This window comes from Mycobacterium simiae (assembly GCF_010727605.1).
Taxonomy (GTDB): Bacteria; Actinomycetota; Actinomycetes; order Mycobacteriales; family Mycobacteriaceae; genus Mycobacterium; species Mycobacterium simiae.
In genome coordinates this window covers 4475390-4533060 of record NZ_AP022568.1, presented here as the reverse complement: position 1 = coordinate 4533060, position 57671 = coordinate 4475390, and the positions used below count along the sequence as shown (strand labels likewise).

The following is a 57671-nucleotide window of genomic DNA, read 5'->3' as shown; positions in this document are numbered from 1 at the left end:
CGGCGCAGTGACGGCAATCTGGTGGTCACCGGTCGGGTCAAAGACGTCATCACCCGCGCGGGTGAGACGATCTCCGCCCAAGACCTCGAAGAGCAGATGCTGAGCCACCCGGCGATCTTCGCGGCGGCCGCCGTACCATTGCCGGACCCGTACCTGGGCGAAAAGATCTGTGCTGCACTGGTATTCACCGCCGAGCCGATCGGTCTTGCCGAATTGAACGCACATCTGGATCGGCGCGGGGTCGCATCGCATGCCCGGCCCGACACGTTGGTCGTCATGCCGGCACTGCCGACCACGCCGATCGGGAAGATCGACAAGAAGGCGATTATCCGCGCGGTCGGCGGGGGCTGACCTGTCGGTGTGCGCTCAGGGTTTTCGATGTGCGCTTGCGGCGAGTCCGGCCGGCGTGTCGCCGCCCCGGACGCACACCAAAGGCCGAAGGTGCACACCAAAGGCCGAAGGTGCACATCGAAAGCCGCAGGCGCACACCGTGCGGCGGGCTAGTAATTCAGCCCGGAGAACATCACCCGGCCTGGGTCGAACTTCTGCCGCACGGCGGACAGCCTGGACAGATTCTGGCCGAAGTAGCGCGAGGCCGGCTGGTTGGCCTCGATGTAGTTCACGTAGCCCCCGACCGAATACGGTTGCACCGCTTGATGCGCGGTACCGAGCCAGTTGGTAGCCGCCGCCGCGTCCCCGGTTTCGACGTACCACTGCACCAGCGCGGCCTGACGACGCCAGGGATAGGCGGTCGCGCCCGGTGCCACCGTGGCCAGCGCGCCGTCGAGGGCATGCATGATGGCCAGCATGCGGCCCGCGCCGCGCGGAAAAGCGTTGACCGCGGCGGCGATTCCCTGTGCGGCGGCCGGGGTGAGGCTTGGAAAAACATCCGATCCACCCACATAGCCGAGGGGCTGCGGGTTGAGGTTGTTGACCGCCAGATACCGCACCAGGTCCATGCGGTTGAACGTGTGATGCTCGACCCCGCTCGGCTGCATCCCGACGGCCGAGGTGATCGCGTTGGCCACGCTGTTACCCGACCCGGCCGGACAGGTCGCGAGGATGCGGCACTGCGTTCCGAATCCGTCGGTGGTGCTGTCGGCCAACGCCCAACTATTGCGGTCGGCGGTGCGCAGCCAATTCACCCAACCGACGAGAACCTGAGGCAACGCCTGCGGCGGGTAATTCAAATTCACCGCGTCCAGGTCGCGGGTGGGGAACGTGTTGAAGGTCAGCGAGGTGGTGACCCCGAAGTTGCCGCCGCCCCCGCCGCGCAGCGCCCAGAACAGGTCGGGATTGCTGTTGGCCGACGCAGTGACCGCCTGGCCGCCCGGGAGCACCACCTGCGCCGAGGTCAGCTGGTCGCAGAGCAACCCCGCGTGCCGGGAGTCGGCGCCCATCCCGCCGCCCAGCGCGTGCCCCGCCGCGCCCACCGACGGGCAGGTGCCGGTCGGCAGACCCCGCCCGGCGCCGGCCAGCGTCTCGTGCATCGAGTACAGGCTCGTCGCCGGCGTCACCGTGACCTGTCCCGTCGCAGCGTCGTAGTTGACGCCCCCGGGCAGCTGGCGAAGGTCAAAAACCATGGCGCCGTTGGCCGTCGACGCACCGATGTAGGAATGGCCGCCACTGCGCGGCGCGACTTTGAGGTGATTGGCGGCGGCGAAGGCCATCGCTTTTTGGACGTCCGACGCGGACGTCGGGGTGACGATCGCGGCCGGGGTGAAGCCGTTGTAGTTGGTGTTGAACACCTGCTTAGCGGCCCCGAACTGTGGGCTGTCCGGAAGTAAGACCTTGCCACCAAGGGCGCTCGAAAGACCGTCCCAGCCCGTGGTATTCGGCGCAGCAGTGGCCCGGACGGAGCCGACCCGGCCGGTGCCGAGGACTGCGCCGGCGGCTAACGCGGCGGCGGCACCCCGCAGTAACCTCTGCCGCGAGATCTCACGCGCCATCGTCGGACTTCCGCGATTGCGTCATGTCCCGCATTCTGGGATCGCCACGGCCGCGGCACGGCGCGACGGGCGGCGGCATGACCGAATCGAACCCGAACCGTTACCCGCTGGGGCCTAAGCTGGCGACCAATCAGGTGACGAGGAGCCAAGCATGACGCAAGGTCTGTATGGGTTGCTGACCGTGGTTACGCTCGCGCTGGCGCTGGTGTTCGCCGCCCTTGCCGGCGTATACGTCAAACAGCTACAGGACCGGCCGACCCTTCCGATAAGCGACGAAATCGGGATCGCCAAGACGGTTACCCGGAAGGTGCGTAAGGGCGAGCCGATGTCGGCCGATGAGCTGGCTTACGCCAAGCGAATCGTCGCGGATCGAAGCTCGTTGAGGACCTTCTGCATCCCCGGGGCGCTGTTCATGGTCGGATGCTTTTACGTGTTCGGCAGCTTGTATCACCTGCATGGAGCGACACCATCCGAACGCACCTTCCTCGGCGTGTTTCCCATGCTGGCCTCGATCAACTTCACGACCCAGATTCTGCGCAGTGCCAGGCTGAAAAGACGGCTACGAAAAGCGGCTTGAGCAACGTCATAAGACAGCGCATTCCTGCCATAACGTCGTTTTTCGCATCGCGAAAGCGCGACTAGCAAAGACATCGAGCGCGTCGTCGCGAGCCGTCACCGGATTGGCGGCGCCCATCGCCGTTGCCGAAAGCAACCGCGGGTGGCAACGTCCGTGGTCGTCGTGTTCTCGTTTTGCCACCGAGCCGCTACTCTTGACGATCAGTCCATCGTATTGGGCACAGGACCGTCTACTATTTGGCGGCTTGGGAGCGGGAGCGGGAAAGAGCGCAAGGTCAGGGACCCGAGTTCGAAAAGGTGGTCGAGTGAGCCCTCGGTCAGTCGGAAGGACTGTCTTGGCGCGAGCCTGGATGCCCCTGGTTGCCGTCATCGCCGTCGGCCTGGGTGCGGTGGCCATGGTCAAGGTCCACGAATTCTCCAATCCGGAGCCCGTGATCACCGTCAACCAGCCGGCAGCGCCCCCGGAGTTCAGTATCAAGCGCATCACGTATGAGTTGTTCGGCTCCGCCGGGGACGGCGGAATGCTCGTGTGGGTGGATATCAACGGGCATCCGCATCAGGTCAATCTCACGACCTTGCCGTGGTCGCATACCGAGGCGACAACCCTGACCGTGGTATCCGGCAGCATCTCTGCGCAGGTTCATGGCGGCTCGCTGGGCTGCCGGTTGCGAGTCAACGGTGTTGTCCGCGCCGAACAGTCCGATGCCCAGCAGGACGCGCACGTTTTTTGCTTAGTGAAATCCGCATGAGCGAGCATCAGGCGGAACCTTCGCCGAAGCGACCACTCGTCCCCAGAATGGTCCGGATCTTTGCGATACCGATCATCGCCTTCTGGGCCCTGCTCGCTGTATCGACGAACACGTTCATGCCGCAGGTGGAGACGGTCGCCGAAGAGCTCGCGGGCCCAGTGGTCCCGCACTATGCACCGTCGCAGCGGGCGTTGCTGTCCATCGGTGCGAAGTTCCATGAGTCCGATTCGACCAGCCTGGCGATGATCGTGCTGGAGGGAAACCGACCGCTGGGCGATGTGGATCATCAGTACTACGACGACCTCATGCGCCGGTTCAAACAAGACCGCAAGCACGTCCAGTACGCCATGGACCTGTGGGGCAAGCCGATCACCGCGGCAGGGGCGCAAAGCCTCGACGGCAAGTGCGCATACGTGCTGTTGCGTCTGGCGGGTGATATCGGCCAGATGCAAGCGAACGAATCCGTTGCCGCCGTGCGGGATATCGTCGCCAAGGATACGCCACCGCCCGGACTCACGGTCTACGTCAGCGGCGCTGCCCCGCTGGCCTCGGACACCGTAGCCATTGCGAATTCAAGCTTGAACAACATCACCATCGTGACGATCTTCCTCATCATCGCGATGCTGCTGTTGGTCTATCGCTCGATCATCACGATGTTTGTGCCATTGGCCGGAGTTCTGTTCGAGATGCTGGTCGCGAAGGGGGTCATCGCAACCCTCGGGCATCTCGGGTACATCGAGCTCTCGTCCTTCGCCGTCAACATCGTCGTCGCGCTCACGCTCGGAGCCGGAACCGATTACGGCATCTTCTTGATAGGCCGCTACCACGAGGCGCGCCACGACGGCGAAGGCCGAGAGCAGGCGTTTTACACCGCTTATAAGAGCGTTACGCCAGTCATTCTCGGCTCAGGATTGACGATCGCCGGAGCGTGTTACTGCTTGACGTTCGCGCGGCTCAATTACTTCCACACCATGGGGCCGGCGGTGGCGATCAGCATGCTGTTCACGATCGCCGCGGCGCTGACGCTCGGCCCGGCCTTTCTGACGGTCGGGAGCCTCTTCGGGCTCTTCGACCCAAGGAGCAAGGCCAAGGCACATTTGTACCGACGGATCGGCACGAGCGTGGTCCGGTGGCCGGTGCCGGTCCTCTTCGCCAGTGCGACAGCCGTGCTACTGGGGGCGATCTTCGTGCCAACGTACCGACAGAACTACGACGACCGTCACTACCAACCACGCAGTTCTCCGGCCAATGTGGGTTTCCAGGCGGCAGACCGGCACTTTCCCAAGAGCAAGCTGTTCTCCGAGATGTTGATGATCGAGTCGGATCATGACCTACGAAACTCGGCTGATTTCATTTCACTAGACCGGGCGGCCAAGGCGCTCGAACGCCTTCCCGGTGTCGCGATGGTGCAAAGCATCACCAGACCCATGGGTCGAGCCTTGGAACATGCCACCATCCCCTACTTGTTCACCACGCAAGGCAGCGGAAACGGTCAACAACTCCCCTTCACCAAGCAACAAAACGCCAATACCCAAGAGCAGGCACGGGTTACCGAGCACACCGTCGCGGTGTTGCGGAAGGAGATCGACTTCTTCCAGACGATGTCCGACGAGATGCATAAGACGGTGCTCACGATGCAGGACATGCAACGCGTCACCGACGAGTTGAGGTCAAACCTCGCGAATCTCGAAGATTTCTTCCGCCCTATTCGCAGTTATTTCTATTGGGAGAAGCACTGTTTCGATATTCCCGTGTGCTGGGCGTTTCGGTCCCTGTTCGAGTCAATCGACGGTCTCGACAAGATGGCTGACGACATCAAGGACTCCGTCGCGTCACTCGAGATCATCGACCAGACACTGCCGCAGATCATCACGCAATTGAAATTGACGGCCGATGATTCCGAGGCTCTGGCCTCGTTGTTGGTCAACACCTACAGCCAGTCTTCGCTGCAGTCCACCCAGACAGACCAGACCTTCGACGACATGATCAACGTGGGGCTCGACTTCGACCAGTCCCGCAGCGACGACTTCTTCTACATCCCGCACGAGGGTTTCGACAACGAAGACGTCAAAACCGGGATAAAGCTGCTGATGTCGCCGGACGGCCAGGCCGCTCGGATCATCGTCACCCACGAGGGCGATGCGAACGGCCCCGAAGGTGTACAGCATGTCGAACAGTTCCCCACGGCGATCACCTCGGCGCTCAAAGAGACCTCACTTGCCGGCGCCAAGGTGTATATCGGCGGTTCGGGAGCGACCAACAAGGACATCAAGCAATACGCCGCATCCGATCTGCTCATCGTGGCGATCGCCGCGTTCGTCTTGATCTTCTTGATCATGCTGTTTCTGACACGCAGCCTGGTGGCCGCCTTGGTGATCCCCGGCACGGTGGCCTTCTCCTACGCCGGGGCCTTCGGGCTCTCCATACTGGTCTGGCAACACCTCATCGGGCTGCCTTTGCACTGGCTGATACTGCCGCTGACCTTCATCATCCTGGTGGCGGTGGGTTCCGACTACAACCTGCTGTTGATCCTGCGGGTCAAAGAGGAATTGCACGCCGGAATTCACACCGGGTTGATTCGCGCCCTCGGCAGCACGGGCGGCGTGGTGACGTCTGCGGGTCTGGTGTTCGCGTTCACGATGCTGGCAATGCTGACAAGCGATTTGCGCACCATCGGCCAGCTGGGTTCCACCGTCTGCGTCGGCCTGCTGCTCGACACGTTGATCGTGCGTTCGTTCGTGGTGCCCTCGATCCTGCGCATCCTCGGGCCGTGGTTCTGGTGGCCGACACTGGTTCGCAGTCGCCCGCTGCGGCAGCGGGCCGCAACCACGGCGTAGCGCACGCAACCCCGAGACGTTATTGCGCGGTCCAGCCGCCATCGATCGAGTAGCTCGCACCGGTGATGGTGGCGGCCGCGTCCCCGGCCAGGAAAACCGCAAGTGCCCCAACGTCTTCCGGGCGGGTGAAGCGGGCCATCGGCTGTTTGTCGGCGACGAACTCGCGCTTGGCCTCTTCGACGGACTTTCCCGTGGTGTCGGCGAATGTCTCGATTTGCTGCGCGATCAGCGGTGTCATCACCCATCCGGGACAGATCGCGTTGGAAGTGATGCCGTGGTCCGCGGTTTCGATCGCGACCACCTTGGTCAGCCCGACGACGCCGTGCTTGGCCGCGACGTAGGCCGCCTTCTCGGCGCTGGCGACGAGACCATGCGCCGAGGCGATGTTGATGATGCGGCCCCAGCCGCGGCGTTTCATCCCGGGCACCGCGCACCGGCAGGTATGGAACACAGCCGACAAATTGGTGGCGATCACCGCGTCCCACTTTTCGACGGGGAAATCCTGAACCTTCGCCACGAACTGGATGCCGGCGTTGTTGACGAGGACGTCGACCGCCCCGAAGCTCGCTTCGGCCTGGGCGATCATCTCGGCGATCTCGGCCGGCTTGGTCACGTCGGCGCCTGAGTAGGCCGCCGTGACCCCGAACCTCTCTTCGATGTCGCGCCGCTGCTGCTCGACGGCGTCTCGGTCGCCGAACCCGTTGAGGGTGACGTTCGCTCCCTCGGCGGCGAAGGCCCGTGCGATGGCAAGACCGATACCCGATGTGGAACCCGTGATGACGGCGGACTTTCCGCGGATCATTCGCTACACATTTCCTTTCCCGGCCTTGCCGGCGCCGCTCGGCCACCCGGGCCGCTCGGCCACCCGAAGTGATTATCCGTGCGCCACCCGGTCCGGCTCTGCCGACAACGTCGGTTTCCCGATGATCGGGGGACGCCGAAATGCTCAACCGTGGGCCCTAGCGTCGACCGGATGCAACATGTGCAAGAGTTCGACGACGAGAGATTCCGCACCGACACCGCCGCGCTGAACCGTTTCAACGAGCAGATCATTCGAGAGTTCCGGCAAAACGGCGGCAAAGTCGGTGGCGTCTTCGAAAACCGCGATCTGCTGTTGATGACCGCGATCGGCGCCAAATCGGGATTGTCGCGACTGACAGCACTGGCCTATTTCACCGTCAATGGCGCCATGGTGATCATCGGTTCGCGGGGCGGCGCACCGAAAGATCCCGCCTGGGTGCACAATGTGCGGGCCAACCCGCGGGTGCACGTGGACCTGGGCACCGAGTCGTTCGAAGCCACCGCCCGTGAAGCCCGCGGCGAGGCGCGCAATTCCCTGTTCGATGCGGTCGTGTCCATCGCGCCGAATTTCGGCGTCTATCAAGCCAGAACGACACGGATCATTCCGGTGTTCACCCTGCACCGCAGGAATTGACCTTGCGGCTGCGCAAATGAAGCGTCGCTAGACGGTCACGTGTTCGGCGCAATCGACCCGCGCCTCGTAGACCGGCAGCGGCGTGTCGCAGAACATGCACGGTATTGCCCGGTGTCGCGGTGGAAGCAGTTGCAACTCGTCAAGTTTCGCGACGACCCAACTGCTCAGCGCGGCCAGATTGGGAATTCGACGAGGCATGGCAGCCGACCCTGGTGGTGGCCGGCGCTTGACGCACTGTTCAACGAGGCGTTCGTCGAGCTGACCAGCCACTGATTGGAGCACGAGCCTACTGAGCTTACCGACGCTCAATGAGATAGGGCGCGAGTGTGGACAGCTTCTCGCAAGTCTCCTCGAATTCGCGGTCGGCCTGCGACTCTTCAATGATCCCCGCACCAGCGCGCAGCCATGTCCTAGTGCCGGACTGGTAGGCAGCTCGCAACGTCAGAGCAGCATCCAGCGCACCGTCGGCCGAAACCGACACCACCGCACCGGAATACAGCCCTCGCGGCGTCTCGTCGAGACGCAGGATCGCCTCGACACCGGCGCCCTTCGGGATACCCGACGCGGTGACCGCCGGGAACAGCGCTTCCAGCGCGTCCATCCGGTCGCTGGACGGATCCAACCGTCCGCTGACCGTCGAGCCAAGGTGCTGCACGCTCCCCCGCTCCCGGACGGTCATGAAGTCGGTCACCGCCGCCGTTCCGGGCTCGGCGATCTCATTCATCTCCTGCAGCGAGCTGCGTACCGAAATAGCGTGTTCGACAATCTCTTTCGAGTTCGACTCCAGGTCATCCCGGGCTCGGCGGTCGTTGACGGCACCACGACCGAGCGCTCGGGTGCCAGCCAGCGGCTCGGTGATAACTTCGCGGTCCTGGCGGACGGCGGTGACGAGTTCGGGGCTGTAGCCCAGCGCACGGATTCCGCCGAGCCGCAGCAAGAATGACCGCACCGGGGTGTTGTGCCGGCGTCCCAGTCGGTAGGTGGCTGGAAAGTCCAAGGGGAAGGGCACTTCCACGCAACGGGAGAGGATCACCTTCTGATACTCGCCGGACGCGATCTCGCTCACGGCTTCGATGACGCGACCGCGGTAGTCGGACGCGTCGCTGGTGATATCGATGTCGCGGGTCTCGCGCAGGCCGGGCACCCCGTCCCGCAGGACTTCCAGGACGACTGCCCGGTGACTCTCGGCGGCGTCGCGCAGCGCAATCCCCTGCCGCGTGACCACAATTCGGGACCGGGGCCAAAACAGTCGCGCCAGCGGCGTGCCCGGCGTCAGTCGTTGTCCCAATCCGTAGCGGTAGACGCCGAATTCGAAGGCGATCCAACCGTAAAGCTGCTGGGTCTCCAACAACAGGCAGTCAATTGCCTCACCCAGTACCGTCCCCGGTCGGCCAGACCACCCTTGACGCTTTGCCACCCCGTCGCGGATGACCCGAAGCTCGTCGCTGTCCAACTCGATCGTCGCGTGGGCGCCGCTGGCAAGCACCCATTCGCCGGCGTTCTCGTAGAGCAGGTACTCCTCGCCGAGTCGCTCCGGCAACGCCGCCGCGAGCGCGGCGGCCAGGTCGGCCGGGTCGACGTCCGGGGGAATCGGGATCGACGGCAACGTAACGCCTACGGGATTTGTCTCGACGCTGGCATCGGTCACAGTTAGTAAATGTAGCCTAACCTATGAAAGTCCCCAACTAGCAGGTGTGCGCGCTGGTCTCTTAGCTGGTACGGGCACTTTTGTGGAAATCGGGAGCACCGACCGTTGTCAGCACGTTCGGGCGCCCTGACCCCGAACTCTCGGGGAAGCACTGGGCCGCGCCGAGATTCGCCGCTTCTCAACCTGCTCCGCGCGGGGCCGAAGGGCTAACATGACCTCAGCTCTTCGCGCGTTGCTGTCGTTCGGTGCTGGCGACTCTCTACGGGGCGCACCCCGGCACATGTGGGCGGTGCGGCGGTACAGACCTCATGGCAGCGGCGACGGGAAGGCGCAACCAGACTTCACCGACTGGGTTAGGGATCAGCAGCTAACTCCTCCATCGATCGAGAGGAACCTCATGTTCGTGATCAGGCTCGCGAACGGCGAAGAAGTCCAGGCATCCGAGGGTGACGAGCTCGAAATCAATCAGGAAACCGGCGTGCTCACGGTTTCCCGCGTCGACGGGTTTGAGGAAATCACCACGCATTATTCGCCCACGGCGTGGTTATCTGTGACACACCGCAAACGGGGCGCGGGGGTCCGGCCCTCGTTGATTTCCGGCTGAACCGCGACACTCCCCAACTCCCAGCAAATACACAGCGAATTCACACCCGACTCCCGCTAATCAGGGTTCACCCGGTCCTACCTGCATCGCGGTGACCACGGGTTTTACCCCGTCCGCGTAATTCACCGCCCGGCCGGAAAACACGTGATTTTCGGGGCATCAGACGAGTGGCGGACCGACACCGGCGGCGCTAAATTTTGCACGGCCCTCGGGATTTTCGTGCTCGCCCCCACCGCTTGCGGACGGTGCATTCCCCGGACCGGCGGACGAATGAAGAGAGGCACCAATGCTGCAAGAGTTCTGGCAGAACTTCACGCACAACCTGTTCAAACCACTTCTGCTTTTCTTCTACTTCGGATTTATGATTCCGATCCTGCGAGTGCGTTTCGAGTTCCCGTATGTGATCTATCAAGGCCTCACGATGTATCTCTTGCTGGCCATCGGCTGGCACGGCGGTGAGGAACTCGCCCAGGTTCAAGCCTCCAGCCTCGCAGCGATAGTGGGATTCATGGTGTTGGGCTTCGTGCTCAACTGTGTGATCGGTGGAATCGCTTATCTCCTGCTGGGTTTGATGACCAATCTGCGGCGCGTCGACCGGGCCACCATCGGCGGCTATTACGGATCGGATTCCGCCGGAACGTTCGCTACCTGCGTGGCCGTCCTGGCCGCCGTCAACATCGCCTTCAACGCCTACATGCCGGTGATGCTGGCCGTGATGGAGATCCCCGGCTGCCTGGTCGCGTTGTACCTGGTCGCCCGGCTGCGGCACCGGGGCATGGACGCCGCGGGCAACATGGTCGACGAGCCGGGCTACGCGGCCGTCAAGGTCGGCGTCGGACCCGGCACGGCGGCGCGGCCGCCGCACGGCCAGAGCCTGGAGACCGAGCACGCGCGCGGCATCGAGGAAGAGCTCGAGCTCTCGCTCGAAAAGTCCGACCATCTGGGGGACTTCGACGACCTTTCACATCGATCCACCGGCAAAAAGCCGTCCATCTTCTCCCGCGAGCTGTTCCAGGAAGTCTTCCTCAACCCGGGCTTGGTGCTGCTGATCGGCGGCATCGCAATCGGACTCATCAGTGGGCTGCAAGGCCAGAAAGTGGTCCAGGACGACGACAAGTTCTTCGTCCTGGCATTCCAGGGCGTGCTGTGCCTGTTCCTGCTCGAGATGGGCATGACGGCGTCACGCAAGCTGAAGGATTTACGGAAAGCGGGCCCCGGATTCATCGTCTTCGCGCTGCTGGCCCCGAATGTCTTTGCGACCCTGGGGATCTTTGTCGCATGCTGCTACGCAAGCCTGACCCACGCCGACTTCAAGACCGGTACCTACGTGTTGTTTGCGGTGTTGTGTGGAGCGGCGTCCTATATCGCGGTGCCGGCGGTGCAGCGCTTGGCGATCCCGGAAGCAAGTCCGACGCTGCCGCTGGCCGCGTCACTGGGTCTGACGTTCTCCTACAACGTCACCATCGGCATCCCGCTGTATATCGAGATCGCCCGCCTCATTCAACACTGGGTTGGCGTCTGACGGCCTCACCCCAACAGGGTTCGCACCACCCCGTCGGCCAGGAGTCGGCCGCGCGGGGTGAGCACCAGCCTGTCGCCGGCGGCCACCAATAGTCCGTCGGCGACTACGGCTTTGGCCCGCTCGCGCTCGTCAGCGTTCAGACCCGACAGCGGAAGCCCTTGCCGCAGACGTGTTTTCAGCAACACGTCCTCGGTGTGCAGTGCTTCGGCGTCGAGTTGTTCGAAACCGGCCACCGGCAGCACCGAATCGGCGAGCAGCTGCGCATAGCTATTGGGATGCTTGACATTCCACCAGCGCGTCGTGCCGACATACCCGTGCGCTCCCGGCCCGGCACCCCACCACTGACCGTCGTTCCAGTAGCCGAGGTTATGCCGGCACTCGCCGCCGGGTCGCGACCAGTTGGACACCTCGTACCAGGCCATCCCGGCTTCGGACAGTCGTGCGTCGACCAGCTCGTAGCGGTGCGCCAGCACATCGTCGTCCGGCGCGGCCAGCTCGCCGCTGCGAACCCGGCGCGCCAGCGCCGTCCCCGGCTCCACGAGCAGGGAGTACGCCGACACGTGGTCCACCCCGGTGTCGACGGCGGTATCCACCGAGCGCAACAGATCTTCGTCGGTTTCACCCGGAGTGCCGTAGATCAGGTCGAGGCTGACATGTTGGAAGCCCGCGGCCTTCGCCTCGGCCGCGGCGGCGGCCGACCGCCCCGGGGAGTGCACGCGATCCAGGGTGCCCAGCACGCGCGGCGACACCGACTGCATGCCCAGCGACAGCCGGGTGTATCCGGCCGCCCGGACGGCGTCGAAGAACTCCGGCCAGGTCGACTCGGGATTGGCCTCGGTGGTGATTTCCGCCTCGGGCGCTACCGGGAAGTGCTCGCGCACCATGTCGAGCAGGGCCGCCAGACGCGCACCGCCGAGCAGTGACGGCGTACCGCCGCCGACGAACACCGTGTTCACCGTCGGCGCCTTCAACAGGACGGTGGCCAGCGCCAATTCGGTGTCCAGCGCTTGCAGCCACGCGTCCGGATTGACACCGCCCAGTTCGGCCGGTGTGTAGGTGTTGAAATCGCAGTATCCGCACCGCGTGATGCAGAACGGGACATGCACGTACAGCCCGAACGGGCGCCCAGGATTCCGCTGGATTTCCGGTAGCTCGACCGGGGCCGTGCGTAAAGCCATGCCAAATGATCCCACGACGAACACGCGCCGCCGGCCGCCGCCGGCCGCCGCTGGTGAGCAAACTCACCCGGGTCGCCGCGAGGTGGTACTTGCCGACACCAGAGCCCGCCGACCGGACGCGATCGGCACCGCGCACCCGGTCGAGGAATTAGCCATGTCACACCCGCCGAGGCCACGCTCTCAGGGATTTCTCGGTTTTGTATGCCGGATTACCCAGGTTTGCTAGGTAATTTTGCTCGCTATGAGGAGAAATTCGGGCTGGTGGCGTTACCCGGCCATGTCCATGGCACAATGGGCGAGTGACCGCCGCCCAGCCCAGCTCGCGCATTGCGCTCGTGGCCCGTCGGCACATCGATCTCAAGCGTGTCTGCAGCTGTAGCTGTCCGGCTTGATTCCGTAGACCCGCCCACCTGTTCGTCCAGCTGGCGCCGGATCTGCGCCTGCCAGAGCTCAACCGGTGAGTCGCGCGTCCACGCCTGCACAGCCCGCGAAGGAGACCTTCGAATGACCACAGCCCGTCCCGTTGCCCCCGATAAGAAGGCTCGGAGCGAGGGCCAGTGGGCGCTAGGAGACCGTGCGCCGCTCAACCCCAACGAAGAGATGAAGCAGGCCGGCGCGCCACTGGACGTGCGCCAACGCATCCTGGATAGCTACGCCAAACAGGGCTTCGACAGCATCGACAAGAGCGATCTGCGTGGTCGTTTCCGCTGGTGGGGGCTGTACACCCAGCGCGAGCAGGGCTACGACGGCTCGTTCACCGGCGACGACAACGCCGATCTGCTGGAAGCTAAGTACTTCATGATGCGGGTGCGCTGCGACGGCGGAGCGCTGTCGACGGCCGCCCTGCGCACCGTCGGCCAAATCTCCACCGAATTCGCTCGCGACACCGCCGACATCTCAGACCGGGAAAACATCCAGTACCACTGGATCGAAGTGGAAAACGTCCCCGAAATCTGGCGGCGGCTGGGCGAGGTCGGTCTGCAGACCGCCGAGGCGTGCGGTGACTGCCCCCGGGTGATCCTGGGCTCCCCGCTGGCCGGCGAATCGCTCGACGAGGTGCTCGACCCGACCTGGGCGATCGACGAGATCGTGCGCCGCTACATCGGCCAGCCCGAGTTCGCCGATCTGCCGCGCAAGTACAAGACCGCGATTTCGGGTCTGCAGGACGTGGTGCACGAGGTCAACGACGTCGCGTTCATCGGCGTCAACCACCCGGAGCATGGGCCCGGCCTCGACCTGTGGGTCGGCGGCGGGCTGTCGACCAACCCGATGCTGGGCCAACGGGTCGGCGCCTGGGTGCCGTTGGCCGAGGTGCCGGAGGTTTGGCACGCCGTGACCTCGATCTTCCGCGACTACGGTTACCGGCGGCTGCGTTCCAAGGCCCGGCTGAAGTTCCTGATCAAAGACTGGGGCATCGCGAGGTTCCGCGACGTCCTCGAGACCGAATACCTCAAGCGACCGCTGATCGACGGCCCGGCCCCCGAGCCGGTCAAGCACCCGATCGACCACGTCGGCGTGCAGCGCCTCAAGAACGGGCTCAACGCCGTCGGCGTCGCCGCGATCGCCGGACGGGTGTCGGGCACCATCCTCACCGCGGTGGCCGACCTCGCCGAACGAGCCGGGTCGAACCGGGTCCGGTTGACGCCCTACCAGAAGATGGTCATCCTCGACGTCCCGGACGACAAGGTCGACGAGTTGACCGCCGGCCTGGACGCACTCGGCCTGCACACTCAACCGTCGCATTGGCGCCGGAATCTGATGGCATGCACCGGTATCGAATTCTGCAAGCTGTCGTTCGCCGAAACCCGAGTCAAGGCACAATCTTTGGTGCCCGAGCTGGAGCGCCGGCTCGAGGACATCAACTCGGTGCTCGATGTGCCGATCACCGTCAACATCAACGGCTGCCCCAACTCCTGTGCACGAATTCAGGTCGCCGACATCGGGTTCAAAGGCCAGATGGTCGACGCGGGTGACGGCAGCCTGGTCGAGGGCTTCCAGGTGCATCTGGGCGGCAGCCTGGGGCTGGACAGCGGATTCGGCCGAAAACTGCGCCAGCACAAGGTCACCAGTGACGAGCTGGGCGACTACATCGACCGGGTGGTGCGCAACTTCGTCAAGCACCGCAACGAAGGAGAGCGGTTCGCGCAGTGGGCCCTTCGCGCCGAGGAGGGCGACCTGCGATGAGCACCGGATCAACGACCCGGCGGACCGAAGAGGAACTGCGCGAGATCGCGGCTCGCGGCGCGGCCGAACTCGACGGCGCCGGCGCCGACGAGCTGTTGCGCTGGACCGATGAGAACTTCGGGGGGGTCAACGGCCCACGAGGCTGGGCGACGTGCAACTACGTCGTCGCCTCCAATATGCAGGACGCGGTGCTGGTGGACCTGGCGGCCCGGGTACGCCCCGGCGTGCCGGTGCTCTTCCTCGATACTGGCTACCACTTCGTGGAGACCATCGGCACCCGCGATGCCGTCGAATCCGTCTACGACGTACGGGTTCTCAACGTCACGCCGGAACACACGGTCGCCGAGCAGGACAAGCTGATGGGCAAAAACCTGTTCGCCCGCGACCCCGGCGAATGCTGCCAGATGCGCAAAGTCGCTCCGCTGGGCAAAGCGCTGCGCGGCTACTCCGCCTGGGTCACCGGGATACGGCGGGTCGAGGCGCCAACGCGGGCGAACGCGCCGTTCATCAGCTTCGACGAGGCGTTCAAGTTGGTGAAGATCAACCCGCTGGCGGCGTGGACCGACGAGGACGTGCAGAACTACATCGACGAGCATGACGTGCTGGTCAATCCGCTTGTCTACGAAGGCTATCCGTCGATCGGCTGCGCGCCGTGTACGGCCAAACCCGCGGCAGGCGCCGATCCGCGCAGCGGACGTTGGCAGGGGCTCGCCAAGACCGAATGCGGCTTGCATGCATCGTGACGTGCCGCCGTCGATGCCGGGCGTAGCAACGAGATGGGGCGGCGCCCCCACAACTGGGCGGTGCCACCACCTGCTTGCCGGGGCGAGTAGCACGATCAAGCCCGCCCTCGTGCTGACCGCGCACGGAAGCAAAGACCCTCGGTCGGCGGCCAACGCGCGCGCCGTGGCCGAGGCGGTCTCGCGCCGCCGGCCCGACCTCCAGGTGCGGTTGGCCTTCCTGGATCACGACTCGCCGAGTCTCGTCGATGTGCTCGGTGCGCTCGACCGCCCGGCCGTCGTCACTCCGCTACTGCTGGCGAACGCCTACCACGCCCGCGTCGACATCCCGGCGCAGATCGCTAATTGCGGTGTGATGCCACGTATCCGGCAAGCACCCGTGCTGGGTGAGGACGACCGACTGGTGTCGGTGCTACGCGAGCGAGTGACGCAGTTGGGACTGTCCCGCCTCGACGATGGTCTTGGTGTGCTCGTGGCGGCAATCGGCACGTCCGACCTGGCGGTAAACGCGCGCACCGGGAAAGTCGCGCCAAAACTGTTGGCCGGCACCGCGTGGGTGGGAGCAACCACCGCATTCGCCAGCCAACAGGAACGCTCGCTGGCCGAAGGACTGGGCAGGCTGCGCCGGCAAGGCGCCCGACGTGTCGTCATCGCGCCGTGGTTTCTGGCGCCCGGACGGCTACCGGATCGCGTTCAACGCTTCGCCGACAAGACCGGCATCGACATGGCGGCCCCGCTGGGTTCGCACCGTTTGGTGGCCGAGACGGTGCTGCATCGCTTCACCGCTGCAGCCGTCGCGCCGGTTGCGGCCTGACCGGGACAGCGCGTCGCCCCGCGCACTAGCATGACGCAATGGGCGACCACGGCACGCGCGGTCTCGCCGAGCACCTCGCCGGCCTGCCGCATTTCCACGTCGTCGCCCAGAACCGGAACAACGAGATCGTCTACAGCGACGGGCTGACCTGGCCCGGCGCCGAAGGTTTCGCCACGGACCTGATCTCGCCGCCGCCGGGCGCCCCGGTGCCGGAGGTGGAACTCGACGCGGTGTGGATCGTCGAGGCCGACCCGCGCTGGTGCCCGCTGGCGCACGGTGACGACACCGCCGCACCGGACGAGGAGGCAGCCGCGGAATACCTGGGGCGGCTCACCCAGGCCCCGCCGTACTGGTCGGCGTTGCCCTGACGGATCAGGCCGACGTCAGCGTGCTCTGATCCCGGTCGGCAGCAGTGGTGGGCAACGCCTCCGCCACGATGGGCGGCACGCGGGTGGCGCGCACATAGACGGTGTCCCCGTCCTTGAGGGCCAGCGCCTCAGCGTCGCCGCGGGTGATCTGCGCGGTGAACGCCCCGCCGGTGGCTGCGCTGGTCAACTCGACGCGTACCTCAAACCCCAGCGCCACCACGCGCTCGACGGTCGCGCGCACTACTCCAATGGAATCGGCGGTCCCGTCACCGCCGGCGATCGCCATCTCGGGGTTGCGGCCAACCCGAATGTCGTGCGGACGTACCAAGCTGCCGTTGAGTTCGGAGACCGCCCCCAGAAACGACATCACGAACGCGTTCGCCGGAGCGTCGTAGACCTCCGTCGGGGACCCGACCTGCTCGATGCGTCCCTTGTTGAGCACCGCGATCCGGTCGGCGACATCCAGCGCCTCGGCCTGATCATGGGTCACCAGCACCGTCGTGACGTGAACCTCGTCGTGCAGACGCCGTAGCCAGGCCCGCAGATCCTCGCGGACCTTGGCGTCCAGCGCGCCGAACGGCTCGTCGAGCAACAGCACTTGCGGATCGACGGCCAGCGCCCGCGCCAGCGCCATGCGCTGGCGCTGACCGCCCGAAAGCTGATTCGGGTAGCGACTCTGAAAACCACTGAGCCCCACGACCTCCAGCAGGTTGTCGACCTTCTCCTTGATCTCGCCCTTCGGGCGTTTTCGAATCTTCAAGCCGTAGGCCACATTGTCGCGCACCGTCATGTGCTTGAACGCGGCGTAGTGCTGGAACACGAACCCGATGCCACGCCGCTGCGGCGGCACCCGCGTCACGTCACGGCCGTTGATCGTGATGGTCCCGGTATCGGGCTGGTCGAGGCCGGCAATGGCGCGCAGCAGGGTCGACTTACCCGAACCACTGGGTCCGAGCAGGGCCGTCAACGATCCCGCGGGCACGACGAAATCGACGTGGTCAAGTGCCACGAAATCGCCGTAACGCTTATTGGCGTCGCGAACAATGATCGCGTCGTCGGTCTTGCTGGCGGTCATATTCGTGTCTCCTTGTCAGGCAACCTTGTTCGCCCGCGCTCGGCGGATATCGAGAATCACCTGGACGATCAGAACCGCCACGGCGACTCCCATCAACAGCGTGGACAGTGCGTAGGCGCCGTACTCGGCGCCGCGGTTGTAGCGGTCGGACACCAGCAACGTCAGCGTTTGCGATTTACCGGGCAGGTTGGACGACACGATGATCACCGCACCGTATTCGCCCAGCGTGCGAGCAATGGTCAGCACGATGCCGTACGTCAGCCCCCACCGGATGGACGGCAAGGTGATCCGCCAAAACGTCTGCCACCAACCGGAACCCAGCGTGGCAGCGGCCTGCTCTTGATCCGTGCCCAGCTCGTGTAGCACCGGTTCGACTTCGCGGACCACGAAGGGCAGTGTGACGAAGATACTGGCCAGGACTATGCCCGGCAGGCCGAAGATGATCTTCAGCCCGAAGTTCTGCTCGACGAAACCGAATGCACCCGCAGACCCCCACAACAGAATCAGCGCCACACCCACGATCACCGGCGAGACGGCGAACGGCAGGTCGATGATGGCCTGCAGCACGCCTTTGCCCCGGAATCTGTTGCGCGCCAGAACCAAAGCGGTGGGAATCCCGAACAGTACATTCAGCGGCACCACAATGGCCACCACCAACAGCGACAAGTCCAGCGCAGATTGCGCCGCCGGGGTACTCGCCCAGTCATAGAACTGGCCGAACCCCGGCTCGAACGTGCGCCACAGAATCAGCGCAACCGGAACTATCAGCAACACGACGATGTATGCCAGACCGACGTAGCGGAGGAGATAACGCATCCAGGGCAGTGTCCTCACGATGACCTCACGATGCCTTCTCCTCCCGCCGTGCCGCACGCGCAGCAACGATGCGCAAGATGAACAGCAACACGAATGAAATCACCAGTAGCACAATGGATATCGCTGCAGCACCGGTGCGGTCGTCGTTCTCGATCAAAGTCCGTATCCATTGTGACGACACTTCGGTCTTGCCCGGCACCGCGCCGCCGATCAGGACCACCGAGCCGAATTCGCCAATCGCCCGTGAAAAGGCCAGCCCCGCACCGGACAACAAAGCAGGCAGCAGCGACGGCAAGATGACGGAGGTGAAGACCTTCGGGCCGCTGGCCCCCAGCGACGCCGCCGCCTCTTCGGTTTCCCGGTCGATTTCCAGCAACACCGGTTGAACCGCGCGCACCACGAACGGCAAGGTCACGAAGGCCAGGGCCACCGCCACACCCCACGCGGTGTGCTGCAAATGCAATCCCACCGGGCTGTTGTTGCCGTACAGCGCCAGCATCACCAGGCTGGCGACGATCGTGGGCAGCGCGAACGGCAAGTCGATGACCGTGTCGACCAATCGTCGTCCGATGAAGTCGTCGCGCACCAGAATCCAGGCGATCAGCAGCCCGAAAACCGTGTTGACCACCGTGACCCCAACGCTGATGGTCAGCGTCACCCGAAACGAATCCACGGCCGCGTGCGAGGTGATCGCCAGCCAGAAGGCGTGCCAGCCGCCGCCCGCGGCCTGCCACGCGATTGCCGCCAGCGGCAACAGCACGATCACCGACAGCCACACCGTCGCCACACCGACACGCAGCGACGTGCCGCCGCCCCGCCCGAACGACCGCGGTCCCGGCTGCTCACCCGGCCGGGCGGGGTCGTCGGGTTCGACCGCCGTCGCGCCGGTACGTGCGCCCAAGAAGGAAGAGGTCATCCGGTGGCCTTCGTATAGATCTTGGTGATGCTGCCGTTGTTCTTGTCGAACAATTGCGGATCCACCGTGGCCCATCCGCCCAGGTCGGCGATCGTCCACAGCTTCGCCGGCGCCGGGAACTGGGGCCGGAACTGGGCGGCGACGGCGGGATCGACCGGCCGGTAACCGGCTTGCGCCCACACCGTCTGTGCCGGGGCGGTGTACTGGAAGTTTTTGAAGGCGGTCGCGGCATCCAGGTGCGGGCTGGTTGTCACGACCGCCACCGGGTTCTCGATCTTGAAGGTCTGCTTCGGGATGACGTGTTCGACCGGTTTGCCCGCCCGCTCCGCGGCGATCGCTTCGTTCTCGTAGCTGATCAATACGTCGCCGCTGCCCTGGACGAAGACGTCGGTGGCTTCGCGTCCCGATCCCGGTCGCAGTTTGATGTGCTCCCGAACCAGTTTGGCGACGAAGTCAATGCCGGCTTGACTGTTGCTGCCGCCATCGCTTTTGGCGGCATACGGGGCGAGCAGATTCCATTTGGCCGAACCCGAACTCAACGGGCTGGGCGTGACGACCTCCACATCGGACCGCAACAGGTCGTCCCAGTCCTTGATGTTCTTCGGGTTGCCCTTGCGCACCACCAGCGCCACCACCGATCCGAACGGAATGCCCTTGGTGGCATCGGTATTCCAGTCCTTGGACACCTTGCCCGCCTTGACCAATCGCGTGATGTCCGGCTCGACCGAGAAGTTGACCACGTCCGCGGGCTTGCCGTCGACCACCCCGCGGGACTGGTCGCCGGAGGCCCCGTAGGAGGTGATCACCTGCACACCCTTGCCCGCATCCGAGGCATTGAAAGCGGGAATCACCTTGCTCCATCCGGGTTCTGGGACGGAATAGGCCACCAGCGTGATGGTCGTGCGGGCGTTGGCCAACCCGCCGCCGCCCACGACGTCGCTGGGGCCGGGGCTGCAGGCAACGGCGACGGCGGCGAGCGCGGCGAGCGCAAACAGTGGCCGCCGGCGCGGTGCGCTGTCGTTGTCGTTACGCATCAACGGCCTTCCGGTGCGGGCGGGTGGGGGATCTGTCCCGTTGCTGCGGAAAGGCCTTGGAACCGTTAGGAGAATTCGCGAATTCCCTACCAAACCGCGCGCGGGTGGTAGTCAGCGACAACAGTGCACGACGACATCACAGTCCCGAACCGCGGCTGTCAAGTGCATGGCGCGAAGCCTAACAGGAATTCGCTAGCCCGCCAGCGGACCGGGCCGCGCACGCGGCCTCAGTGGATCACCATCCACGCGACGATCACCAACACCACGAGCGTGACGAGAATCAACGTCACATGGGACCGGGGCATGCCGGTTACCTGGGCGTCCCGTCGATCCGACGGCCCCGGCGCATCAGCTCGATGCCCTTGCCGAGCACGGCGTCCAGCAACACCGCCGTCACGTAGGCGACCGCCAGCACCACGGGCATCACCACCATGGCCTGCAGCACAAAGGGAAGCCCGGAAATCCACAGCTCGTTGCCGTCCCACCAGTTGAGGAACCCGTTCATCGAGCCCACCCTATTCGTCCTGCCGCCGGAAACACCAATGTGTCAGGATCAGCCAATGGCCACCGCCGACGACCAACCGACGTGCGTCATCGCCGGCGGCGGTCCGGCAGGCATCGTGCTCGGCCTGCTGCTGGCCCGGGCCGGCGTAAGAGTCACGGTGATGGAAAAGCACGCGGATTTCCTGCGTGACTTCCGGGGCGACACGGTGCACGCGAGCACCCTGCGTTTGCTGGATGAACTGGGTCTGGGATCCCGGTTCGCCCAAATTCCGCATCGCCTCATCGACTCCATCGAGCTGTCGATCCGGGGTCAACCGCTGAACCTGGATCTATCCCGTCTGCCGGGTGCGCATCAGCACATCGCATTGGTGCCGCAATGGGATTTTCTGGAAATGATGGCCAGTGCGGCCGAGGCCGAACCCAGTTTCCGGTTGTGGCGCAGCACCGAGGTGACCGGAGTGCTTCGCGAGGCCGACCGGGTGGTCGGCGTCACCTACCGCGATCCCGCCGGCGAAACCAAAGGGTTACCTGCCACGCTGACGGTGGCCTGCGACGGTCGCGCGTCGACGGTGCGCGCGGCGATCGGGGCGACGCCGCGACGGTTCGGCGCCCCGATGGACGTGTGGTGGTTCCGGTTGCCGCGGCGCAGCGACGACCCGAAGGGACTTGCGGGGACGTTTCGGGCCGGGCATGGGATCATCCTGATCGACCGCGGTGACTACTACCAGATCGCCTACATCATTCCCAAGGGATCCGACGCCGAACTGCGCGCCCGGGGCATCGACGCGCTGCACCACGTGGTGGTGGCCGTGGTGCCCTGGCTCGCCGACCGGATTGACACGCTGACGTCGTTCGACGACGTGAAACTCCTTGACGTGCAACTCAACCGGCTGCGCCGATGGTATGCCGACGGCGTGCTGTGCATCGGCGACGCGGCCCACGCGATGTCGCCGGTCGGCGGCGTCGGCATCAACCTCGCGGTCGCCGACGCGGTGGCAGCGGCCTGCATCCTGGCCGGTCCGCTGCGAGCCGGCCGGTTGTCCACGCGAGACCTCGCTCGCGTCCAGGTGCGCCGCTGGCTTCCCACCGCGATGATCCAGGCCGTGCAACGCACCATCCACGCCCAAGTGGTTGCCGACGTGGTGTCCGGACAGGACGCCGCACCACCGGGCGGTCTCCGGCTGGTGGGGCGCTCGCCGGCGTTACGCCGGTTGATCGCCTACCTGGTGGCGATCGGCCCGCTCTCCGAGCACGCGCCGAAGTTTGCCCGGCCGCCCGGCTGATCGCCGGCATCATGGCGCGACGTGCGGCGCAAGAATGGACGCCGGGCGGGTCGACAGATGATGATGTCGACATGGTTTTGCACGCCCAGCCCGCTGATCAGCCCACCAACGGCGAGACCGAGAAGGCGCTTGACCCCGCCCCGCAGTCGCCCCTGGTTTCGCCGCTCGATTTCAGCGCGGCCGCGCCGTTTGCTTCGAGCGGGGCGCTACGCAACCCGTTCCCGCCGATCGCCGACTACGCGTTTCTATCCGACTGGGAAACGACCTGCCTGATCTCGCCGGCCGGTTCGGTCGAATGGCTGTGTGTGCCGCGCCCCGACTCCCCCAGCGTGTTCGGCGCGATCCTGGACCGCAGCGCCGGCCATTTCCGGATCGGCCCCTACGGCGTCTCGGTGCCCTCGGCGCGCCGCTATTTGCCGGGCAGCCTGATCATGGAAACCACCTGGCAGACCCACACCGGGTGGCTGATCGTGCGGGATGCGCTGGTGATGGGCCCGTGGCATGACATCGAGCGTCGCTCGAAAACACACCGCCGCACGCCGATGGACTGGGATGCCGAACACATCCTGTTGCGCACGGTGCGCTGCGTGAGCGGCACCGTCGAGCTGATGATGAGCTGCGAACCGGCGTTCGACTACCACCGTCTCGGCGTGGACTGGGAGTACTCGGCCAATGCCTACAACGAGGCGGTCGCTCGCGCCAGCAAACAGCCCGATGACCACCCACAACTACGGCTGACCACCAACCTCAACATCGGGCTGGAGGGCCGCGAAGCCCGGGCACGCACCCGGATGAAGGAGGGCGACGACGTGTTCGTCGCGCTCAGCTGGACCAAGCACCCACCGCCGCAGACGTATGAAGAGGCCGCCGACAGGATGTGGCAGACCACAGAGTGCTGGCGCCAGTGGATCAACATCGGAAACTTCCCGGACCACCCGTGGCGGGCGTACCTGCAGCGCAGCGCGCTGACGCTGAAGGGACTGACCTATTCCCCGACCGGCGCGCTGCTGGCCGCCAGCACCACGTCGCTGCCGGAAACGCCGCGCGGCGAGCGCAATTGGGACTACCGCTACGCCTGGATCCGCGACTCGACGTTCGCGTTGTGGGGGCTCTACACGCTGGGTCTGGACCGCGAAGCCGACGACTTCTTCGCATTCATCGCCGACGTGTCCGGCGCCAACAGCAACGAGCGCCATCCGCTGCAGGTGATGTACGGGGTGGGCGGCGAGCGCAGCCTGGTGGAAGAAGAGCTCAATCATCTGTCCGGCTATGACCATGCGCGTCCGGTGCGGATCGGCAACGGCGCCTACGACCAGATCCAGCACGACATCTGGGGTTCGATCCTGGATTCCTTTTATCTGCACGCCAAGTCGCGCGAGCAAGTGCCGGAGACGTTGTGGCCGGTGCTCAAAAAACAGGTGGAGGAGGCGATCGCGCACTGGCGCGAGCCCGATCGCGGCATTTGGGAGGTGCGCGGGGAACCGCAGCACTTCACCTCGTCGAAGGTGATGTGCTGGGTGGCGCTGGACCGCGGAGCCAAACTGGCCGAACGGCAGGGTGAGAAGAGCTACGCCCAACAGTGGCGAGTGATCGCCGAGGAGATCAAGGCCGACATCCTCAAGCACGGCGTCGACTCGCGCGGCGTCTTCACCCAGCGGTACGGCAGCGACGCGTTGGATGCCTCGCTGCTGCTGGTGGTGCTGACTCGATTTCTCCCGCCCGACGATCCGCGGGTGCGCAACACGGTGCTGGCGATCGCCAACGAGCTCACCGAGGAAGGGTTGGTGCTGCGCTACCGGGTCGAGCAGACCGACGACGGGTTGTCCGGCGAGGAGGGCACCTTCACGATCTGCTCGTTTTGGCTGGTGTCGGCCCTGGTCGAGATCGGCGAGGTGAGCCGCGCCAAGCGGCTCTGTGAGCGGCTACTGTCCTACGCCAGCCCGTTGCACCTCTACGCCGAGGAGATCGAGCCCCGCACCGGCCGGCACCTGGGCAACTTCCCGCAGGCATTCACCCATCTGGCGCTGATCAACGCGGTGGTCCACGTGATTCGCGCCGAGGAGGAATCCGATGGGTCCGGGATGTTCCAGCCCGCCAATGCGCCCATGTAGCGTGGTCATCAAATCCGTTCTTCGGCAACGGGATTCATATCGACACGAGAGTGGACCGATGAAGACAGCGGGTGGCACCGTGGCCGTGATGTGCGCGACGATCGCTTGGCTGGCGGGGTGTGGCCACAGCGGTGACTCGACGGCAACGTCGACGTCGAGCATGACCGCACCGTCGTCCACCACTGTCCACACCACCTGGACGCGTCCGGACACACCGCCCGACCCACACAACTTGATCCACGCCGGATCGGTTGCCCTGGGCGCGGTTCCAGGCGGCAAGTTGACGTCGATCAAATCGCAAGAAACCGGAACGTGGCGGGTGCTGGTGGCCACACCGGACGGGGCGAACCAAGCCATGGATGTGTCCTCCGACGGGGCCACGCTGATGGTCGGCCCGACGCCGGCGAACCAGGACGACTCCGACAAGGCCAAGACCCGTGCCCTGGTGCAAGCGGCACGGCTCGACTATCGCACGGCGGCGGAGAAGATCCTGTCCATCATCGCCGGCGCCTCGATCAGTGAACTCGCGCTCGAGGACAGCAACGGTGCCACGGTGTGGCAAGCGGTCGCCTGGGACACCTTCATCGTCGAACACCAGGTCACAGTCGACGCGGTGTCGGGCAACGTGATCGCCAACAAACAGCTGTAAACCCTCAGCCCAGCGCGCTCACCCTGTCCATCATGGCGTGGGCGATGTCGATACCGCTGGTGTTGACGTCGCCCGTGCCGGGGTCCGACGAGCGGCGCCCGCCGAAGAACACCACCTGCACTTCGACGAGGCAGTTCGCCCGGACGCCCAGGGCACGCGCCTGCGGCGTCGGCCGCAGCGCCGGCATGTTGGGCAGTACAGAGGTCGCGTTATTCGTCGCGGCGACAACGGTATTGGACGAGTCGATGCGGACGTCGCTGATGACGTTCGTGGTGCTGATCGGGCCGCTGTGTTCGGTGACCGTCCGGCCGTTGCACTGCTGCCACTGCTGAGAGAACTGCCCGAACAGCGCTTGGGCCTGGGCGGCCGAGGTGAGCGCAACCACCCCCTCGATCACGGTGATCACCTGTGCCGGTTGGCCGTTGTTCCACCACGACTCCGATGCCACATCGGTGACCGGGGTGCCCGAGGAGCCGGACTGATAGACGCTGGCCTGCAGCATCTCGACGATGCCCAGGCATCCGGGCGGCGACACCTGCCGGTCGACGCGATACAACTTTTCGGGGCCGCCGAACATCACCGGGTTGCGGGCCCCGAACGGCTGGTCGAGCATCCGGGACAGGGTGGCGCTGTCGAGCAGCACCTGCCGAACGGTTTGGCCCTGCAGCGGGCGAGGCTTGAGGTTCGGCGCCGGCTTCGCCACCCCGTCGACGGCCACGCTACAACTCACCGTCACCGCGGCAACCAGCATCAGCGCCGCGGCCGCTCCCCCTATCCGCATGACCAATTCTTACCCTGCTGCCCCGGCGCCACGACGAACGGCATCGCGGTGGGTGCACCGGCCCGGTCAACCCAGCGCACTGACCTTGTCCATCAGGGCATGCGCGACGGTCAGGGCGTCGGTTTTCGCGGCCGGCTGGCCCGGCAGGTCCGCGCTGTTGACGTAGGCCACGTCGACCTCGATCAGACAGTTGCCCCGCACCCCCAGGGCACGGACTTCCGGCACGGCATGCAGTACCGACCGCACATCGGGCTGGCGCGAAATATTGGCGGCGACAACGGAATACTCAACACCGACGTCGGTGATCACGTTCTGGGCGAAACTACTGGCCGGCACGTTCAGCGTCTTGCCGTCGCAGTGCTTCCACTGCTCGGAGAACGTGGCGAACAACGTGCCGGCCTCGGCCGCCGAGGGCAGCGCGATCACGCCTTCGGCAATATCGGGTCGCCACTAGCGGCGCCGCGCTGCGCCACCGGATCCTCATTTCTTGGCTTTGTCCCCCGCGGCGTCGGTAGACAGCGCCGCGACAAATGCCTCCTGCGGCACGTCGACGCGTCCAATGGTTTTCATCCGCTTCTTGCCTTCCTTCTGCTTTTCCAGAAGTTTGCGTTTACGGGTGATGTCGCCGCCGTAGCATTTGGAGAGGACGTCCTTGCGGATGGCGCGAATGTTTTCGCGCGCAATGATTTTCGAACCAATGGCCGCCTGCACCGGCACCTCGAACTGCTGCCGTGGAATGAGCTCCTTGAGCTTGGTGGTCATCTTGTTGCCATAGGCAAACGCCGAATCCTTGTGCACGATCGCACTGAACGCGTCGACGGCCTCGCCCTGCAGCAGGATGTCGACCTTGACCAGAGCCGCCTCCTGTTCGCCGGCCTCCTCGTAGTCCAGGCTGGCGTAGCCGCGGGTGCGCGACTTCAGCGAGTCGAAGAAGTCGAAAATGATCTCACCGAGCGGCATGGTGTAGCGCAGCTCCACTCGTTCCGGCGACAGATAGTCCATGCCGCCGAGTTCGCCGCGACGCGACTGGCACAGCTCCATGATGGTGCCGATGAACTCGCTGGGCGCGATGACGGTGGTTTTGACGATCGGCTCATACACCTCCCGGACCTTGCCCTCCGGCCAGTCCGACGGGTTGGTCACCACAATCTCGCTGTTGTCCTCTTTGATCACCCGGTAGACGACGTTGGGCGACGTCGAGATCAGGTCCAGATCGAATTCGCGCTCCAGGCGCTCGCGGGTGATCTCCATGTGCAGCAGTCCCAAAAAGCCGCAGCGGAACCCGAAGCCCAGCGCCACCGACGTCTCCGGCTCGTAGGTCAGCGCCGCGTCGTTGAGTTGCAGTTTGTCCAGGGCGTCGCGCAGGTCCGGATAGTCCGAACCGTCCACCGGATACAGCCCCGAGTAGACCATCGGCTTGGGTTCGCGGTAGCCGGTCAGCGCTTCCTTGGCGCCGTGGCGGGCCGTCGTCACGGTGTCACCGACCTTGGACTGGCGGACGTCCTTGACGCCGGTGATCAGATAGCCGACCTCCCCGACTCCCAGGCCCGCACTGGCCTTGGGTTCGGGCGAGACGATGCCGACCTCGAGCAGTTCGTGGGTCGCGCCGGTGGACATCATCAGGATGCGTTCCCGCGGGATGATCTTGCCGTCCATCACCCGGACGTAGGTCACCACGCCGCGGTAGATGTCGTAGACGGAGTCGAAGATCATCGCGCGGGTGGGTGCGTCGGCATCGCCCTGCGGCGCCGGCACCTCGCGCACGACGTGGTCAAGCAGGTCGGCCACGCCCTCGCCGGTCTTGCCGGACACCCGCAGCACGTCGCTGGGCTCGCAGCCGATGATGTGCGCGATCTCTCCGGCGTAGCGGTCCGGATCGGCGGCCGGCAGGTCGATCTTGTTGAGCACCGGGATGATGGTCAGGTCGCGGTCCAGTGCGAGGTAGAGATTCGCCAGCGTCTGGGCTTCGATGCCCTGTGCCGCGTCGACCAGCAGCACGGCGCCCTCGCACGCCTCCAGCGCCCGGGACACCTCGTAGGTGAAGTCGACGTGGCCAGGAGTGTCGATCAGGTGCAGGACATACTCTTTGCCGGCGTCCGGGCCGTCGGATACCTTCCAGGGCAGCCGGACGTTCTGCGCCTTGATGGTGATGCCGCGCTCCCGCTCGATATCCATCCGGTCCAGGTACTGCGCCCGCATGGACCGCTCGTCGACGACGCCGGTGAGCTGAAGCATCCGGTCGGCCAGCGTCGACTTGCCGTGATCGATATGGGCGATGATGCAGAAGTTCCTGATCTGCGCCGGCGCGGTGAAGGTCTTGTCGGCGAAACTGCTGATGGGGATCTCCTGGCGGTGCTGTGAATGCTGCGTGACCGGCGGTTCGCGGGTACATCCAGCGTATCCATGCGGGCCGGTCGGGACATACTCGGACGCGGTAGCGGCGCTATGCCGACGTCTATGCTGCGACTATGGCGTCTCCCCGGAAATCTCAGTGGAGAACGTTCCAGCGGTTCGCGCAAAACGCGGTTGTTTACGGTGTTCCGCGGTTGATTCAGCACGTGCAGACCGCCCACGCGGTGATGCGCGAAATCGAGGAAGTCGTCAAGATCACCGCGAACGCGATGGGTTCCGGCTCCGAGTCGCCGCCGGCGATCACCGCGGGCCGTCCGGTGACGAGCACCAGCTTCCCAACCACGCAGCGCGCCCGGAAAGTGGTCTACGCACCCGACCTCGACGGCCGGGCCGATCCCGGCGAAATCGTCTGGACCTGGGTGGCCTACGAGGACGATCCCACCCGCGGCAAGGACCGCCCGGTCCTCGTCGTGGGTCGCGACCGCAGCATCCTGCTCGGGCTGATGCTGTCCAGCCAGGAGCGGCACGCCTCCGACGCGGATTGGATCGGGATCGGCACCGGCGCCTGGGATTACGAGGGCCGGGAGAGCTGGGTGCGGCTAGATCGGGTGCTCGATGTGCCCGAGGAAGGTATTCGCCGCGAGGGCGCCATTCTGGAACGCGAGGTCTTCGAGGTCGTAGCAGCCCGGCTGCGCGCCGACTACGCCTGGAGCTGACCCGTCTTGCCGGTCTTGTCGCCCGGCGTGTGGCGAGCGGGGCGAGGGCCCGGTCAGCCCTGCGTGATGTAGGACTGCAGTTGTTGCTGTTCGGCTTCGAGTTCTTCCATGCGCGTCTTCACCACATCGCCGATGCTGACGATCCCGATCAGCTTCTTGCCGTCCAGCACCGGGACGTGGCGCACCCGATTCTTGGTCATCAGGACGCTGATCGCGTCGACGGTGTCAGCCTTCGTGCAGGTGGCGACGGTCGCGGTCATGACCGTGGAAATCGGGCGGGAAAGCACGCTGGCGCCGTGCGTGTGCAGCTGGCGGACGACATCGCGCTCGGACACAATGCCGACCACCCCCTCGTCGCCGACCACCACCATGGCACCGATGTTTTGCTCGGCGAGGCCCGCGAGAAGTTCCCGGACCGTCGCCTCGGGATGGATCGTCACCACCGCCGCGCCCTTGTTTCGCAAAACGTCCGCGATCCGCATCAAGCCTCCCGCTGGTCGTGATCTGCCTCACACCAGGCTACGGCTAAGTCGCGCGGCGGGAAAGCCAACACGGCAACCGGCAGCCGATCAGCACCCGGCACCCCGGCACCACCAGGGGGAAACCCGCCGGGGCAAGTTCGTTCGATTGGGCCCCGCCACGCGCGGCGGTCTTGAAGGATCGGTCCATGATTGAGATCACCTTGCTGGGCACCGGAAGTCCCATTCCCGATCCGAACCGTGCGGGGCCGGCGTCGCTGGTGCGCGCCGGCGGACAGGCATTCCTGGTGGATTGCGGACGCGGGGTGTTGCAACGCTCGGCGGCCGTCGGTGTCGGCGCCGCCGGACTGTCGGCGCTGCTCCTCACCCATCTGCACAGCGACCACATCGCCGAACTCGGCGACCTGCTCATCACGCGCTGGATCACCACGTTCACACCCAATCCGGCGCCGTTTCCGATCATCGGCCCGCCCGGTACCGCGGAGACGGTGGAGGCCATGCTCAAGGCCTTCGACCACGACATCGGTTACCGGATCGCCCACCACGATGACCTGAACACGCCACCGTCGGTCGAGGTGCACGAGCACATCGAGGGCCCGGTGTGGGATCGCGACGGGGTGTCGATTCGGGTCGGCCCCACCGATCACCGGCCGGTGGCCCCGACCATCGGCTTCCGGATCGAGGCCGGGGGCGTCGCGGTGGTGCTGGCCGGGGACACCGTGCCGTGCGCGGGCCTGGATGCGCTCGCCGCCGGGGCGGATGCTTTGGTGCACACCGTAATTCGCAAGGACATCGTCGCGCAGATCCCGCAGCAGCGGATGCAGGACATTTGTGACTATCACTCCTCGGTCGAAGAGGCCGCGGCCACCGCGGCCCGTGCCGGGGTCGGCACCTTGGTCATGACCCACTACGTGCCGGCGCTGGTGCCTGGCCAGGAAGAACAGTGGCGAACGCTGGCGGCCTCGCAATTCGGCGGCCGGATCGAGCTCGGTGACGACTTGCACCGGGTTGAAATTGCGCCGCGACCCTAGCTAGGCCAGCCGGGTGACCTCGACGACCACGTCGAGATCGGTGGCGCCCTGTCCTGAATAGATGCCCTTCAGCGGCGATACGTCGGTGTAGTCACGTCCGACGCCCACGCTGACGTACTGCTCGGTGATCTCGGTGTCGTTGGTGGGGTCGTAGTTCCACCAGCCCCCGGTCCAGGCCTGAATCCAGGCGTGGCTTCGTCCGTCCGCCGTCACCCCGATCACAGCATCCCGGTTCGGGTGCAGATAGCCCGAGACGTACCGCGACGGAATCCCCATGTCGCGCAACAACATCAAGGTCAGGTGGACGAAGTCCTGACACACCCCTTTACCCGCCTTGAGCGCGTCCAATCCAGACGACTGCACGCCTGTGGTCCCGGGCAGGTAGTCCAGCTCGCCGTGTACCCACTTGGCCGCGGCGATCACCGCCTCCTGCGGCTCCTCGCTTTTGCTGATCTTCTTACCGACGGCGCGCAACCGCTTGGCGACCGGCGTGTAGTTGGTGGGTTGCAGCAATTCGTCGAAGCGATCGATCACCGCCGGGGATTGCAGGTCGCTCCACGTGACATCCTTGGCGGCCGGCTCCGGCTGCTCGGTCTCGACCACCGACGAGGACGTCACGGTCAGGTCGGTGTGCGGCGCATGCAAGTCGAACGCCGTGACCGCGGTACCCCAGTAGTCGATGTAGCGGTAGGTCCGGGTGGCCGGAATGGTCTCCACGCGGTTGAGGATGACGTTTTGCCGCGTGTCGGAGCCCGGGGTCAGCCGCGCCTCGTTGTACGAAGCGGTCACCGGTGCTTCGTAGGCGAATCCGGTGGTGTGCACCACGCGCAACCGCCACATCAGACATCCCCGTTCCGGGCCACGAGACTATGTCCGGCATCCGACCATGCCACCCACGGAGTGACGTGAAAGTACTGCAACGACAACGCATCTCCGACATCGCGACAGGTGGTCTGCAGACCGGCGAGCCGAGTCTCCAGCGTGTCCAGGAGCACTCCGGGCGGCAGGAATTCCAGTTCGCTGCGGGCCTGGCCGAGCAGGCGCTGCGCTTCGGCGGTGGCACCCACCCGGCTCTGCGGATTGCGGACCAACTCTTCGATGCTGTGCTCGGCGAGCTTGAGCGAGTAGAAGACCGAGCGCGGGAACAACCGGTCCAACATCATGAACTCGACCACGCGGCCGGCGTCCAGCACCCCGCGATAGGTGCGCAGATACGTGTCGTGGGCACCGGCCGAGCGCAACAGCGTCACCCATGCCGGCGAAGAGGCGCTGTCCCCCACTCGGGACAGCAGCAACCGCACCGTCATGTCGACGCGTTCGATCGCCCGGCCCAACACCATGAAGCGGTAGCCGTCGTCGCGCGAGAGTGTCGAGTCGGCCAGACCGGCGAACATTGCCGCCCGCCCTTCGATGAATGACAGAAACTCATGTGGCCCAAGGCGTTTGGCGGCCCGCTCGCGCTCCGGTAAGGCGTGGTAGGTGGTATTCAGACATTCCCAGATTTCGCTGGATGTGACTTCCCGGGCGGACTTGGCGTTTTCCCGCGCCGCGGTGATCGCGTCGACGATCGAGCTGCCGCCCTGGTTGTCTTTTCGGTAGGCCACCAGGTCGGTCAATGACCAGACATCCAGATCGTGCTTGGGCGGCTCGATGCCCAAAACCCGCAGCAGCAGCCGCGATGCTTGGTCGGGATCCACGCTGGAGTCCTCGAGCAACTGGTGCAGCGCCACATCCAGAATCCGCGCGGTGTCGTCGGCACGTTCCACGTAACGGCCGATCCAGTAGAGCGCCTCGGCGTTTCGAGCCAACATCAGCGGACCGTCCTCTGTTGTTGTTGCTGCTGCTGTTTTTGCCTCTTCGGTGGCGGGCCGCCCTGCAGCGGTTCGGCCGGTACCGACTGCTGGTGGGAAGACGGTGAGTCGTCGGGCTCGGAGTCCGCCATGGAGTCCGGCAGCGAGCGCATCAACTCGGCGGCCCCCAGCTCGCGATGGGCGGTCGACGCACGCGGCGCCAGCACCCAGGTGTCCTTGGAGCCACCGCCCTGGCTGGAGTTGACTACCCGCGAACCTTCGACCAGGGCGACCCGGGTCAGCCCGCCGGGCAGCACCCACACCTCGTCACCGTCGTTGACGGCGAACGGCCGCAGGTCGACGTAGCGTGGGCCCAGTGTGTTGTCGATCTGGGTGGGCACGGTCGACAGTTCCATCATCGGCTGGGCGATCCAGCTGCGAGGATCCTCGCGAATCTTCTTGCTCACGCCCGCGAGTTCTTTCTCGGAGGCCTCCGGCCCGAACACGATGCCGTAGCCGCCGGAACCCTCGACCGGCTTGATGACCAGTTCACGCAGCCGGTCGAGCACTTCCTCGCGTTCGTCATCCAGCCAGCACCGGTACGTGTCCACGTTGGCCAGTAGCGGCTTTTCGCCCAGGTAGTACTCGATCATGGTCGGGACATAGGTGTAGACAAGCTTGTCGTCGCCGACCCCGTTTCCGATCGCGCTGGAGATCACGACGTTGCCGGCGCGGGCGGCGTTGACCAAACCGGCCACCCCGAGCACCGAGTCGGCGCGGAACTGCAGCGGATCGAGGAAGACGTCGTCGATGCGCCGGTAAATGACGTCGACCTGCCGCTCTCCCTCGGTGGTGCGCATGTACACCTGGTTATCGCGGCAGAACAGATCGCGGCCCTCGACCAGTTCGACGCCCATCTGCCGGGCGAGCAGCGAGTGCTCGAAGTACGCGGAGTTGTAGACGCCAGGGGTCAGCACCACTACCGTCGGGTCGGCCTCGTTGGTGGCCGCGGAGTTGCGCAGCGCTCGCAGCAGGTGCGAGGAGTAGTCGTCGACCGCGCGCACTCGGTGGGTGGCGAACAGGTTCGGAAAGACCCGCGCCATGGTGCGGCGGTTCTCCATGACGTATGACACGCCCGAGGGTGAGCGCAGGTTGTCCTCGAGGACCCGCCAGGTGCCCTTCTCGTCGCGAATCAGGTCAATGCCCGCGACGTGGATGCGCACGCCGTTTGGTGGCACGATGCCTACCGCCTGGCGATGAAAATGCTCGCAGGAGGTGACCAGCCGCCGCGGGATCACGCCATCGGCGAGGATCTCCTGGTCGCCGTAGATGTCGTCGAGGTACATCTCGAGCGCTTTGACGCGTTGCACGATGCCACGCTCTAGCCGATTCCATTCCGCGGCGGACAGCACCCGGGGCACGAGGTCCAGCGGGAATGGCCGCTCTTGGCCCGACAGGGAGAAGGTGATGCCCTGGTCGATGAACGCACGGGCCAGGGCTTCGGCGCGGGCTCGTAGGTCGGCGGCGTCCGCCGGCGCGAGCTCGGCATAGATGCCCTTGTAGGGGCCCCGGACGTTGCCCTGACTGTCGAACATCTCATCGAATGCCAGCGCATACACGTCGGAGGTGTTGTAGCCGCCGAAGATGCGCTCGGACCGCGCCAGCTTGCGGGCAGCGCCGCGCGACCCGCGCCTGGCTTGCTCAACCTGGTTCGGAAGACTCACTTTTAGGATGCTGCCCTAATTGACGTTATGGCAGGCCGGGAGTTCCCGTTTTGGGAGAAAACGTAACCGACTGCTAACCTGAGCAGTCGCAATCGGGTGTGGGGCGCCCCCCGAAACGAACACCGCAAATACCGAACCGACGAAGGAAATTTCCGCGTGGCCAACATCAAGTCGCAGCAAAAGCGCATCAAGACCAACGAGCGCGCCCGGCTGCGCAACAAGTCGGTGAAGTCTTCGCTGCGTACCGCCGTGCGCGCGTTCCGCGAGGCTGCGGCCGCCGGCGACAAGGAAAAGGCCTCGGAGTTGCTGTTGTCGACCAGCCGCAAGCTGGACAAGGCGGCCAGCAAGGGCGTCATCCACAAGAACCAGGCGGCCAACAAGAAGTCGGCGCTGGCACGCTCGCTGAACAAGATCTGAGCTCCGGCCACCTCGCTGCCTATCGACCCCGGTCGGCCACCAGTTCGGCCACCTTGCGCACCGCGGATTCCAGCGCGTAGTCGGCGTCGGCCGCGGCTCCTTTGACGTTGGCGTTGAGTTCCGCCACGACTTTCATCGCCGTCGCCACGCTGTCGCGAGACCAGCGCCGAGCCTGCTTTTGCGCCTTCTGCACCCGCCACGGCGGCATCCCCAGCTGACCGGCCAGGCGGTACGGATCGCCCGAGAGCGGCCCCACCCGGCCGATGGTGTGAATGGCCTCGGCCAGCGCGTCGGCCAGCACGACCAGCGGCTCGCCGCGCATCATCGCCCACCGCAGCGCCTCCGCTGCGCCGGCGACATCCCCGGCGACGGCCTTGTCCGCGATATCGAAGCCCTTCACCTCGGCTTTTCCGCTGTGATAGCGGCGCACCGCCGCCTCGTCGACCGCCCCGCCGGTGTCGGCGACCAGCTGCGAGCACGCCGACGCGAGCTCTCGCACGTCGGAGCCGACGGCGTCCAGCAGGGCCGTCACGGTGTCCTCGTCCACCTTGACCCGCAGCGCACGGAACTCCTTGCGAACGAAGTCGACGCGTTCGCTGGCCTTGGTGATCCGCGCACACGGATGGACTTCGGCGCCCAGCGACTTCAACTGATCGGCCAGCGCCTTGGCTCGCCCGCCGCCCGAGTGAATCACCACCAGCACCGTGGCCGGGGGCAGATCGGCGGCAGCGGCCGCGATCATCGCGACTGCGTCCTTGCCGGCCTCGGCGGCGGACTCCAGCACCACGACGCGTTCCTCGGCGAACAGTGACGGGCTCAGCAGTTCGGCGAGCTCGTAGGTGCCGACGTCGCCGGCCCGGATCCGGTTCACCGGAATGTCAAGGTTCTCGGAGGTGCCGGCGCGGGCCCGGGCGTCCCGCAACACCTGTGCCACCGCTCGTTCAACCAGCAGATCCTCGTCCCCCAACACCAAATGCAACGACGAATCCCGGCTCACCCCACGATGGTGTCACGAAGGGCTGACCAATTCGGCCGCGGATCCAGCAGCGCCGACAGCGACCAGGCCAGCACGCACACCGCCGCCGTCACCCCGGCCGCGCGGGCCGCCACGCGAAACCAGGCTCGCCGCCACAGCCGCACGCTCAGCACCAGCAGCAACGCGGTGCCGCAACCGACCAACAGCACGCCGGCCACCCCGTCGGGTACCGGCACGGTCGCCGCGGGCAGCCCGGCCGCGGCGTGCGCCACCTGCAACACCCACCACAGCTCCGGGCCGGTGAACCGGACCAGCAGTTGTGCGCCGGACGGCCAGGGCAGGCACAGCGTGGCGGCAGCACTGCCCAGCACGGTGATCGGCGCGATGACGGGCGCCGCGGCCAGGTTTGCCGCCACCGACACCAGGCTGACCTGGCCGGAGATGCCGGCGACCAGTGGAGCGGTCACCAGCTGTGCGGCAACAGCGACGGCCACCGCGTCTGCCAGCAGTTTGGGGCAGCCCCGGGCGACCAGGCGTCGCGACCAGGGCGGCGCGAGGACCACCAACGCCGCCGTCGCCAGCACCGACAGGGCGAAGCCCGCATCGACCGCGAGCTGCGGGGCGATCGCGACCAGGATCAGTACCGCCGCGGAAAGCGCCGGAATCGCTTGCCGGCGACGCGACGACAGCATCCCGAGCAGCACGATGGCCCCCATGACGGCCGCCCGCAACACACTCGCGGTCGGCTGCACCACGATCACCAACGCCAGCAGCGCAACGCCGGCGAGCAGCACCGCCGCCCGCGGGCCGACCAGCCGGGCGGACAACAGTACGGCCCCGCACACAATGGTGACGTTGGCACCGGAGACGGCCGTCAGGTGTGTCATGCCCGCCGCACGGAATTCTCGGCCGGTATCGGTGCTCACCGCGGATGTGTCGCCCAGCACCAGCGCCGGCAGCATCGCGGCTTGCCCGCTGGGCAGCGCCTCGCGTGCGGCGGCGGCAAACCGGGCGCGCACCGCCTGCGCGGCTCGGTGCACCGGCCCCGCCCGGCCGGTGGTCGGCCGGCCCGACGCGTTGAGCACCGCGACCGTCAGGTCATGGCGACCAGGCCTGCCGATGTGGGCGGAAAACCGCAGCGGTTGACCGACCATGACGTCGAAGTCGGAAGCCCGCGCGAAAACGGTCACCCGGCCGGATGTCTGGTCGTCGCGGAGGCGCTGCAAGGTCGCCCGGAACATCAGTCGGTCGCGGCCCAACGGCAACGGGCTCTCGCTGGGCGTCACCGTGACCGGGGCGACGGTCCCGAACTCCGCGACGATCCGGTGGTGCGCCACCGCCTCGGCACGCAGCGCGATCGCGAACCCGAAGCCGGCGCCGACCACGCCCACCGCCGCCATCCCGGCACCCAACGCCCGCTGCCGCAATGTGCAGCAGGCCAGCAGTCCGGCCGCCCCGAGCAGCGCCACACCGCACCAGGCCAGGACGCGCCCGACCGGCCACTCGATGCCGGCGGCGGTGACGATCCACCCGGTCAGGGCGGCGGGCACCAAGCGGACATCGAGGTAGGCGGGTGGGCCGGCAGCGTCAGACGCGGACCAGGGCACGCAACTTGTCCAGCCGCGCGGGCCCGATCCCATCGACGTCGGCAAGTTGGTCGACGCTGGTGAATTTGCCGTTCGACTGCCGCCAGGCCACGATCGCGGCGGCGGTGACCGGCCCGACCCCGGGCAGAGCGTCCAGCTGTTCCACGGTGGCGGTGTTGAGGTCGAGCACCCCGCCCGGTTTCGGCCGGGCGGACCCGGAGACCGGTGCCGGTGCAGCGGGAGCTGGAGCCGCGCCGGCGGCCACGGAACTGCCCAGCGCCGCTGGCTTACCCGGCACCGGTGCCAACCCCACCACGATCTGCTCACCGTCGGTGAGCGGGCGGGCCATGTTCAGCCCGATGGTGTCGGCGCCATCCATCGCGCCCCCGGCCGCCTGCAGCGCATCGGCGATGCGCGCCCCTGGCGTCAGCGTGACCAGGCCGGGCTTGTGCACCAGCCCCACCACGCTGACCACGACCGGTCGATCCGGGCCGGCCGGGGTCGCGACGGCGGGGCTCCCCGGGGAAGCGGGGCCGGCCGTGGATGCCTTCTGCACCGGCGGCAGCTTGGCCGACATCACCGGCGCCGGCTGGTCGCGCATCAGGGTGAAGACGGTGATCAGTACTGCCAGCGCGGCCACCACCGCCAAGGCAATCGCGCCCGCCCGACCCGGGTCGGCGCGTAACCGGGCCAGCCAACCCTGATCGGGCGTGGCGTCCGGAAGCCAGCGCGGCAGTAACGAATTCTGATCCTCGTCCGCCGGGTCCGGCTCGGCATCCGAACCTTCGGCGGGTGAATCGGGATCGGGGTCGGCGCCGAGGCGGCGCTGCAGCCGCTCGGCGGGCAGTTCTGTGCGCATGGGCCGACGGTAGGTGCGCGGACCGCCAGCACCGCCCCGGCGGACGGTCCCGTGCCGGCCCGCTGTGGATTAATCGGAGGCTGTGCACGAGCGCAGCAACGCATGGGTCAAGATGGACCTCGGAGCGTACGCACCGACGCGACAGCCGTCCAGCAATCGTGGCCATCGGTCACCGACGCTCATCGCCAGGCATAGGAGGCTGCATGCAACTCGCGCTTACGCCGGAGGAAGCCGCGTTCCGCGACGAACTCCGCACCATTTACACCACCAAGATTCCGCAGGAGATCCGCGATCGGGTGCGTAAGGGCTCGGCGGAAGTAAACCACGACGACATCGTCGCCAGCCACAAGATCCTGCACGAACACGGTCTGGCGGTCCCGAACTGGCCGGTGGAGTGGGGCGGCAAGGAATGGACGCCGACCCAGCAACAGATCTGGGCGGACGAGATGCAACTCGCGTGTGTCCCCGAGCCGCTGAATTTCAACACCAAGATGGTCGGCCCGGTGATCGCCGAATTCGGTTCGGAGGAAGTCAAACAGCGCTTCCTGCCGCCAACGGCCAGCCTCGACATCTGGTGGTGCCAGGGCTTTTCGGAGCCGGAAGCCGGTTCGGACCTGGCCTCGCTGCGCACCACCGCGGTGCGCGACGGCGACAGCTACGTCGTCAACGGCCAAAAGACCTGGACCACCCTCGGTCAGTACGCGGACTGGATCTTCTGTCTGGTGCGCACCGACCCGCAGGCGCCCAAACGTCAGGCCGGCATCTCGTTCCTGTTGTTCGAGATGAACTCACCGGGGGTCACGCTGCGGCCCATCAAGACGATCGACGGCGGCCACGAGGTCAACGAGGTCTTTTTCGAAGACGTCCGGGTACCCGCCAATCAGCTTGTCGGAGAAGAAAACAAGGGCTGGACGTACGCGAAGTTCCTGTTGGGCAACGAGCGCACCGGCATCGCCGGGGTGGGCCGGACCAAGGTGCGCCTAGCCGAGGTGAAGAAGCACGCCGCCGCAACCGGGGTGCTGACCGACCCGCTGTTCGCGGCTCGGCTGGCCGAAGCCGAAAACGAGCTGCTGGCATTGGAACTCACGCAGTCGCGGGTGGTCACCGACTCCGCGAACGGACAGCCCAACCCGGCCTCGTCGGTGCTCAAGTTGCGCGGCAGTCAGTTGCAGCAGGTGGCCACCGAACTGCTGGTCGAGGTAGCCGGCCCGGACGCACTACCCGCGGATGGGGACGGCATTGCGTCGCCGGACTGGGCGCAACACAGTGCGCCGCATTACCTCAACTACCGCAAGACGTCGATCTACGGCGGCAGCAGCGAGGTGCAGCGCAACATCATCGCGTCGACGATTCTGGGATTGTGAGGCAGCCATGGACTTTCAGTTGACCGACGAGCAGAGCCTGCTGCGCGACACCACCCGCGACCTGCTGGCACGCTCCTACGACCCGGAGAGCCGCATCAAGGTCATCGGCTCCGACCTCGGCTGGAGCCGCGAGGTGTGGAGTCAATTGGCCGACACCGGGATTCTCGGTCTGGGCTTCGAGCCCGAGGAGGCGGGCCAGATCGAGATCATGGTGGTGCTCACCGAAGTCGGGCGCCGGCTGGCCCCGGAACCGATCCTGCACGCCGCGCTGGCGCCGGGCGCGCTGATCGCCCAGCTGGGCAGCGATGCGCAGAAGCTGCAGCTCGACGAGGTCGCCGCCGGCCAGCGCCTGCTGGCCTTCGCCCATTCCGAGCCCGGACAACGCAAGCCGTCGGTGACGGTCACCACAAAGGCTGCGCGGCAAGGTGATTCGTGGACCCTCACCGGTTGCAAGAACCCAGTACTGGCCGGGGACTGTGCCGACGCGTTGGTGGTCAGCGCCGCGTTGCCGGACGGCGGCACCGGTCTGTTCCTGGTGGACGCGGGTGCGGTGAGACGGCATCCCTACCGGACCTTCGACGGGCAGCGGGGCGCACAGATCGATCTGGACGGCGCGGCCGCCGAACCCTTGGGTGAGGCCCCCACCGCCTCCGACGCCTCGCAGGCCATCGGCGAGGCCATCATCGGCATCCAGTCGGCGCTGTGCAGCGAGGCCGTCGGGGCGATGGAGGAGGCACTGCGGCTGACGACCGACTACCTGAAGACGCGCAAGCAGTTCGGCGTCACCCTCAACAAGTTCCAGACCCTAACGCAGCGTGCCGCCGACATGTACGTGTCGCTGGAGCTGGCCCGCAGCATGAACCTCTACGCCGCGATGTCGATCGCCGACGGCAACCTAGATCCGGTGATCGCCTCCCGCGCCAAGCTGCAGATCGGGCGGTCGGGGCGCCATATTGCCCAGGAGTCGATCCAGATGCACGGCGGCATCGGCGTGACCGCGGAATACCCGGTCAGCCACTACGCCGCCCGGCTCACCGCGATCGAGCACACCCTGGGCACCTCGGGCGATCACCTGCACAACCTGATCGATCACCTCGGCGACTACGATCTGGCCCGGCTCTAAGCCGGCGCTCGCTTAAACCCCGCTTGGGTCCGAATCCGCCTCGGGAGCCGAATCCGGCTCGCCGGGAGCCGAATCCGCGTCGGGCAACTGACTCACCAGGTATTCGGCGAGCCCGCCGATGGTCGGGTAGTCGAAGACCGCGGTGGCGTTGATGGTGAACGCGCCGCCGAACTGACTGTGCAACCGGTTGCGGAGTTCGATCGCCATCAATGAATCCGTGCCCAGATCCAGGAACCGGCTGCTCGCGGCGGGCGGTTGCGCCAGTCGCAGGAAGTTCTGCACCTCGCGCTGCAGGAACTCGGTGACGAACCCCGCGCGCTGCGGCACGGGGATCTCCTGCAACTGCTTGAGCAACTCACTGTCACCGCCGACTTCCCCGGCGGCACTGGGCAGCACGAGGTCGAGCACCGGCGGACGCGAATTGCCCAGCAGCTTCGCGGCCCGTTGCCAGTTGGCCTTGAGCACGGTGGCCTGGCCGGTGCCGTTGGCGACGACCTCGGTGAGCGCGCCGAGCGCCGCCGACGGGTCCAGCGGAATCAGGCCCTGCGCACTGATATTGGCCGTTGCGGCCTCCGAGGAAGCCATGCCGCCCTGGGCCCACGGACCGAAGTTGACCCCGGTGGCGGCCCGACCTTGCGCCCTACGCCGCGCCACCAAACCGTCGAGGAACGCGTTGGCGGTGGCATAGTTGGACTGCCCGGGCGAACCGAACAAGCTGGACACCGAGGACGACACGATGAAGAAGTCCAGTTCGTCCTCCTCGGTCAACCTGTCCAAATGGGCGGCGCCGAATGCCTTGGGCACCAACGTCGCTCGGAATCGATCCAGGTGCTGCTGCGACAGCAACGCATCATCGAGCACCCCGGCCAGATGCACCACACCGGCCAGCGGCGGCAACTCCGCGCGAATGCGCCCCAACAGCCCGGCCACATCGGACTCCGCCCCGACATCGGCGGTGAAGACATGGACACGGGCCTTATAACGCTCGGCGATCTCCTCGATGCGGCGTTGCGCCTCCGGGTCCGGTGCGCGGCGGCTGGTCAACACGATGTCGCCCGCCCCGAGCTGGGCCAGATACGACGCGGTGTGCAACCCGATCGCACCCAGCCCCCCGGTGATCAGATAGCTCCGATCCGGCCGCGGCTGCAACGGATTCGGGACCTGCACGACGATCTTGCCGATGTGCCGCGCCTGCTGCATCCGGCGGAACGCGGCCCTGGCTTCGGTCAGCGGATAGATCTCGGCGGGTAACGGCTTCCAGCTGCCCTCGGCCAGGCCCGCCGACACCTCGGTGAGCAACGCCCGAATACGGTCGGGTTCCTGGAAGGTCACCGTATCCAAAGCCACGATCTCGTAGGCGATGTCGGGACGAACTTCGGCCATCCGCGCCGGCGTCCAGATGTCGCGTTTGGCGATCTCGGCGAAGCGGCCGTTTTGCGCGGTGGCCCGAACCGTCGCTTCCAGGAACCCGTCATTGGTCAAACTGTTGAGCACCACGTCGACGCCGGCACCATCGGTGTCGGCCAAGATCTGATCGGCGTAATCCGTTGTGCGCGAATCGTAGACGTGCTCGACCCCGAGTTTGCGCAGGGTCGCGCGTTTGAAGGTGCTGGCCGTGGCGTAGACCGTGGCACCGCACTGCTGAGCCATCTGGATCGCCGCCAGGCCGACGCCGCCGCTGGCGGCGTGGATGAGCACCCGCTCGCCCGGCTTGAGTTGCGCCCAATCGAACGCGAGCCGCACGGTCAGGGCGGCGGCCGGGATGGTGGCCGCCTCCACCGCGCTGATCCCGTCCGGGATCGGGGCCAGCAGCTGGGCGGGCACGTTGAATCGGCTGGAGAACGCGCCCTGCATGAACCCGTAGACCCGCTGGCCCACCTCGAGTCCGGTAACGCCGCTTCCCAATTGGGTGACGGTGCCGGCGAAGTCCCCGCCGATCGGCCCGGGGTCGCCCGGGTAGAGGCCCAACACGTTGAGCACGTCGCGGAAGTTGAGGCCAGCAGCCTCCACCCGGACCTGCACATAGCCCTCGTCCGGTGGCGGCACCTCGGTCTCGGTCAGTCGCAGGTTGTCGATCGCACCCCGCTCGCTGGGCGCCAGCACATAGTCGCCGGAACGGGGCACGGCCAGGTGCCCGCTGCGCGCCCACGGCAGCAATCGGGAGGCCAACAGCTTCCCTTGCCGCACAGCGAGTTCCGGTTCGTCGATCGGCGTGGCCAGCAGGGCGGCCAGCGCCCGCACGGCCTCCGGCGATCCGTCGCAATCGACGAGTTTGGCGCGCAATGCTGGTTCCTCGTTGATCGCCGTCCGTCCAAATCCCCACAACGCCGCCTGCACCGGGTCGACCGGTTCGCCGGATTCGGTGGCCACCGCACGCTCGGTGACGATCCAGAGCCCACCGGGCAGTTTCACCGAACCACTTTGCACCGTGTGCACCGCGCCCAGCAGCTGGGCGACCTCGGCCTCGAGGCGCGCGGCCTCGGCATCGGAGTCGGTATCCGGTCCGCTGCTGCGCCAGACCACGCCGGCGAATGGCAGGCCGCCCGCGGCGGCCTGTGCCAACACTTGTCCGAGCGGCTCCGGATTGACGCTGCGGTCGAACGGGATGCATCCCGGCACCGCGGCGGCCAGTTCGTCGAATCCGGCGATCAGCCAGGTACCGGCCGGGCTCGGTGCACCATCGACCTCACCGCCCGGCGGCGCTACCTCGTGCCAGCCCAGGGTGTAGAGCAGCCGGGTGGTGTCACCACCCAGGCCGCGCAGCAGCGCCTCACGCGGTGCGCGCTTGACCGTGAATTCGCGGATACCGCCCAGATGGCGGCCATCCCGATCGAGGAAATCGAGGTCGAAGACCTGGGTTTCGCTGTTCAATTCGCTGCGGTGCCACCGGGCACGGCAGTAGAACCGCCGGGGCATCTTCTCCCGCAACGTCACCTGCCCGTACCGCAGCGGCAGGAACAGGTCGTTGACGCCCTGCTCGGCGGCGAGCAGCGCCGGGAACGCCGGGAAGGCGACCCCGGTGCACAGGTCCATCAGGACCGGGTGCATCGGTTCGGTTCCCAGTTGCTCGGCGAGTTCTTCGCCGACAAGGATGTCGCCGATCGCTTCGCCCTCCCCCAGCCACAGCGACTTCAGGGAACCGGACCACGTTGGCCCCCAAGTCAATTCGAGGTCAGCGAAGGTCTCGAACAACTCCTGCGGACGCATCCGGTCGAGGCGCTCGATCGCTTCGTCGACCGGATCGCCGTCGGGCGCGGACTCGCCGGCCCCGGCCTGCACGGTGCCCTCGGCGTTCAGGGACCATTCGCCGCCGCGCTCACCATAGGGGCGGCTGTGCACTTGGAACTTCGACTCACCGTCATTGGCCAACGGATGCAGCATCAGCTGCACCTCCCGAGAAGTCTTCTCGGGCAAGATGATGGGCTCGTAGAAGAACACGTCCTTCACCCGCGCGGGCGCGCCGAAGGCGGCCAGCGCCATCGCCGCGTATGTCGCGCCGGGCACCACGACGGTGCCGTAGATGACGTGATCGGACAGCCAGGGCTGCGACTTAACCGACAACCGGCTGGTGTAGACGGAGTCGCCGGACGCGAGATCCTTGGCGCTGCCCAGAATTCCGGAGGCCGCGGGGCCGTCGATCGTCACACCGGTCGTCTTCGGCCAAAAGCGTCGCCGCTGGAACGGATAGGTGGGCAGTTCGAGTCTGCTCCGCGAATCATGGTGCAGCGCATTGAAATCAGGACGCAGGCCCCCGACGTAGGCGGCGGCGAGCGCGTCGGCGATCTGGCGCCGGTCGCTCACCCCCTTGCGCAGCGAGACGATCGCCCGCGGCGCGGCGAGGTGCTCCGGCCACACCTGCACGGCCGCACCGGTCAACACCGGCTGTGGTCCGATCTCCATCAACACCGAGCAGCCCAACGCTGCCACCGTGCGCACACTTTCGGCGAACTGCACCGGCTGACGGGAATGCCGACGCCAGTACGGCGCGTCGAGCGGCGTTTGGGCTGTCAGCACCGCACCGGTGCGGTTGCAGACCAGCGGCATCGTCGGGGTGTGGAACTCCAATTGCGCGGCGTACGACTCGAATTCATCGAGGATCGGATCCAGCAACTCCGAGTGGAACGCGTGGCTGGTGTCCAACCAGGTGCAGCGGATCCCCTCGTCCTCGAATCGGGCGACCGCCCGTTCCAGATCGTCACCCGGTCCGGAGAGCACCGTGTTGGGCCCGTTGTAGGCAGCAACCGAGACGCGCGGGAATTCCCCGGCAATTTCCTCGACGTGCTTGGCGTCGTGGAACACTGCCACCATTCGGCCGCCTTCGGGCAGGCTGCCGAACAGCTGACCGCGCCGGGCGATCAGTCGCGCCCCATCCTCGAGGCTGAACACGCCGGCCACGCAGGCCGCCGCGTACTGGCCGACGCTGTGCCCCAGCACCACATCGGGCTGGATACCCCAGGACTGCCACAACCGGGCCAGGCCCATCTCCACAGCGAACAGGGCCGGTTGCGCAAACGACGTGTGCCGCAGTGTTTCTTGGTAGAGTTCCGGCCCGCCGCGGTCGGCGGCGAACAGCACGTCCAGCAGCGGGTACGGCAGTATGTCGGCGACCGCATCCGCGCACCGGGTCACGGTGTCGGCGAAGACCGGCTCGGTGTCGAACAGCTCGCGTGCCATCCCGGGGTGTTGGCTGCCCTGGCCGGTGAACAACCACGCCGTCGTCGGCTGGTGAGTGTGCTCACCGCGCACGACACCCGGCCGCAGCCGGTTTTCGGCCAGCTCGGCCAGGGCTTCGCGCGCCCCCTCGACCGAATCCACCACCAGCGCGGCTCGGTGCTCGAAGTGTGAGCGGCCGGTTCCGGCGGTGCGGCACACCTCGGCGAGATCCACCTCGGGGTGCACGCTCAGCCACACCTGGTAACGCCGCACCAGCGCCACCAGCGCTTCGGGCGACCTCGCGGACAGCACCAACACCCGCGGCTGGAGGCCCTCGGCCTCCGACTGCGGGTGTGGTGCAGGCGCGGTGGCGACTTCACCGTCGAGGTGTCCGCGCGCAGGCGGCTCTTCCACCAGCACGTGGGCGTTGGTGCCGGTGAACCCGAACGAGCTCACGCCCGCACGCCGTGGCCTTCCGTTGGCCCGCCAGGGCGTCGTCTTGTCCACGACGCGCACCGGCAACGAATCCCACGGGATGTGCGGCGACGGTTGCTCGAAGTGCAGGCTGGGCGGCAGCGTCTCGTGCTGCAGCGATAGCACGACTTTGATCAGACCTGCTGCGCCCGAGGCCGATTCGGTGTGGCCGATGTTGGTCTTCACCGAACCGATGAGCAGGGGCCGGTCGGCGTCGCGCGCGGTGCCGTAGGCGGCCGCGGCCGCCTGCACCTCGATCGGATCGCCCAACGGGGTACCCGTTCCGTGCGCTTCGAGGTAGTCGACCTCTCCGCCCGACAAACCGGCGCGTGCCAGCGCGGTCCCGATAAGTCGTTGCTGGGCACCGCCGTTGGGCACCGTCAAGCCACTGGATGCCCCGTCCTGGTTGACCGCGCTGCTGGGGATCACCGCGCAGATCCGGTCACCATCGCGCTCGGCGTCGCTCAGCCGCTTGAGCACCAGGACGCCGCAGCCTTCACTGCGCACGTAACCGTCAGCCGAGGCGTCGAACGTCTTGCACCGGCCGACGGGCGATAGCATCCGCGCTCGCGAGGCGGCGATGACGGTCACCGGGCTGAGCAAGACGTTGACACCGCCGGCGAGCGCCAGGTCGCAGTCACCGGTGTGCAGGGCCTGGCAGGCCTGATGGACGGCCACCAATGCCGAGCTGCAAGCGGTGTCGACGGCCACCGCCGGACCTTCGAATCCCAGCGCGAAGGCGACCCGGCCGGAGATGGCGTTGAGCGCATTGCCGGTGATGAAGTGGGGTTCAATCTTGTCGACCGGCTCCCCGGAAAGCAGATGCGCGTACTCGTTGGCCGCCACACCCACGAAAACTCCGGTTCGACTGCCGCGCAAGGCCCCCGGCGAGTAGCCGGCGCGTTCCAGGCCCTCCCAGACCATTTCCAGCATGAGCCGCTGCTGCGGCTCGATCCACACGGCCTCGCGCGGGGAGATGCCGAAGAATTCGGGATCGAATCCGTCGATGTCGTCCAGGAATCCGCCGTAGCGCGTGTAGGTCTTGCCCGGCGTATCCGGATCCGGGTCATAGAACTCGTCGATGTCGAAGCGGTCCTCAGGCACTTCCCGGATCGCGTCGACGCCGCCGGAGAGCAACTCCCAGAACGACTCCGGGTCGGGTGCGCCCGGGAAGCGACACGAGACCGCGACGATAGCGATCGGTTCGTCGGTGCGCGTCGTCACCGCCGCCGCCGGCTCCGGCCGTGCCTTGGCCGCCGCCGGGTCGTCGAGCTCGAGCACCTCGCCCAGCAGGTAGTCGGCCACGTCGGAGAGCCGCGGGTGATCCATTGCCAGGGTGGCCGGAATCTGTTTGCCGACCCCTTCTTCGAGGCGACGGCGCAATTCGATCGCCATCAGCGAATCCATACCAAGATCGAAAAACCCTGCGTCCGCGCGGATTTCGTCGGCATCGACGCGGGTGACCTCCGCGACCGCATCGCGCAGGTAGTCGGTCAGCAGTTTCTTGCGCTGCTGCGCCGGCGCGCTGGCGAGCCGCTCGACCAGTGCCGTCTTGCCGGTTGCGATCACGGCGGGCGCCGCTTCGGGGGCCTCGCGTTGCAGCTCCGCCAGGAACGCCCGTCGGCCCGCTTGCTGGTAGAGCGGCAAGAACCGGCCCCAGTCGATGCGGGCCACGACGCCTTGGGCCTGCCCCGGCTCGGCGGCGGCCACCACCTCGGCCAGGCCCGCAAGCGCATCGGCCGCCGCCATCGCCTTGACCCCCCGCTGCTCAAGGCGCGCACGGGATTCCGCGTCCGCCATGCCGGCCGACCAGGGCCCGAAATTGACGCTGACCCCTAGGATGCCCTGCTCACGCAACCGCCAGGCCAGCCCATCGAGGAAGGCGTTCGCCGCACTGTAGGCCGTCTGACCGTAGCCACCCCACACCGAGGCGATCGAGGACGTGCTGACGAAGAAGTCGAGCTTCAACTCGGCCGCCGCTTCGCTCAAATGCCAGGCACCCCAGACCTTGCCGGCGAAGACGCGATCGATCTCGGCGTCGTCCAGGGCGGCCAATGGGGTGGTGCCGATCTCCCCCGCGGCGTGGACGATGCCGGCTAGCGGCGGCAGCTCGGCCTGCACCCCCGCCAGCAGCCGATCCACATCGTGCGCATCGGCGACATCGGCGGTGACGACGCGGATCTGGCAACCGTGCTGTTCGCGCAGCACGGCGATGCGCTGTTGCGCGGCCCGGGTCGGCTCGCGCCTACCGGTCAGCACCACATTCCCGGCGCCGTGTGCCGCCAGGTGTCCGGCGATCTCCAACCCGATTGCGCCCAGTCCGCCGGTCACCAAATATGTTGCCTCACTGCGTAATTGCAGTGTCGCCCCGCTCGGCGGCTGGGTGCGTCGCACCAACCGCGGAACGTAGGTCGCCGTACCACGCAGCGCGAGCTGATCTTCCCGGGCGGCCGCGCCGTCTGACCTGCCGATCCGGTCGATCAGCGCGGCCCATTCGTCCGCGGTGCCGTCGCCGAGGTCGACCAGTCCGCCCCACAGCTGCGGCAGCTCCAGCGAGGCGGCGCGGCCGAATCCCCACAGGCTGCTCTGCTGCGGCGCCACCAGGTCCGAATCGGTGACGCGCTGGGCACCGCGCGTCACCAGCCAGATGGGGCCGCCTAGATCGGCGGCGAGCGCGGCGCGGAAGAGCCGTCGGGTTCCGCCGAGGATCCGGTGTTGCATGCGCAACAGTGACCGCATCGACGGCGTGGTCCCGGCCTCCAGGGCGGCGACGTGCACGATGCGCGGCGTCGAGCCCCCCGTTGCCGCAGCGCGCAACTCCTCGACGAGCGCCTTCTCGTCGGCGTCGGAGGCCGGCAGCCCGATCACCCGATGCGGATGGTGACCGGCGGAAAGCAGCTCGACCAGCGGCGCAATCGCGTCCATCGAATCACCGACGACGATCCAGTCGGATCGCTCGTCGGAATGCGGACGAAAGAGCGGCGCTGCGGACTTTTCCCAGTGGATCTCGTAGCGGTCGTCTCCGATGGACCGGCTGGTGCGTTGTTGATTGTGCTGTGCCGCAAGTTTGCTCAGCACATCCAGGGTTTGATGATCGTCGCCGGCCGCGTCGAGCAGGGTGGCGAGTTCCTCGATCCGTCCGTCTTCGAGCAGACGAACGGTGTCGGTGCGCGGTCCCGCGTTGACCACGTGCTGGGGTTGGTCGGGACGCATGCGGTCGTCGCGGAACCAGTACTGACGGCGCTCGAATGGATAGGTGGGCAGGTCAAGCTTGCGCGCGTGGGGCCGGCGCAGGGCCGCGAAATCGGGCAGGTGTCCCAACACGTAGGCGTCGGCGACGGCTTCGGTGATCTGCCGGTGATCGGCGGTGTTTCGCCGCAGCGAGGTGATCACCCGCGGCGCGGTGGCCGGGTCCGGCCACGCCGACAGGGCCGCGGCGGACAGCACCGGGCGGGGGCCGATCTCCAGCAGCAGTTTGCAGTTCATCTCGGCCAGCGTGCGCACGCTCTTGGCGAATTGCACCGGCTGACGGGCGTGGCGGCGCCAGTAGGCCCCGTCCAGCTTCACACTGCGGCCCAGCGCCGCTCCGGTGCGGTTATCGATTAGAATTCGTTGCGGCGCAGCGAAGTTGAACTTACCCGCACACGATTCGAAGTCATCGAGGATCGGGTCCAGCAGCGCCGAGTGGAACGCGTGACTGGTGTCCAGCCAATCACAGCGGACCCCGTCGGACGCCAATCCGGCCACCGCGCGCTCCAGGTCGGCCACCGGCCCGGACAACACGGTGTTGGCCCCGTTGTAGGCGGCGACGGACAGGCTGGGGAATTCGTCGGTCAGCGCCTCGACCCGCGGGGCGGCAGTGAACACCGCGACCATCCGGCCACCGGCGGGCAGGCTGCCGAACAGCCGGCCCCGTTCGGCCATCAGTACCGCGCCGTCCTCCACGCTGAGCACACCTGCGACGCAAGCGGCCGAATACTGTCCGACGCTGTGGCCCAGCACCACGTCCGGCTGCAATCCCCAAGACTGCCAGAGTCGCGCCAGGCCCAGCTCCACCGCGAACAGCGCGGGCTGTGCATAGCAGGTCTGCTGCAGCGTCGCGTCGCTGTCCGGGCTGTCGACGTCGAAAATGACGTCCAGCAAGGGCTTTTCGAGGATGTCGGACACGGCGGCGGCGCACCGCTGCAGCGTCTCGGCGAACACCGGTTCGGTGTCGAACAGTTCGCGGGCCATGCCCGGGTACTGGCTGCCCTGGCCGGTGAACAGCCAGGCGGTCTTCGGCGTGTCGTAAGACTCGCCGCGGAACAGACCCGGTGCCGGGCGGTCGTCGGCGAGCGCGCCGAGCAGCTCGATGGCGGATTCTCGCGAATTGACCACCAACGCGGCACGCTGCTCCAGGTGTGCTCGAGCCGCCCCTGCGGTGAAGCACACGTCGGCCAGGGTGGCGTCCGGATGCGCGCGCAGCCAGTCGCGGTACTCGTCGGCCAGTCGTGTCAACGCCCCCGGCGTGCGCGCCGAAAGCGCAAGGATGCTGAATCGTCGGTCGGCTGCCGGCTCGACCGGGGCCGGCGCAGCGGCGACCGTCGGCTCGGGCGCCTCCTCGAGAATGATGTGTGCGTTCGTCCCGGCGAATCCGAAAGAGCTGACGCCGGCGATGCGGGGACGGCCATTGCGTTCCCAGGGCGTCGGTTCCTTGACGACCTCCACCGGGAGCCGGTCCCACGGGATGTGCGGCGACGGGTTCTGGAAATGCAGATGCCGCGGCAGCAGCTCGTTCTCCAGCGCCAGGATGACCTTGATCACACCGGCGATGCCCGCGGCCGCCTCGAGGTGCCCGATGTTCGTCTTCACCGAGCCGATCAGCAGCGGTTGGTGGGGTTCACGGCCGGCGCCGAGCACCGCGCCCGCGGCCTGCGCCTCGATCGGGTCGCCCAACGACGTCCCGGTGCCGTGGGCTTCGAGATACCCGACGTGGTGGGGTTCGATGTCGGCGCGTTTCAGCGCGTCGGCGATGACCCGTTGTTGGGCAACACCGTTCGGTACGGTCAATCCGCCCGACGCGCCGTCCTGGTTGATCGCGCTGCCGCGGATCACAGCCCGAATCCGGTCACCGTCGGCAAGAGCGTCCTCGAGGCGCTTGATCACGATGACGCCGCAGCCCTCGCCGCGCACGTAGCCGTCCGCGGCCGCATCGAAGGTCTTGCATCGGCCGTCCGGCGCAAGCATCTGTGCGCTGGAGAAAGTGATCATGGTCGCCGGGGTGAGCAGAACGTTCGCGCCGCCCGCCAGGGCCAGATCGCACTCATTTAAGCGAAGCGCTTGACATGCCTGATGGATCGCGACCAGCGACGAGCTGCATGCCGTGTCGACGGCTACCGCGGGACCTTGCAGCCCCAGTCGATAACTGATCCGGCCCGCGGCCGCGGCGTTCGACGTCCCGATCGCCATATAGGCCTCGATCTCGGGGTAGGTCAGTTCGTCGGAGGCCATGCCCAGGTAGTCGTGGGTGGCCAGCCCGACGAACACACCAGTGTTGCTGTTCGCCAGGGCCGTTGGCGCGATACCCGAGTGCTCCACCGCACGCCAGGCCGTTTCCAGCAAGATCCGGTGCTGCGGGTCCATCAGCCTGACCTCGCGGGCCGACATGCCGAAGAACGGGGCGTCGAATCCGGTCACGTCGTCGACGAACCCGGCGCGGCGGGTCACGACCTTACCGGGGGCACCGGGTTCCGGATCGAAGAACTCGTCCACGTCCCAGCGGTCGCGCGGCACCTCCGATATTGCATCGCGGCCGTCCCGCAGCACATCCCAGAATTGGTCGGCATCGGCAGCCCCCGGGAAGCGCGCTGCGTACCCGATGATTGCGAAACCCGATGCCGGATCTCCCTGATCTTCGACGGATGCCATGCGCTTGTCCTCCCTTGGCCGGTCAAGATCGATCCCCAGGGAGGCCGGCTGCGCTCGGGGAACCAGTCCCAAAGGCCAGCACCGCAATTGCAGCGCTCGCACCGCACAGCGGCAACCAATGCGGCTGCCGCCCCCACCTCCCGCGCCGACCGTTCGATCGCAAGAACGGCCCGCCGGATCCGTCAGCGAGTGTAGGCGGTGGCCCGCCGCACGGATGCGACGGTGACCGACAGGCGGGTTATGTTGGTGGCGCCACCCGCGTGGCTGGACGTCAGCCCGGTATGCCGACGGAGAGGGAGAAGTAGTTTTGCGCATCGGGAAAATTACGGTCGGCGCACTGGGTGAATGGGCAGTAACCGCAGGTTCGGTCATCTCTTGGCACCCGACCGCGGCGTCCAGCGAAAAGGTCCGACGGGCGCCGGTAAGTTGTGTGCCCGTCAGTTACATGCAGGCCCAGCATCTGCGTAACTACTGCGAACGGACGGCCGCGGGACTGAATTTCTCCCGGCAGATCATCGCTACCTGTGAATTACCTGGCACATGTGATGTGGCGGCCATGGATCGCGCCGTCAATGCGTACCTGCGTCGGCATGACACATTCCGCAGCTGGTTCGAGCAAACCGGTGACGGCAAATTCGTCCGGCACACCCTCACCGATCCTGCCGACATCGAATTCGCGCCGATCGACCACGGTCACATGACGGTGGATGAGATCCACGATCATGTCGTGGCCATCCCCAGCCCCTTGGAGTGGGGATGTTTCACCTTCGGGATCGTGCAGAGCGAGGATCATTTCACGTTCTTTGCCGCGATGGACCACGTCCACGGGGACGCGACGCTGATCGGCACGACGATGATGGAAGCCAACGGCATGTATTCGGCGTTGAGCGGCGGTGGGCAGGCCCTGACGCTGCCCGATGCCGGGAGCTTCGACGATTTCTGCACCCGGGAACGCGAGTACACCTCGACACTGACGCTGGATTCACCCGGTGTACGTGCGTGGATCGACTTCGCGGACAACAACGGCGGCGGTTTCCCGGAATTCCCCCTTCCGCTGGGTAACCCCGCGCAGTCCAGCAGCAGTGACATGGCCTCCGAACTGTTGATGGACGCCGCCCAGACCGAACGATTCGAATCGGCCTGCGCCGCGGCAGGCGCCCGCTTCGTCGGCGGCTTGTTCGCCTGTTTTGCCTTGCTGGAGCACGAGTTCACGGGCGCCCTCACGTATTACGGGCTGACTCCGCGGGACTCCCGCACCGGCGCGGACAACTTCATGACCCAAGGCTGGTTTACCGGTCTGATCCCGATTACCGTGCCGATCGCGGCGGCTTCGTTCGGCGATGCCGCGTGGGCGGCACAGGCGTCCTTCGACTCGGGTCTGGACATGGCGAAGGTGCCCTATTACCGCGTCCTGGAATTGGCGCCGTGGTTGAACTGGCCGCGGCCGAACTTTCCGGTGTCGAACTTCCTGCACGGCGGCGCCGCTCCGCTCAACGCCATCCTCGCCGCGGCTGACCTCGGGCTCGCGAACAACATCGGGATCTATCCCGACGGCCGCTATTCCTATCAACTGACCATTTACGTCTTCCGGTACGAGGAGGGCACGGTCATGGCGATCATGCATCCCGACAATCCGGTCGCCCGCAAGTCTGTGAATCGCTACATGTCAGCTATGAAGTCCGTGTGTGGCCGGGTCGCCGGTAGCGGACACTGGGGCCGCGTTGCGTAGCGTGGAGCCACCCGATGGCTAGAGATTTTCCGAGGCGCGCGCGCTCTCGTCGGGGATCCGACGGTTTTGCGCGCCGTGACTTTTCGCCGGCGAGCGTCGTCGGCGGGCGCAGACGACTGCGCCGACCGGGGGCGAGGACGGTATGCAACGGCTAGCCGATGTGGTTTTGCGGTGGCCCTGGCTGGTGATCGGCATCTGGGTCGCGGTTGCGGTTGCGCTTCCGCTGACCCTGCCGTCGCTGGGTGACATGGCTCAAAAGCATCCGCTGGCAATCCTGCCCAGCGATGCACCGTCGAGCGTCACCGCTCGAAAAATGACCGAAGCGTTCCACGAGGCCGGCTCCGAAGACCTGCTGCTGGTGGTCCTCACCGACGACAAGGGCCTCGGCCCCGCCGACGAAGCCGCCTACCGCAAACTGGTGGACGCGCTGCGACACGACACCCGTGACGTGGTGATGGTGCAGGACTTCCTCACCACGCCGCCGCTGCGCTCGGTGGTGACCAGCAAGGACCACAAGGCGTGGGTACTGCCGGTCGGGGTCGCTGGCGAATTGGGCACGCCCCAGTCCTACGCCGCGTTCAACCGGGTCGCCGAGCTCGTCAAGCACAACCTGGCGCAGGCCCCGCCGGGAAGCCATCTGACGGCCAACATCACCGGCCCGGCGGCAACCGTGGCCGACTTGACAGTCGCCGGTGATCAGGATCGGCTTCCGATCGAGCTGGCGATCGCCGTGCTGGTGCTTCTCGTCCTGCTGGTGATTTACCGCAGTGCGGTCACCATGCTGCTGCCGCTGGTGACGATCGGGATATCGCTGGTGATCGCGCAGGCGGTGGTCGCGGGCTATTCGGAATTGACGGACTCGGGCGTCTCGAATCAGTCGATCGTGTTTCTCAGCGCCATCATGGCCGGCGCGGGAACCGACTATGCGGTCTTTTTGATCAGTCGCTATCACGACTATCTGCGGTCGGGCGCGAGTTTCGAGCAAGCAATCAAGAAGGCGATGCTGTCGATCGGCAAGGTCATCGGCGCATCCGCCGCCACCGTCGGAATCACCTTCCTGCTCATCAGTTTCGCCCAGATGGGGGTGTTCAAGACGGTCGGCGCGTCGTCGGCGATCGGGGTGGGCGTGGCTTTCCTCGCCGCCGTGACGTTATTGCCGGCCATCTTGGTGCTGGCCGGTCCGCGCGGCTGGGTCAAGCCGCGGCGAGAACTGACCGCGCGATTCTGGCGACGGTCGGGCATCCGGATCGTGCGCCGGCCCAAGGCCAATTTGCTGGCCAGTGTGTTGGTGTTGATCATCCTGGCCAGCTGCGCCGGCCTGGTGCGCTACAACTACGACGATCGCAAGGCGCTGCGGGCGTCCGCGCCGAGCTCCGTCGGATATGCCGCTTTGGACCAACATTTCCCGGTCAATCAGTCCATTCCGGAGTACATCCTGGTCCAGTCACCGCACGACCTTCGGACGCCGAAGGCCCTCGCCGATTTGGAACAGATGGCCGACCGGGTCAGCCAGTTGCCGAATGTTGCTGCGGTCAGCGGTATTACGCGTCCCACCGGAAGTGTGCCCGAACAATTCCGAGCCACCTACCAAGCGGGTGCCATCGGCACCCTGCTGGCCGGCGGTTCCACCATGATCAACGATCACACCGGCGACCTGAACCGGCTGGTGGCAGGGGCCGGCACGCTGGCCAACAGCCTCGGCGATGTGCGTGGCCAGGTCAGCCAGCTCGCCGCCAGCGTGCAGGAACTGGAGAACGCCTTCTCCGCGGCGAAAAATCAGTACAGCGGCGACGCGCTGGTGCGGGAGGTCGACATCGCCGCGCAGCTCGTCGACCATGTTAACTCGCTGAGCAACGCCATGGGCTGGAACTTCACGGCGGCCAAGAACATGTTCGCCTGGATCGGACCGGTGTTGACGGCGTTGCAAAATAACCCGGTGTGCGACGCCGATCCATCGTGCAGCACCACCCGCGGGACGTTCGAGCAGCTGGTCGGCAATCGCGATCAAGCCGACCTCGATGCAATCAACCAGCTGGCGCATCAACTGCAGGACTATCCGGACAAGCAGGCGCTCAAGGCGTCCACCGACCGGCTGCGCGCCGCACTGCGCAAACTCACCGGCGTGCTGCACTCGATGGGGATGGACAAACCCGGTGGCCTGCAAGCGAATCTGAACGGTCTGCAGGATGGCGCCAGCCGGTTCGCCGGCGGCAGCCGGCAACTGGCCGACGCGGTCGCTCAACTCGTCGACCAAGTCAAACAGCTCGGCGCCGGGCTGAGCGAGTCAGCCGCATTCCTGTTGTCCATGAAACGTGATGCGGCGCAACCGGCAATGGCGGGATTCAACATTCCGCCCCAGCTCTTGCAGCTCGAAGAGTTTCAAAAAGCCGCGAAGGTGTTCATCTCGCCGGACGGGCATTCGGTGCGGTATTTGGTTCAGACCAAACTGAACCCGTTTAGCACCGAAGCCATGGACCAGGTCAACGCGATCACTGCGGCAGCCCGCGGAGCACAACCGAACACCGCGTTGGCCGACGCCACGATCTCGATGTCCGGATACACCGTGGCCCTTAAGGACACCCGCGACTACTACCAGCACGACATCCGGTTCATCATCGCGGTGACCCTCCTGGTCGTGTTACTGACCTTGATCGCGTTGCTGCGCGCCCTGGTCGCACCGTTGTATCTAGTTGGTTCTGTGGTGGTTTCGTACTTGTCCGCGGTCGGGGTCGGGGTACTGTTCTTTCAGTACCTGCTGGGTCAGCAACTACATTGGAGTGTGCCCCCGCTCGCGTTCGTGGTACTGGTCGCTGTGGGCGCCGACTACAACATGCTGCTCGTGTCGCGAATGCGGGAGGAGTCGCCACACAGCATGCGATACAGCATTATTCGCACGTTGAGTTCGACCGGAGGTGTGATCACCGCTGCGGGGCTGATCTTCGCCGCCTCCATGTGCGGTCTGTTGTTCTCCAGCATCGGTACCGTCGTGCAGGGCGGCTTCGTGATCGGTGTGGGCATCTTGCTGGACACGTTCTTGGTCCGCACCATCACGGTTCCCGCGATCGCCGCGCTGGTCGGGAAGGCGAATTGGTGGCCATCGGCCAAGTTTGGGCGTCCGCAGCTGCGGCGCACCGCCGGGCAGTCGCCGGTCGGACGCGCCGAGCCACAGCCGAATTAGCACTTAGTGACGACCTGTGTGAGACTACGAGACGAATCCGAGCGGTCAGGATTAGGAATGAAGAAGCTACTCGCAACAGCCGCGACGCTGGTATCTGTCGGCGCTACAGGATGTTTCGGCGTCGGCACCGCGACCGCTGACGACACGCCCATCGGTGGGCCACCAACCCCCGGCGCCCCGGGGGACCAGACCGCCTTCGCGCTGGGCGGCGCCCACGTTCTGGGCATCCCCTACGACGAGTACATCCGGCGCGAGGGCGCCGAATGGTTCCCTGGTCAAAAGCGCGAGATTGTCCCCTACCCGGCGGGCCAGGTGCAGGGCCACGTGCTGGAGCGGCTCTTCCCGGGCATCGGGAAAATCGGCGAGGAGCTGCTGCCCGGGCTGGGGCTGGACGGCCCCAGCGTCGGCGAGTCGGTCGACATCGGCGTGAACAACCTCGACGCCGCGATCCGCGCCGGTCGCCCCGGCACCGGGATCGGCCTGTCGGAGGGCGGGTTCGTGGTCGACGGCGAGCAGGCTCGACTCGCCAACGATCCGACCGCTCCCCCGCCGAACACGCTGAACTTCGCGACTTTCGGCGATCCGATCGGACGGCACGCGTTCGGGCAGAGCTTCCTGTCCGCGATGTTTCCGCCCGGCAGCGTCGTGCCCGCACTGGACTACACGATGCCGGCGCCGTACGAAAGTCAATACGACACAAACAGATTCGTGGCCGCTTATGACTCGATCGCAGACTTTCCGGACCGGCCGGACAACTTGTTCGCGCTCGCGAACACATTGTTAGGTCTCGCTACCGGCCACACCGCGGTGGCCTTCACCAATCCGAGCATGGTGCCGCCGCAGAACATCAGGACGACCATCAACTCGCGGGGCGCGAAAGACACCACGATCATGGTCCCCGAAAAGCATCTTCCGCTGGTCATGCCGCTTGCCTACGTCGGAATCCCCGAGGACACGCTGAACAAGCTCGACGCGATCCTGATACCACGGGTGAACGCGGGTTACTCGCGCAACGACGACCCGGCGACCGCCCCGGTTCAGGTCGACCCGGTGCACGGCTTCGACCCCGCGGAAGTCACCGCGCCCGCCAACCAGGCGACATTCGGCGGCGGCGCCGACCCCCTGTCCCAGATCCTCAGCGGTGCGGCCTCCGTGCTGTCCCACAGCACGGGCTAACGCGGCGCTCATGTCCGGGTCATCGATACTGTCCATGCTGCACGGCCGGGCCAGCCTGCGGCCGCACGACGTCGCGTACACCTTCACCAGTTACGAAACCGACTGGGCGGGTGTGCGGGAGCGCCTCACCTGGTCGCAAGTGGCCCGCCGAACACTCAACGTGGCACGCAATCTCGATCCGCACGGGTCGGTCGGTGACCGGGCGGTGATTCTGGCACCGCAGGGCCTGGACTACATCGCGGCCTTCCTAGGATCCATGCAGGCCGGGCTGATCGCGGTGCCGCTGCCGCTGCCGCATCGCGGCTCGAGTGACGAGCGGGTGGGCTCGGTCCTGGCCGACACGTCCCCTTCGGTCATTCTCACG

General features: G+C 66.3%; 45 protein-coding genes (2 of these 45 running past the window's edge). 24 read left to right on the top strand and 21 right to left on the bottom strand.

Annotation, left to right across the window (positions count from 1 at the left end; all coding sequences use genetic code 11):
• Positions 1 to 351 carry the 3' portion of a (2,3-dihydroxybenzoyl)adenylate synthase gene (locus G6N33_RS21175; protein ID WP_101528180.1) on the top strand. Its footprint begins 1284 nt before the window's first position, so 351 of the gene's 1635 nt are visible here — the last part of the coding sequence; its start codon lies beyond the left edge, outside the window; its stop codon occupies positions 349 to 351.
• A 149-nt stretch (positions 352 to 500) separates the two neighbouring features.
• Here the strand turns inward: G6N33_RS21175 and G6N33_RS21170 are convergent, their stop codons facing one another.
• Entirely contained in the window at positions 501 to 1949 is a 1449-nt protein-coding gene (locus G6N33_RS21170; protein ID WP_044506980.1) for an FAD-dependent oxidoreductase, read from the bottom strand.
• A gap of 151 nt (positions 1950 to 2100) precedes the next feature.
• Here G6N33_RS21170 and G6N33_RS21165 point away from each other — a divergent pair, with 151 nt between their 5' ends.
• The 3 genes from G6N33_RS21165 (at position 2101) to G6N33_RS21155 (ending at position 6111) form a co-directional block, all read left to right on the top strand.
• On the top strand, positions 2101 to 2526 hold the full coding sequence (locus tag G6N33_RS21165; RefSeq protein WP_044506982.1) for a hypothetical protein: 426 nt from the start codon (positions 2101 to 2103) through the stop codon (positions 2524 to 2526).
• Positions 2527 to 2875: 349 nt separating this feature from the next.
• Positions 2876 to 3274, top strand: coding sequence for an MmpS family transport accessory protein (locus tag G6N33_RS21160; protein WP_044506984.1), 399 nt, complete (start codon positions 2876 to 2878; stop codon positions 3272 to 3274).
• Positions 3271 to 6111: an MMPL/RND family transporter gene (locus tag G6N33_RS21155; protein WP_044506985.1), complete on the top strand. Its 2841-nt coding sequence runs from the start codon at positions 3271 to 3273 to the stop codon at positions 6109 to 6111. Before G6N33_RS21160 ends, G6N33_RS21155 begins: the two co-directional genes overlap by 4 nt.
• Positions 6112 to 6130: 19 nt before the next feature.
• On the opposite strand, the gene G6N33_RS21150 is transcribed toward G6N33_RS21155, so the two are convergent.
• The gene (locus tag G6N33_RS21150; protein WP_044506986.1) at positions 6131 to 6913 is read right to left on the bottom strand and encodes a 3-hydroxybutyrate dehydrogenase; all 783 of its coding nucleotides are present in this window, start codon (positions 6911 to 6913) and stop codon (positions 6131 to 6133) included.
• Positions 6914 to 7084: 171 nt separating this feature from the next.
• Between G6N33_RS21150 and G6N33_RS21145 the strand changes: the two genes are divergently transcribed.
• Positions 7085 to 7546, top strand: coding sequence for a nitroreductase family deazaflavin-dependent oxidoreductase (locus G6N33_RS21145; protein ID WP_044506987.1), 462 nt, complete (start codon positions 7085 to 7087; stop codon positions 7544 to 7546).
• A 27-nt stretch (positions 7547 to 7573) separates the two neighbouring features.
• Here the strand turns inward: G6N33_RS21145 and G6N33_RS21140 are convergent, their stop codons facing one another.
• Both G6N33_RS21140 and G6N33_RS21135 read right to left on the bottom strand, forming a co-directional pair.
• Positions 7574 to 7744 (bottom strand): hypothetical protein, encoded by a 171-nt coding sequence (locus tag G6N33_RS21140; protein ID WP_155945896.1) that lies wholly within the window; start codon positions 7742 to 7744, stop codon positions 7574 to 7576.
• Positions 7745 to 7841: 97 nt separating this feature from the next.
• Positions 7842 to 9194 (bottom strand): salicylate synthase, encoded by a 1353-nt coding sequence (locus G6N33_RS21135; RefSeq protein WP_044506989.1) that lies wholly within the window; start codon positions 9192 to 9194, stop codon positions 7842 to 7844.
• Positions 9195 to 9591: 397 nt separating this feature from the next.
• Between G6N33_RS21135 and G6N33_RS21130 the strand changes: the two genes are divergently transcribed.
• On the top strand, positions 9592 to 9798 hold the full coding sequence (locus G6N33_RS21130) for a hypothetical protein (RefSeq protein ID WP_044506990.1): 207 nt from the start codon (positions 9592 to 9594) through the stop codon (positions 9796 to 9798).
• A 286-nt stretch (positions 9799 to 10084) separates the two neighbouring features.
• On the top strand, positions 10085 to 11320 hold the full coding sequence (locus G6N33_RS21125) for a sodium-dependent bicarbonate transport family permease (protein ID WP_101528164.1): 1236 nt from the start codon (positions 10085 to 10087) through the stop codon (positions 11318 to 11320).
• A gap of 5 nt (positions 11321 to 11325) precedes the next feature.
• Here the strand turns inward: G6N33_RS21125 and hemW are convergent, their stop codons facing one another.
• Complete coding sequence (gene hemW / locus G6N33_RS21120; protein ID WP_044506994.1) at positions 11326 to 12498, bottom strand: radical SAM family heme chaperone HemW; 1173 nt, start codon at positions 12496 to 12498, stop codon at positions 11326 to 11328.
• Between the two features lie 299 nt (positions 12499 to 12797).
• Between hemW and G6N33_RS28000 the strand changes: the two genes are divergently transcribed.
• The 5 genes from G6N33_RS28000 to G6N33_RS21100 all read left to right on the top strand — a co-directional run bounded on the left by G6N33_RS28000 (position 12798) and on the right by G6N33_RS21100 (position 16604).
• A complete protein-coding gene (locus G6N33_RS28000) occupies positions 12798 to 12890 on the top strand; it encodes an Ms4527A family Cys-rich leader peptide (RefSeq protein ID WP_408632737.1) in 93 nt (30 codons plus the stop codon).
• Between the two features lie 112 nt (positions 12891 to 13002).
• Positions 13003 to 14682: a nitrite/sulfite reductase gene (locus tag G6N33_RS21115; protein WP_101528163.1), complete on the top strand. Its 1680-nt coding sequence runs from the start codon at positions 13003 to 13005 to the stop codon at positions 14680 to 14682.
• Positions 14679 to 15425, top strand: a complete 747-nt coding sequence (locus G6N33_RS21110; RefSeq protein ID WP_044506997.1) for a phosphoadenylyl-sulfate reductase — start codon at positions 14679 to 14681, stop codon at positions 15423 to 15425. The genes G6N33_RS21115 and G6N33_RS21110 overlap by 4 nt, the downstream gene beginning before the upstream one ends.
• Complete coding sequence (locus tag G6N33_RS21105) at positions 15415 to 16236, top strand: sirohydrochlorin chelatase (RefSeq protein WP_081662016.1); 822 nt, start codon at positions 15415 to 15417, stop codon at positions 16234 to 16236. The genes G6N33_RS21110 and G6N33_RS21105 overlap by 11 nt, the downstream gene beginning before the upstream one ends.
• 38 nt (positions 16237 to 16274) lie before the next feature.
• Positions 16275 to 16604, top strand: a complete 330-nt coding sequence (locus tag G6N33_RS21100) for a hypothetical protein (protein ID WP_044506998.1) — start codon at positions 16275 to 16277, stop codon at positions 16602 to 16604.
• A gap of 4 nt (positions 16605 to 16608) precedes the next feature.
• On the opposite strand, the gene G6N33_RS21095 is transcribed toward G6N33_RS21100, so the two are convergent.
• From G6N33_RS21095 to G6N33_RS21075, 5 genes are all read right to left on the bottom strand, one after another.
• Positions 16609 to 17679, bottom strand: coding sequence for a sulfate/molybdate ABC transporter ATP-binding protein (locus G6N33_RS21095; protein ID WP_044506999.1), 1071 nt, complete (start codon positions 17677 to 17679; stop codon positions 16609 to 16611).
• 15 nt (positions 17680 to 17694) lie between these two features.
• On the bottom strand, positions 17695 to 18495 hold the full coding sequence (gene cysW, locus G6N33_RS21090; protein WP_456299187.1) for a sulfate ABC transporter permease subunit CysW: 801 nt from the start codon (positions 18493 to 18495) through the stop codon (positions 17695 to 17697).
• Positions 18496 to 18520: 25 nt separating this feature from the next.
• The gene (gene cysT / locus G6N33_RS21085; RefSeq protein WP_084947883.1) at positions 18521 to 19411 is read right to left on the bottom strand and encodes a sulfate ABC transporter permease subunit CysT; all 891 of its coding nucleotides are present in this window, start codon (positions 19409 to 19411) and stop codon (positions 18521 to 18523) included.
• Positions 19408 to 20445, bottom strand: coding sequence for a sulfate ABC transporter substrate-binding protein (locus tag G6N33_RS21080; RefSeq protein WP_044507002.1), 1038 nt, complete (start codon positions 20443 to 20445; stop codon positions 19408 to 19410). Before G6N33_RS21080 ends, cysT begins: the two co-directional genes overlap by 4 nt.
• 310 nt (positions 20446 to 20755) lie before the next feature.
• Positions 20756 to 20950, bottom strand: coding sequence for a hypothetical protein (locus tag G6N33_RS21075; protein WP_044507003.1), 195 nt, complete (start codon positions 20948 to 20950; stop codon positions 20756 to 20758).
• A gap of 55 nt (positions 20951 to 21005) precedes the next feature.
• On the opposite strand from G6N33_RS21075, the gene G6N33_RS21070 reads away from it, so the two are divergent.
• The 3 genes from G6N33_RS21070 (at position 21006) to G6N33_RS21060 (ending at position 24992) form a co-directional block, all read left to right on the top strand.
• Positions 21006 to 22232 (top strand): FAD-dependent oxidoreductase, encoded by a 1227-nt coding sequence (locus G6N33_RS21070; protein ID WP_044512094.1) that lies wholly within the window; start codon positions 21006 to 21008, stop codon positions 22230 to 22232.
• Between the two features lie 71 nt (positions 22233 to 22303).
• Entirely contained in the window at positions 22304 to 24343 is a 2040-nt protein-coding gene (locus G6N33_RS21065) for a glycoside hydrolase family 15 protein (RefSeq protein WP_044507004.1), read from the top strand.
• A 58-nt stretch (positions 24344 to 24401) separates the two neighbouring features.
• The gene (locus tag G6N33_RS21060; RefSeq protein WP_044507005.1) at positions 24402 to 24992 is read left to right on the top strand and encodes a cupredoxin domain-containing protein; all 591 of its coding nucleotides are present in this window, start codon (positions 24402 to 24404) and stop codon (positions 24990 to 24992) included.
• A gap of 4 nt (positions 24993 to 24996) precedes the next feature.
• On the opposite strand, the gene G6N33_RS21055 is transcribed toward G6N33_RS21060, so the two are convergent.
• The 3 genes from G6N33_RS21055 to lepA all read right to left on the bottom strand — a co-directional run bounded on the left by G6N33_RS21055 (position 24997) and on the right by lepA (position 28116).
• Positions 24997 to 25773 (bottom strand): sensor domain-containing protein, encoded by a 777-nt coding sequence (locus G6N33_RS21055; RefSeq protein ID WP_044507006.1) that lies wholly within the window; start codon positions 25771 to 25773, stop codon positions 24997 to 24999.
• A gap of 66 nt (positions 25774 to 25839) precedes the next feature.
• Positions 25840 to 26199, bottom strand: a complete 360-nt coding sequence (locus G6N33_RS21050) for a sensor domain-containing protein (protein WP_049918973.1) — start codon at positions 26197 to 26199, stop codon at positions 25840 to 25842.
• 54 nt (positions 26200 to 26253) lie between these two features.
• Positions 26254 to 28116 (bottom strand): translation elongation factor 4, encoded by a 1863-nt coding sequence (lepA, locus tag G6N33_RS21045; protein WP_101528161.1) that lies wholly within the window; start codon positions 28114 to 28116, stop codon positions 26254 to 26256.
• A 125-nt stretch (positions 28117 to 28241) separates the two neighbouring features.
• Between lepA and G6N33_RS21040 the strand changes: the two genes are divergently transcribed.
• Complete coding sequence (locus tag G6N33_RS21040) at positions 28242 to 28841, top strand: type II toxin-antitoxin system PemK/MazF family toxin (protein WP_044507011.1); 600 nt, start codon at positions 28242 to 28244, stop codon at positions 28839 to 28841.
• A 53-nt stretch (positions 28842 to 28894) separates the two neighbouring features.
• Here the strand turns inward: G6N33_RS21040 and G6N33_RS21035 are convergent, their stop codons facing one another.
• Complete coding sequence (locus tag G6N33_RS21035) at positions 28895 to 29323, bottom strand: CBS domain-containing protein (RefSeq protein ID WP_044507013.1); 429 nt, start codon at positions 29321 to 29323, stop codon at positions 28895 to 28897.
• 185 nt (positions 29324 to 29508) lie between these two features.
• Between G6N33_RS21035 and G6N33_RS21030 the strand changes: the two genes are divergently transcribed.
• Positions 29509 to 30351 (top strand): ribonuclease Z, encoded by an 843-nt coding sequence (locus G6N33_RS21030; protein ID WP_044512098.1) that lies wholly within the window; start codon positions 29509 to 29511, stop codon positions 30349 to 30351.
• Here G6N33_RS21030 and G6N33_RS21025 read toward each other — a convergent pair whose 3' ends face one another.
• From G6N33_RS21025 to G6N33_RS21015, 3 genes are read right to left on the bottom strand one after another with little or no spacing between them, the layout of a single operon-like run.
• Positions 30352 to 31191 (bottom strand): transglutaminase family protein, encoded by an 840-nt coding sequence (locus G6N33_RS21025; protein ID WP_044507015.1) that lies wholly within the window; start codon positions 31189 to 31191, stop codon positions 30352 to 30354.
• Positions 31191 to 32162 carry an alpha-E domain-containing protein gene (locus G6N33_RS21020; RefSeq protein ID WP_044507016.1) on the bottom strand — a complete coding sequence of 324 codons (972 nt, stop codon included), beginning with the start codon at positions 32160 to 32162 and terminating at the stop codon, positions 31191 to 31193. The genes G6N33_RS21025 and G6N33_RS21020 overlap by 1 nt, the downstream gene beginning before the upstream one ends.
• On the bottom strand, positions 32162 to 33874 hold the full coding sequence (locus G6N33_RS21015; RefSeq protein WP_044507018.1) for a circularly permuted type 2 ATP-grasp protein: 1713 nt from the start codon (positions 33872 to 33874) through the stop codon (positions 32162 to 32164). Before G6N33_RS21015 ends, G6N33_RS21020 begins: the two co-directional genes overlap by 1 nt.
• 147 nt (positions 33875 to 34021) lie before the next feature.
• Between G6N33_RS21015 and rpsT the strand changes: the two genes are divergently transcribed.
• Complete coding sequence (gene rpsT / locus G6N33_RS21010; protein ID WP_044512099.1) at positions 34022 to 34282, top strand: 30S ribosomal protein S20; 261 nt, start codon at positions 34022 to 34024, stop codon at positions 34280 to 34282.
• A gap of 19 nt (positions 34283 to 34301) precedes the next feature.
• On the opposite strand, the gene holA is transcribed toward rpsT, so the two are convergent.
• Genes holA through G6N33_RS20995 form a run of 3 tightly spaced genes read right to left on the bottom strand, consistent with a single transcriptional unit; the run spans position 34302 to position 37703 of the window.
• Positions 34302 to 35261: a DNA polymerase III subunit delta gene (gene holA, locus G6N33_RS21005; RefSeq protein ID WP_101528179.1), complete on the bottom strand. Its 960-nt coding sequence runs from the start codon at positions 35259 to 35261 to the stop codon at positions 34302 to 34304.
• 14 nt (positions 35262 to 35275) lie between these two features.
• Positions 35276 to 36865 carry a ComEC/Rec2 family competence protein gene (locus tag G6N33_RS21000; RefSeq protein ID WP_232069440.1) on the bottom strand — a complete coding sequence of 530 codons (1590 nt, stop codon included), beginning with the start codon at positions 36863 to 36865 and terminating at the stop codon, positions 35276 to 35278.
• Positions 36846 to 37703, bottom strand: coding sequence for a ComEA family DNA-binding protein (locus G6N33_RS20995; RefSeq protein WP_101528159.1), 858 nt, complete (start codon positions 37701 to 37703; stop codon positions 36846 to 36848). The genes G6N33_RS21000 and G6N33_RS20995 overlap by 20 nt, the downstream gene beginning before the upstream one ends.
• Before the next feature lie 203 nt (positions 37704 to 37906).
• Between G6N33_RS20995 and G6N33_RS20990 the strand changes: the two genes are divergently transcribed.
• Complete coding sequence (locus tag G6N33_RS20990) at positions 37907 to 39067, top strand: acyl-CoA dehydrogenase family protein (RefSeq protein ID WP_044507022.1); 1161 nt, start codon at positions 37907 to 37909, stop codon at positions 39065 to 39067.
• A gap of 7 nt (positions 39068 to 39074) precedes the next feature.
• Positions 39075 to 40190: an acyl-CoA dehydrogenase family protein gene (locus G6N33_RS20985; RefSeq protein WP_044507024.1), complete on the top strand. Its 1116-nt coding sequence runs from the start codon at positions 39075 to 39077 to the stop codon at positions 40188 to 40190.
• Positions 40191 to 40202: 12 nt separating this feature from the next.
• Here the strand turns inward: G6N33_RS20985 and G6N33_RS20980 are convergent, their stop codons facing one another.
• Positions 40203 to 51224 carry a type I polyketide synthase gene (locus G6N33_RS20980; protein WP_101528158.1) on the bottom strand — a complete coding sequence of 3674 codons (11022 nt, stop codon included), beginning with the start codon at positions 51222 to 51224 and terminating at the stop codon, positions 40203 to 40205.
• 307 nt (positions 51225 to 51531) lie between these two features.
• Between G6N33_RS20980 and G6N33_RS20975 the strand changes: the two genes are divergently transcribed.
• The 4 genes from G6N33_RS20975 to G6N33_RS20960 form a co-directional block, all read left to right on the top strand.
• Entirely contained in the window at positions 51532 to 52953 is a 1422-nt protein-coding gene (locus G6N33_RS20975) for a condensation domain-containing protein (RefSeq protein ID WP_081662019.1), read from the top strand.
• 142 nt (positions 52954 to 53095) lie between these two features.
• Complete coding sequence (locus G6N33_RS20970; protein ID WP_044507028.1) at positions 53096 to 56131, top strand: MMPL/RND family transporter; 3036 nt, start codon at positions 53096 to 53098, stop codon at positions 56129 to 56131.
• 57 nt (positions 56132 to 56188) lie between these two features.
• Positions 56189 to 57307: an acyltransferase PE gene (gene pe / locus G6N33_RS20965; protein WP_044507030.1), complete on the top strand. Its 1119-nt coding sequence runs from the start codon at positions 56189 to 56191 to the stop codon at positions 57305 to 57307.
• A 10-nt stretch (positions 57308 to 57317) separates the two neighbouring features.
• Positions 57318 to 57671 carry the 5' portion of an AMP-binding protein gene (locus G6N33_RS20960; RefSeq protein WP_081662020.1) on the top strand. Its footprint extends 1386 nt past the window's final position, so 354 of the gene's 1740 nt are visible here — the first part of the coding sequence; it begins with the start codon at positions 57318 to 57320; its stop codon lies off the right edge, out of view.

Excerpts from the sequence above, each read along its gene's own strand:
- G6N33_RS21170 (WP_044506980.1), bottom strand. The coding sequence starts at position 1,949 with ATGGCGCGTGAGATCTCGCGGCAGAGGTTACTGCGGGGTGCCGCCGCC.
- G6N33_RS21165 (WP_044506982.1), top strand. The coding sequence starts at position 2,101 with ATGACGCAAGGTCTGTATGGGTTGCTGACCGTGGTTACGCTCGCGCTG.
- G6N33_RS21160 (WP_044506984.1), top strand. The coding sequence starts at position 2,876 with ATGCCCCTGGTTGCCGTCATCGCCGTCGGCCTGGGTGCGGTGGCCATG.
- G6N33_RS21155 (WP_044506985.1), top strand. The coding sequence starts at position 3,271 with ATGAGCGAGCATCAGGCGGAACCTTCGCCGAAGCGACCACTCGTCCCC.
- G6N33_RS21150 (WP_044506986.1), bottom strand. The coding sequence starts at position 6,913 with ATGATCCGCGGAAAGTCCGCCGTCATCACGGGTTCCACATCGGGTATC.
- G6N33_RS21145 (WP_044506987.1), top strand. The coding sequence starts at position 7,085 with ATGCAACATGTGCAAGAGTTCGACGACGAGAGATTCCGCACCGACACC.
- G6N33_RS21140 (WP_155945896.1), bottom strand. The coding sequence starts at position 7,744 with ATGCCTCGTCGAATTCCCAATCTGGCCGCGCTGAGCAGTTGGGTCGTC.
- G6N33_RS21130 (WP_044506990.1), top strand. The coding sequence starts at position 9,592 with ATGTTCGTGATCAGGCTCGCGAACGGCGAAGAAGTCCAGGCATCCGAG.
- G6N33_RS21125 (WP_101528164.1), top strand. The coding sequence starts at position 10,085 with ATGCTGCAAGAGTTCTGGCAGAACTTCACGCACAACCTGTTCAAACCA.
- hemW (WP_044506994.1), bottom strand. The coding sequence starts at position 12,498 with ATGGCTTTACGCACGGCCCCGGTCGAGCTACCGGAAATCCAGCGGAAT.
- G6N33_RS21115 (WP_101528163.1), top strand. The coding sequence starts at position 13,003 with ATGACCACAGCCCGTCCCGTTGCCCCCGATAAGAAGGCTCGGAGCGAG.
- G6N33_RS21110 (WP_044506997.1), top strand. The coding sequence starts at position 14,679 with ATGAGCACCGGATCAACGACCCGGCGGACCGAAGAGGAACTGCGCGAG.
- G6N33_RS21105 (WP_081662016.1), top strand. The coding sequence starts at position 15,415 with ATGCATCGTGACGTGCCGCCGTCGATGCCGGGCGTAGCAACGAGATGG.
- G6N33_RS21100 (WP_044506998.1), top strand. The coding sequence starts at position 16,275 with ATGGGCGACCACGGCACGCGCGGTCTCGCCGAGCACCTCGCCGGCCTG.
- G6N33_RS21095 (WP_044506999.1), bottom strand. The coding sequence starts at position 17,679 with ATGACCGCCAGCAAGACCGACGACGCGATCATTGTTCGCGACGCCAAT.
- cysW (WP_456299187.1), bottom strand. The coding sequence starts at position 18,495 with ATGCGTTATCTCCTCCGCTACGTCGGTCTGGCATACATCGTCGTGTTG.
- cysT (WP_084947883.1), bottom strand. The coding sequence starts at position 19,411 with ATGACCTCTTCCTTCTTGGGCGCACGTACCGGCGCGACGGCGGTCGAA.
- G6N33_RS21080 (WP_044507002.1), bottom strand. The coding sequence starts at position 20,445 with ATGCGTAACGACAACGACAGCGCACCGCGCCGGCGGCCACTGTTTGCG.
- G6N33_RS21075 (WP_044507003.1), bottom strand. The coding sequence starts at position 20,950 with ATGAACGGGTTCCTCAACTGGTGGGACGGCAACGAGCTGTGGATTTCC.
- G6N33_RS21070 (WP_044512094.1), top strand. The coding sequence starts at position 21,006 with ATGGCCACCGCCGACGACCAACCGACGTGCGTCATCGCCGGCGGCGGT.
- G6N33_RS21065 (WP_044507004.1), top strand. The coding sequence starts at position 22,304 with ATGGTTTTGCACGCCCAGCCCGCTGATCAGCCCACCAACGGCGAGACC.
- G6N33_RS21060 (WP_044507005.1), top strand. The coding sequence starts at position 24,402 with ATGAAGACAGCGGGTGGCACCGTGGCCGTGATGTGCGCGACGATCGCT.
- G6N33_RS21055 (WP_044507006.1), bottom strand. The coding sequence starts at position 25,773 with ATGCGGATAGGGGGAGCGGCCGCGGCGCTGATGCTGGTTGCCGCGGTG.
- G6N33_RS21040 (WP_044507011.1), top strand. The coding sequence starts at position 28,242 with ATGGCGTCTCCCCGGAAATCTCAGTGGAGAACGTTCCAGCGGTTCGCG.
- G6N33_RS21035 (WP_044507013.1), bottom strand. The coding sequence starts at position 29,323 with ATGCGGATCGCGGACGTTTTGCGAAACAAGGGCGCGGCGGTGGTGACG.
- G6N33_RS21030 (WP_044512098.1), top strand. The coding sequence starts at position 29,509 with ATGATTGAGATCACCTTGCTGGGCACCGGAAGTCCCATTCCCGATCCG.
- G6N33_RS21025 (WP_044507015.1), bottom strand. The coding sequence starts at position 31,191 with ATGTGGCGGTTGCGCGTGGTGCACACCACCGGATTCGCCTACGAAGCA.
- G6N33_RS21020 (WP_044507016.1), bottom strand. The coding sequence starts at position 32,162 with ATGTTGGCTCGAAACGCCGAGGCGCTCTACTGGATCGGCCGTTACGTG.
- G6N33_RS20995 (WP_101528159.1), bottom strand. The coding sequence starts at position 37,703 with ATGCGCACAGAACTGCCCGCCGAGCGGCTGCAGCGCCGCCTCGGCGCC.
- G6N33_RS20990 (WP_044507022.1), top strand. The coding sequence starts at position 37,907 with ATGCAACTCGCGCTTACGCCGGAGGAAGCCGCGTTCCGCGACGAACTC.
- G6N33_RS20985 (WP_044507024.1), top strand. The coding sequence starts at position 39,075 with ATGGACTTTCAGTTGACCGACGAGCAGAGCCTGCTGCGCGACACCACC.
- G6N33_RS20980 (WP_101528158.1), bottom strand. The coding sequence starts at position 51,224 with ATGGCATCCGTCGAAGATCAGGGAGATCCGGCATCGGGTTTCGCAATC.
- G6N33_RS20970 (WP_044507028.1), top strand. The coding sequence starts at position 53,096 with ATGCAACGGCTAGCCGATGTGGTTTTGCGGTGGCCCTGGCTGGTGATC.
- pe (WP_044507030.1), top strand. The coding sequence starts at position 56,189 with ATGAAGAAGCTACTCGCAACAGCCGCGACGCTGGTATCTGTCGGCGCT.